The 55,351-nt window shown below is 62.2% G+C and carries 60 protein-coding genes and 3 pseudogenes (1 of these 63 cut by a window edge); 42 read left to right on the forward strand and 21 right to left on the reverse strand.

The annotated features are described in order from the left end of the window. Window positions 1–397: 397 nt before the first annotated feature. Window positions 398–991 (reverse strand): terminase small subunit, encoded by a 594-nt coding sequence (locus AC0L16_RS20395; RefSeq protein WP_473622849.1) that lies wholly within the window; start codon window positions 989–991, stop codon window positions 398–400. A 242-nt stretch (window positions 992–1,233) separates the two neighbouring features. Between AC0L16_RS20395 and AC0L16_RS20400 the strand changes: the two genes are divergently transcribed. Then, window positions 1,234–1,716, forward strand: coding sequence for a DUF992 domain-containing protein (locus AC0L16_RS20400; RefSeq protein ID WP_473622850.1), 483 nt, complete (start codon window positions 1,234–1,236; stop codon window positions 1,714–1,716). Window positions 1,717–2,189: 473 nt separating this feature from the next. Here AC0L16_RS20400 and AC0L16_RS20405 read toward each other — a convergent pair whose 3' ends face one another. After that, window positions 2,190–2,906 carry a hypothetical protein gene (locus tag AC0L16_RS20405; RefSeq protein ID WP_473622851.1) on the reverse strand — a complete coding sequence of 239 codons (717 nt, stop codon included), beginning with the start codon at window positions 2,904–2,906 and terminating at the stop codon, window positions 2,190–2,192. Between the two features lie 349 nt (window positions 2,907–3,255). Further along, window positions 3,256–4,152, reverse strand: coding sequence for an ATP-dependent DNA ligase (locus AC0L16_RS20410; protein ID WP_473622853.1), 897 nt, complete (start codon window positions 4,150–4,152; stop codon window positions 3,256–3,258). Between the two features lie 71 nt (window positions 4,153–4,223). On the opposite strand from AC0L16_RS20410, the gene AC0L16_RS20415 reads away from it, so the two are divergent. Further along, the gene (locus AC0L16_RS20415; RefSeq protein WP_473622854.1) at window positions 4,224–4,412 is read left to right on the forward strand and encodes a DUF3606 domain-containing protein; all 189 of its coding nucleotides are present in this window, start codon (window positions 4,224–4,226) and stop codon (window positions 4,410–4,412) included. Window positions 4,413–4,658: 246 nt separating this feature from the next. Here the strand turns inward: AC0L16_RS20415 and AC0L16_RS20420 are convergent, their stop codons facing one another. Together AC0L16_RS20420 and AC0L16_RS20425 are read right to left on the reverse strand one after the other, a co-directional pair. After that, window positions 4,659–4,961, reverse strand: coding sequence for a YybH family protein (locus AC0L16_RS20420; protein WP_473622856.1), 303 nt, complete (start codon window positions 4,959–4,961; stop codon window positions 4,659–4,661). A 436-nt stretch (window positions 4,962–5,397) separates the two neighbouring features. After that, window positions 5,398–6,288 carry a LysR family transcriptional regulator gene (locus tag AC0L16_RS20425; protein WP_473622857.1) on the reverse strand — a complete coding sequence of 297 codons (891 nt, stop codon included), beginning with the start codon at window positions 6,286–6,288 and terminating at the stop codon, window positions 5,398–5,400. Window positions 6,289–6,409: 121 nt separating this feature from the next. On the opposite strand from AC0L16_RS20425, the pseudogene AC0L16_RS20430 reads away from it, so the two are divergent. The 17 genes and pseudogenes from AC0L16_RS20430 (at window position 6,410) to AC0L16_RS20510 (ending at window position 21,945) form a co-directional block, all read left to right on the forward strand. Further along, window positions 6,410–7,136: pseudogene (locus AC0L16_RS20430) on the forward strand (SDR family oxidoreductase). A gap of 85 nt (window positions 7,137–7,221) precedes the next feature. Further along, entirely contained in the window at window positions 7,222–7,494 is a 273-nt protein-coding gene (locus AC0L16_RS20435) for an Atu4866 domain-containing protein (protein WP_473622858.1), read from the forward strand. 104 nt (window positions 7,495–7,598) lie between these two features. After that, on the forward strand, window positions 7,599–8,360 hold the full coding sequence (locus AC0L16_RS20440; RefSeq protein ID WP_473622859.1) for an NYN domain-containing protein: 762 nt from the start codon (window positions 7,599–7,601) through the stop codon (window positions 8,358–8,360). Between the two features lie 133 nt (window positions 8,361–8,493). Continuing rightward, window positions 8,494–8,724: a hypothetical protein gene (locus tag AC0L16_RS20445; protein WP_473622861.1), complete on the forward strand. Its 231-nt coding sequence runs from the start codon at window positions 8,494–8,496 to the stop codon at window positions 8,722–8,724. A 188-nt stretch (window positions 8,725–8,912) separates the two neighbouring features. Next, window positions 8,913–9,146 (forward strand): DUF982 domain-containing protein, encoded by a 234-nt coding sequence (locus tag AC0L16_RS20450; RefSeq protein WP_473622862.1) that lies wholly within the window; start codon window positions 8,913–8,915, stop codon window positions 9,144–9,146. A 303-nt stretch (window positions 9,147–9,449) separates the two neighbouring features. Beyond that, the gene (locus AC0L16_RS20455; RefSeq protein WP_095496825.1) at window positions 9,450–9,638 is read left to right on the forward strand and encodes a DUF3606 domain-containing protein; all 189 of its coding nucleotides are present in this window, start codon (window positions 9,450–9,452) and stop codon (window positions 9,636–9,638) included. Further along, window positions 9,638–9,820 (forward strand): hypothetical protein, encoded by a 183-nt coding sequence (locus tag AC0L16_RS20460; RefSeq protein WP_473622863.1) that lies wholly within the window; start codon window positions 9,638–9,640, stop codon window positions 9,818–9,820. Before AC0L16_RS20455 ends, AC0L16_RS20460 begins: the two co-directional genes overlap by 1 nt. A gap of 154 nt (window positions 9,821–9,974) precedes the next feature. Beyond that, the gene (locus AC0L16_RS20465; protein WP_473622865.1) at window positions 9,975–11,024 is read left to right on the forward strand and encodes a glycosyltransferase family 2 protein; all 1,050 of its coding nucleotides are present in this window, start codon (window positions 9,975–9,977) and stop codon (window positions 11,022–11,024) included. Beyond that, a complete protein-coding gene (locus AC0L16_RS20470; protein WP_473622866.1) occupies window positions 11,005–11,706 on the forward strand; it encodes a class I SAM-dependent methyltransferase in 702 nt (233 codons plus the stop codon). The genes AC0L16_RS20465 and AC0L16_RS20470 overlap by 20 nt, the downstream gene beginning before the upstream one ends. 77 nt (window positions 11,707–11,783) lie before the next feature. Continuing rightward, a complete protein-coding gene (locus AC0L16_RS20475) occupies window positions 11,784–13,283 on the forward strand; it encodes a hypothetical protein (protein WP_473622868.1) in 1,500 nt (499 codons plus the stop codon). Between the two features lie 400 nt (window positions 13,284–13,683). Beyond that, a complete protein-coding gene (kdpF, locus tag AC0L16_RS20480; RefSeq protein ID WP_473622869.1) occupies window positions 13,684–13,773 on the forward strand; it encodes a K(+)-transporting ATPase subunit F in 90 nt (29 codons plus the stop codon). 33 nt (window positions 13,774–13,806) lie between these two features. Continuing rightward, a complete protein-coding gene (gene kdpA / locus AC0L16_RS20485; RefSeq protein ID WP_473622870.1) occupies window positions 13,807–15,510 on the forward strand; it encodes a potassium-transporting ATPase subunit KdpA in 1,704 nt (567 codons plus the stop codon). Between the two features lie 24 nt (window positions 15,511–15,534). Then, window positions 15,535–15,783: a hypothetical protein gene (locus AC0L16_RS20490; RefSeq protein WP_473622871.1), complete on the forward strand. Its 249-nt coding sequence runs from the start codon at window positions 15,535–15,537 to the stop codon at window positions 15,781–15,783. Then, on the forward strand, window positions 15,780–17,873 hold the full coding sequence (gene kdpB / locus AC0L16_RS20495) for a potassium-transporting ATPase subunit KdpB (protein ID WP_473622873.1): 2,094 nt from the start codon (window positions 15,780–15,782) through the stop codon (window positions 17,871–17,873). The genes AC0L16_RS20490 and kdpB overlap by 4 nt, the downstream gene beginning before the upstream one ends. A 12-nt stretch (window positions 17,874–17,885) precedes the next feature. Further along, window positions 17,886–18,455 carry a potassium-transporting ATPase subunit KdpC gene (kdpC, locus tag AC0L16_RS20500; protein ID WP_473622874.1) on the forward strand — a complete coding sequence of 190 codons (570 nt, stop codon included), beginning with the start codon at window positions 17,886–17,888 and terminating at the stop codon, window positions 18,453–18,455. Window positions 18,456–18,524: 69 nt separating this feature from the next. Further along, entirely contained in the window at window positions 18,525–21,242 is a 2,718-nt protein-coding gene (locus AC0L16_RS20505) for a DUF4118 domain-containing protein (protein ID WP_473622876.1), read from the forward strand. A 10-nt stretch (window positions 21,243–21,252) separates the two neighbouring features. Continuing rightward, window positions 21,253–21,945: a response regulator transcription factor gene (locus AC0L16_RS20510; protein ID WP_473622877.1), complete on the forward strand. Its 693-nt coding sequence runs from the start codon at window positions 21,253–21,255 to the stop codon at window positions 21,943–21,945. A 31-nt stretch (window positions 21,946–21,976) separates the two neighbouring features. Here AC0L16_RS20510 and AC0L16_RS20515 read toward each other — a convergent pair. Next, window positions 21,977–22,303, reverse strand: a pseudogene (locus AC0L16_RS20515) (IS5/IS1182 family transposase); the annotation flags it as partial. Between the two features lie 356 nt (window positions 22,304–22,659). Between AC0L16_RS20515 and AC0L16_RS20520 the strand changes: the two are divergent. Next, window positions 22,660–23,742, forward strand: coding sequence for a carboxypeptidase regulatory-like domain-containing protein (locus tag AC0L16_RS20520; RefSeq protein WP_473622878.1), 1,083 nt, complete (start codon window positions 22,660–22,662; stop codon window positions 23,740–23,742). Here AC0L16_RS20520 and AC0L16_RS20525 read toward each other — a convergent pair. Continuing rightward, window positions 23,730–23,969 (reverse strand): hypothetical protein, encoded by a 240-nt coding sequence (locus AC0L16_RS20525; RefSeq protein ID WP_473622970.1) that lies wholly within the window; start codon window positions 23,967–23,969, stop codon window positions 23,730–23,732. The genes AC0L16_RS20520 and AC0L16_RS20525 overlap by 13 nt on opposite strands. On the opposite strand from AC0L16_RS20525, the pseudogene AC0L16_RS20530 reads away from it, so the two are divergent. From AC0L16_RS20530 to AC0L16_RS20545, 4 genes and pseudogenes are all read left to right on the forward strand, one after another. Then, window positions 23,872–25,579, forward strand: a pseudogene (locus AC0L16_RS20530) (type I secretion system permease/ATPase). The gene AC0L16_RS20525 and the pseudogene AC0L16_RS20530 overlap by 98 nt on opposite strands. Then, window positions 25,576–27,030, forward strand: a complete 1,455-nt coding sequence (locus AC0L16_RS20535) for an HlyD family type I secretion periplasmic adaptor subunit (protein WP_473622879.1) — start codon at window positions 25,576–25,578, stop codon at window positions 27,028–27,030. Before AC0L16_RS20530 ends, AC0L16_RS20535 begins: the two are co-directional and overlap by 4 nt. A gap of 376 nt (window positions 27,031–27,406) precedes the next feature. Next, on the forward strand, window positions 27,407–27,673 hold the full coding sequence (locus AC0L16_RS20540; RefSeq protein ID WP_473622880.1) for a hypothetical protein: 267 nt from the start codon (window positions 27,407–27,409) through the stop codon (window positions 27,671–27,673). A 124-nt stretch (window positions 27,674–27,797) separates the two neighbouring features. Beyond that, window positions 27,798–28,307 (forward strand): NUDIX hydrolase, encoded by a 510-nt coding sequence (locus AC0L16_RS20545; protein WP_473622881.1) that lies wholly within the window; start codon window positions 27,798–27,800, stop codon window positions 28,305–28,307. On the opposite strand, the gene AC0L16_RS20550 is transcribed toward AC0L16_RS20545, so the two are convergent. The 5 genes from AC0L16_RS20550 to AC0L16_RS20570 all read right to left on the reverse strand — a co-directional run bounded on the left by AC0L16_RS20550 (window position 28,283) and on the right by AC0L16_RS20570 (window position 33,520). Beyond that, window positions 28,283–29,134: a citryl-CoA lyase gene (locus tag AC0L16_RS20550; protein WP_473622883.1), complete on the reverse strand. Its 852-nt coding sequence runs from the start codon at window positions 29,132–29,134 to the stop codon at window positions 28,283–28,285. The genes AC0L16_RS20545 and AC0L16_RS20550 overlap by 25 nt on opposite strands. A 13-nt stretch (window positions 29,135–29,147) precedes the next feature. Beyond that, window positions 29,148–30,332: a CaiB/BaiF CoA transferase family protein gene (locus AC0L16_RS20555; protein WP_473622884.1), complete on the reverse strand. Its 1,185-nt coding sequence runs from the start codon at window positions 30,330–30,332 to the stop codon at window positions 29,148–29,150. A gap of 15 nt (window positions 30,333–30,347) precedes the next feature. Next, the gene (locus AC0L16_RS20560; RefSeq protein ID WP_473622885.1) at window positions 30,348–31,871 is read right to left on the reverse strand and encodes a tripartite tricarboxylate transporter permease; all 1,524 of its coding nucleotides are present in this window, start codon (window positions 31,869–31,871) and stop codon (window positions 30,348–30,350) included. Window positions 31,872–31,875: 4 nt separating this feature from the next. Next, entirely contained in the window at window positions 31,876–32,412 is a 537-nt protein-coding gene (locus AC0L16_RS20565; RefSeq protein ID WP_473622887.1) for a tripartite tricarboxylate transporter TctB family protein, read from the reverse strand. 130 nt (window positions 32,413–32,542) lie between these two features. Then, window positions 32,543–33,520 carry a Bug family tripartite tricarboxylate transporter substrate binding protein gene (locus AC0L16_RS20570; protein ID WP_473622888.1) on the reverse strand — a complete coding sequence of 326 codons (978 nt, stop codon included), beginning with the start codon at window positions 33,518–33,520 and terminating at the stop codon, window positions 32,543–32,545. Between the two features lie 192 nt (window positions 33,521–33,712). Between AC0L16_RS20570 and AC0L16_RS20575 the strand changes: the two genes are divergently transcribed. Continuing rightward, entirely contained in the window at window positions 33,713–34,498 is a 786-nt protein-coding gene (locus AC0L16_RS20575) for an IclR family transcriptional regulator (RefSeq protein ID WP_473622966.1), read from the forward strand. 45 nt (window positions 34,499–34,543) lie between these two features. Here AC0L16_RS20575 and AC0L16_RS20580 read toward each other — a convergent pair whose 3' ends face one another. Continuing rightward, on the reverse strand, window positions 34,544–35,083 hold the full coding sequence (locus tag AC0L16_RS20580; RefSeq protein WP_473622889.1) for a GNAT family N-acetyltransferase: 540 nt from the start codon (window positions 35,081–35,083) through the stop codon (window positions 34,544–34,546). A 223-nt stretch (window positions 35,084–35,306) separates the two neighbouring features. On the opposite strand from AC0L16_RS20580, the gene AC0L16_RS20585 reads away from it, so the two are divergent. Continuing rightward, on the forward strand, window positions 35,307–35,762 hold the full coding sequence (locus AC0L16_RS20585; protein WP_473622891.1) for a DUF2214 family protein: 456 nt from the start codon (window positions 35,307–35,309) through the stop codon (window positions 35,760–35,762). Here the strand turns inward: AC0L16_RS20585 and nth are convergent. Beyond that, window positions 35,756–36,559, reverse strand: coding sequence for an endonuclease III (gene nth, locus AC0L16_RS20590; protein WP_473622892.1), 804 nt, complete (start codon window positions 36,557–36,559; stop codon window positions 35,756–35,758). The genes AC0L16_RS20585 and nth overlap by 7 nt on opposite strands. Window positions 36,560–36,581: 22 nt before the next feature. On the opposite strand from nth, the gene AC0L16_RS20595 reads away from it, so the two are divergent. The 5 genes from AC0L16_RS20595 to AC0L16_RS20615 all read left to right on the forward strand — a co-directional run bounded on the left by AC0L16_RS20595 (window position 36,582) and on the right by AC0L16_RS20615 (window position 41,413). Beyond that, window positions 36,582–37,076 (forward strand): DUF2244 domain-containing protein, encoded by a 495-nt coding sequence (locus tag AC0L16_RS20595; protein WP_473622893.1) that lies wholly within the window; start codon window positions 36,582–36,584, stop codon window positions 37,074–37,076. A 230-nt stretch (window positions 37,077–37,306) separates the two neighbouring features. Beyond that, on the forward strand, window positions 37,307–38,185 hold the full coding sequence (locus AC0L16_RS20600; protein WP_473622895.1) for a methylated-DNA--[protein]-cysteine S-methyltransferase: 879 nt from the start codon (window positions 37,307–37,309) through the stop codon (window positions 38,183–38,185). A 138-nt stretch (window positions 38,186–38,323) separates the two neighbouring features. Further along, window positions 38,324–39,235 carry a ribokinase gene (locus AC0L16_RS20605; RefSeq protein WP_473622896.1) on the forward strand — a complete coding sequence of 304 codons (912 nt, stop codon included), beginning with the start codon at window positions 38,324–38,326 and terminating at the stop codon, window positions 39,233–39,235. 5 nt (window positions 39,236–39,240) lie between these two features. Next, window positions 39,241–40,689, forward strand: a complete 1,449-nt coding sequence (locus AC0L16_RS20610) for an amidase (protein WP_473622897.1) — start codon at window positions 39,241–39,243, stop codon at window positions 40,687–40,689. Window positions 40,690–40,798: 109 nt separating this feature from the next. Then, complete coding sequence (locus AC0L16_RS20615) at window positions 40,799–41,413, forward strand: LysE family translocator (RefSeq protein ID WP_473622898.1); 615 nt, start codon at window positions 40,799–40,801, stop codon at window positions 41,411–41,413. 40 nt (window positions 41,414–41,453) lie between these two features. On the opposite strand, the gene AC0L16_RS20620 is transcribed toward AC0L16_RS20615, so the two are convergent. Beyond that, on the reverse strand, window positions 41,454–42,395 hold the full coding sequence (locus AC0L16_RS20620; protein WP_473622900.1) for a nucleoside hydrolase: 942 nt from the start codon (window positions 42,393–42,395) through the stop codon (window positions 41,454–41,456). Between the two features lie 142 nt (window positions 42,396–42,537). Here AC0L16_RS20620 and AC0L16_RS20625 point away from each other — a divergent pair, with 142 nt between their 5' ends. Together AC0L16_RS20625 and AC0L16_RS20630 are read left to right on the forward strand one after the other, a co-directional pair. Beyond that, window positions 42,538–42,963, forward strand: a complete 426-nt coding sequence (locus AC0L16_RS20625; RefSeq protein ID WP_473622901.1) for an Hsp20 family protein — start codon at window positions 42,538–42,540, stop codon at window positions 42,961–42,963. A gap of 63 nt (window positions 42,964–43,026) precedes the next feature. Continuing rightward, a complete protein-coding gene (locus AC0L16_RS20630; protein ID WP_023797449.1) occupies window positions 43,027–43,284 on the forward strand; it encodes a BQ00720 family protein in 258 nt (85 codons plus the stop codon). Window positions 43,285–43,380: 96 nt separating this feature from the next. Here the strand turns inward: AC0L16_RS20630 and ptsN are convergent, their stop codons facing one another. The 6 genes from ptsN to lptC form a co-directional block, all read right to left on the reverse strand. Then, window positions 43,381–43,845, reverse strand: a complete 465-nt coding sequence (gene ptsN, locus AC0L16_RS20635) for a PTS IIA-like nitrogen regulatory protein PtsN (protein WP_023797448.1) — start codon at window positions 43,843–43,845, stop codon at window positions 43,381–43,383. Between the two features lie 129 nt (window positions 43,846–43,974). Then, on the reverse strand, window positions 43,975–44,559 hold the full coding sequence (hpf, locus tag AC0L16_RS20640) for a ribosome hibernation-promoting factor, HPF/YfiA family (protein ID WP_473517543.1): 585 nt from the start codon (window positions 44,557–44,559) through the stop codon (window positions 43,975–43,977). A gap of 268 nt (window positions 44,560–44,827) precedes the next feature. Further along, complete coding sequence (gene rpoN, locus AC0L16_RS20645; RefSeq protein ID WP_473622902.1) at window positions 44,828–46,354, reverse strand: RNA polymerase factor sigma-54; 1,527 nt, start codon at window positions 46,352–46,354, stop codon at window positions 44,828–44,830. Window positions 46,355–46,635: 281 nt separating this feature from the next. Continuing rightward, complete coding sequence (gene lptB, locus AC0L16_RS20650; RefSeq protein WP_473622903.1) at window positions 46,636–47,454, reverse strand: LPS export ABC transporter ATP-binding protein; 819 nt, start codon at window positions 47,452–47,454, stop codon at window positions 46,636–46,638. Further along, window positions 47,454–48,083: an LptA/OstA family protein gene (locus AC0L16_RS20655; protein ID WP_473622905.1), complete on the reverse strand. Its 630-nt coding sequence runs from the start codon at window positions 48,081–48,083 to the stop codon at window positions 47,454–47,456. The genes lptB and AC0L16_RS20655 overlap by 1 nt, the downstream gene beginning before the upstream one ends. Continuing rightward, entirely contained in the window at window positions 48,070–48,783 is a 714-nt protein-coding gene (gene lptC / locus AC0L16_RS20660; RefSeq protein ID WP_473622906.1) for an LPS export ABC transporter periplasmic protein LptC, read from the reverse strand. The genes AC0L16_RS20655 and lptC overlap by 14 nt, the downstream gene beginning before the upstream one ends. Window positions 48,784–49,104: 321 nt before the next feature. On the opposite strand from lptC, the gene sppA reads away from it, so the two are divergent. The 9 genes from sppA to acuI form a co-directional block, all read left to right on the forward strand. Then, the gene (gene sppA, locus AC0L16_RS20665; protein WP_473622907.1) at window positions 49,105–50,058 is read left to right on the forward strand and encodes a signal peptide peptidase SppA; all 954 of its coding nucleotides are present in this window, start codon (window positions 49,105–49,107) and stop codon (window positions 50,056–50,058) included. 68 nt (window positions 50,059–50,126) lie between these two features. Then, window positions 50,127–50,411, forward strand: a complete 285-nt coding sequence (locus AC0L16_RS20670; RefSeq protein ID WP_023797441.1) for an integration host factor subunit beta — start codon at window positions 50,127–50,129, stop codon at window positions 50,409–50,411. Between the two features lie 82 nt (window positions 50,412–50,493). Next, window positions 50,494–50,826 (forward strand): DUF1049 domain-containing protein, encoded by a 333-nt coding sequence (locus tag AC0L16_RS20675; RefSeq protein ID WP_287319332.1) that lies wholly within the window; start codon window positions 50,494–50,496, stop codon window positions 50,824–50,826. 134 nt (window positions 50,827–50,960) lie between these two features. Beyond that, window positions 50,961–51,932, forward strand: coding sequence for a bifunctional Delta(1)-pyrroline-2-carboxylate/Delta(1)-piperideine-2-carboxylate reductase (gene lhpI / locus AC0L16_RS20680; protein ID WP_473622908.1), 972 nt, complete (start codon window positions 50,961–50,963; stop codon window positions 51,930–51,932). 159 nt (window positions 51,933–52,091) lie between these two features. Beyond that, complete coding sequence (locus AC0L16_RS20685; RefSeq protein WP_473622910.1) at window positions 52,092–52,577, forward strand: DUF1772 domain-containing protein; 486 nt, start codon at window positions 52,092–52,094, stop codon at window positions 52,575–52,577. 89 nt (window positions 52,578–52,666) lie between these two features. Further along, entirely contained in the window at window positions 52,667–53,704 is a 1,038-nt protein-coding gene (locus AC0L16_RS20690) for an RsmD family RNA methyltransferase (RefSeq protein WP_473622911.1), read from the forward strand. After that, window positions 53,705–54,556, forward strand: coding sequence for a TrmH family RNA methyltransferase (locus AC0L16_RS20695; RefSeq protein WP_473622912.1), 852 nt, complete (start codon window positions 53,705–53,707; stop codon window positions 54,554–54,556). 14 nt (window positions 54,557–54,570) lie between these two features. Further along, entirely contained in the window at window positions 54,571–55,071 is a 501-nt protein-coding gene (lspA, locus tag AC0L16_RS20700) for a signal peptidase II (RefSeq protein WP_473622913.1), read from the forward strand. A gap of 65 nt (window positions 55,072–55,136) precedes the next feature. Next, window positions 55,137–55,351: the beginning of an acrylyl-CoA reductase (NADPH) gene (gene acuI / locus AC0L16_RS20705; protein WP_473622914.1), read on the forward strand. The gene runs 775 nt beyond the window's last position; only the first 215 of its 990 coding nucleotides appear in the window; it begins with the start codon at window positions 55,137–55,139; its stop codon lies beyond the right edge, outside the window.

The raw sequence follows: 55,351 nt of genomic DNA on the forward strand, positions 1-55,351 counted from the left end.
CACGGACTCTGACGCCGCTGGTTGAAGCGACGCATTGGAGTTCCAAACCTCGCGTCAGCCGGGTTCGGCGGTCGCAAGGCGCAACATGGTCGCCAAACGCCGCGAAGCTGCAAACACAATCGGCAAAGGTTATAGTGAGAGCGAAGTGGTGGCTCAGATGTCCTCAGCCGATTCTGTCGCGGCGAAATTGTTGTGGGCAACATTGATGTTCGATCGGGCGTCGTTGCTGGCGCTCGAGCGCTTTAGCAGGCCGGCGGGTGGAGGCAAGGGGTGGCGGCGATCAAGCCCCCGGTGCGCTGAGTGTGCATTCCAGAGACGGCGAAAATGCGCTGGGTGCGCACCGGCATGGTGCGCATCAAGGTGCCATGCGACGGGCTTCGGAAGTGGCGTAGATCGTCTATGCAAAGCCAGACTGAGCGCAGCGGCGCTGTCGGTGATGAGTTTCGTTGCCATACAAAACTGGGTTTCGAAGCGCTATTTTCCCGGCCAACCGCATCCGTTTCCGCCCGTTGCACCCGGCCCAGTTGTTAACGCGCTTAGGCGGCCTCCCTAGTTCGCGCGCTTCGGCGCGAACTTGGCCTGCCACTCGTCCAAGGTCATCCCCTTGAACTCGCCCCGGCTCACGCATCGGGCGGCGTAGCGTCGAGGTGACTTCGGCTTTATCAACTATCAGCCCGAGCAGCTTTGCCTTTCCAAGCACAGCACTGACGCCAGCAGCCGGATTTTTGGTGGCGAGCGCCAGCTTGAACATAATGCTGAGGTCGGCAACCAGATCGTTGACCGTGATCTCCGACCGCCTTGCAGCCTCAGCCTGAAGCTCGGCAATGCCGGCGGCCACCTTAGGCAACCTGACCATCTTCGAGGCCTCCACCTCAGCAGCATTGCCGCGCGCCCGGTAGCCAGCCTCGATATAGGCTCGAGATTGGGGGAGGCCCTCGGCGAGGCCAAGGCAGAAACGCTCCTGCCTTATGTTCAGTTTGGCGTTGGGCATGGTGGTGTCAGGATACCGCAGTGACCTTCCTGACCACACAGAAAGTAAACTCAATCAGGCGGCCGCCGCCATTGGCCGAGATCCATGCGGTGATGCCCTCGGGCGAGACGCCAGCTGCCCCAATTGCCAGAGGCCAACAGGTTCCGGAACAAAGTGCCGGGTAATCTTCTTTTGTGTAGTATGCTGAAGGCAGCGCACACGCCTCCAGTGAAGTCTCGACCACCTCACAAGGAGCAACCACAATGCGTAAATGTCTCGCAGCCATCACTCTTGTCGCGATCGCCGCGTCCATTGTGCCCAGCGCGGCTCAAGAGGCCAACACGACGTTCGGTGTGCTCGACTGCGTTGTCGCAGCTGGCACTCGCTACATCATCGGCTCGAAAAAAGCTCTGACATGCACCTTCACGTCGGCCAACCCGAAGGTCGCACGCGAAACATACATAGGTGTCATCACGAAGTTGGGTCTGGATGTCGGCCCGACACCGAAGGCAGTGCTGCGGTGGCGGGTGCTTGCGCCAACTGGTAACGTCTATGCGCCCGGCGTGCTGGCCGGCAACTACAACGGCGTCGGCGCAGAAGCGACGGTCGTCGTGGGTGCCGGTGCCAATCTTCTGGTTGGAGGATCCAACAGGACCTATACGTTGCAGCCACTCAGTGTCCAGGCGCAGACTGGCCTGAACGTTGCAGCCGGCGTGATCAGTTTCCAACTTCGCGCCGCCAAATAGGGTATTACCCCTCGGCGACAATGGGCGTGGGCACGGCATGTTGATAAGGCGGCGAGGCGCTACGTCGTTCTTGCGCGGCGGTCAGGACTTCCAGTCGCCGTTTGGATTTGGTGCCGGAGCCTCGCGCACGTCGCGTGGCGGCGGATCCACATGTTCAGGCTCCGGCGACGCTTCCTTGTCGGGACGACGGACAGGTGTCTTCTTCGGGGCGGGCTTCGGTGGCGGGTCTTTGATTTTGTTTGGCATATCCAGTTAACCGGATCGCCAAGCTCTGGTTCCGGTGTGCCCATCAAAAGGCCCCGCCACCGTGAGGCAGCGGGCAACGGGCAACGGGTGGAATGCGGGAACAGAAGAAGACAAAAAGGCGCACTGTCAATTAAAAAACCTTCGAGTCCCGGCGGCGGCTGAAAGGAAAGTCGGGCACGGCTCTCAGCTGCTTCAGCCGCGAAGGGAGCAAGGTCGTTCGAGGAAGCTTACCTAAGAAAATCCGGCAACGTTATCTTGTGTCCGTTCCGGTCGAATTCCGAGGTAAAGCTGTAGGACCTGGAGGACTCGAAGCTGACCTTGTCGTAGAGGCCGGGCTTGTTGGAATAATCCTGCAGCTCTTTAAACAGGATTTTCTGCTCGAAAGGCCAAGCCAAACCATCGGCCGCGCTAAGCACCTCGCCGCAACCGACCTCGATGTCGACGACAGTCTTTCGTGATTGGACGTCCCCCAGAAAATGAAGCTGTTTATGACGGTCGGCGCGTTTGGTGTGCCCGTAGCTGTTCAGCTTAAATACCTCCACAAGATACTTGACTTCTTCACCGACAATCTTCCTATTCTTTTGATAATATATCTTGGTTTGCCTTACCCGCTGGATCAAATATTCCCTCTTGCACTGCGGCGCCGAGATTGAATTGTAGAATATCAGGTAGTGTACTGCTTTGTTGGGCCCAGATTCTTTCCGAAATCCTTTCGCATAGTGATCATCCAGGAATTGGTCTATCTCGATGCCAGCTTTCGCTGCGATCTCCTTTTCCTCACGGTACACCTTGTTTTTGCTGTAGGTTTTCGGATCGTCCAAGGCTCCCGACTGCCTGGTGTCGCCTTCCATCCCTCGGCGCAATGTGACCTGCTCCAGGATGATCTCCGATGCCGATAAAGGTACCGAAAACAGCACAATGCCCAGAAACAACAGATACTTCATACTTCACGCACCTCAGGGATAGCATGAGCCACGGCAGCTAGTTGAACCGGGGCATTGCGGCCAATTCGCGGCCTGGTTGCCGCCCAGCCGGGCATGTCCGCGGCGGGCTCAATCGTCGCATAATTCAGATCGCGGTGGGACGCCCATTGCTGAGCGCCCCCGCACAGATCGGACGAGCCCAATTAAGGCATACGGCTCCTACCTCGGGCAATTGACGGCGCTGGTGCGGCCAGGGATGAAGGATGCGCGGTTTGGGCAGCCAGTCGTTGGCGTGAACCACTCCAGAGGTCACGACGTCCTTCCGGCTGCGGCGCCGAAGCGCCCGTCGCTCAAAGGGACGGACAAAGCGCTAGCTCTCGTCACCGAAACCCAGCAGCGACGCATTGCGTATGTGGCTGTGGTCGCCGCGAAGATGCTTGATGCGCAGCTTCACCCCGGGCCTGAGCCATTGTGTCCCCGGCCGTTTCTTCACGCCCTCTGGCGGCGGCCCGGCGTGCTCCCGAACCCGCTTGAACAGCCGCTCCTTCATGCCGCGGCCCAGGCTGATCAGGGCGTAACCGACATATTTCCCGGTGCCGGGCTGTGCCAAAAGGGCGAAGGCTGCCTCGCCGGGCTGGCGCTCGACGCCCAACAGTTCGAATTCATCGACCGTGAAGCTCTTGGTCGTCAGCCAGTCCGAGGTCAGGCCGCTGCGATATCTGCTGTCGGCGCGCTTCGAGACAATGCCCTCAAGCTTGACCTCCTCGACGAGGTGGAAGAGCGACTGCGCGTCACCAGGCAGGGCCTCGCTGAACCGAATCCGGCTGTGCGGCTTGATGATCCCACAGAGAGTTTCGCGGCGCGCCTTGCAGCCGATGTCGCGCAGATCATGGCCGTTGAGGTGCAGAATGTCGAATGCGCAGAGATACATGCCGTAGGGATTGTTGTGGACGGCGTTCTGGAGCGCGTTGAAGTCGGGCATACCGGCCTTGTCGGTGACGACCGCCTCGCCGTCGATGATGGCATTCTTGACCTCAAGCTCACCCGCGGCTTCCACGATCCCCAGATATTGACGCGTCCTGTCCTTGCCGGTTTCGGTATAGACGCGGATATCCTCGGGGCCGTTGATAATGATCTGGGCGCGGTAGCCATCCAGCTTGATCTCATGAATCCAGTTGTCACCCTCGGGCGGCATGGCCACCAGCCTGGGCTCCATCGGGGGTATGAACTCTAGCCGGCCGGCGCCGGCCTCTGCCCGCCTACGCATGGAACCCAGTCTAGGTCAGCTGCGTATATTAGCCATAGTGAATATGATAAAATTCTAAAAGGACGTGCGATATGGCAGACGACAAAAGCAAACGCGACTTTCGCGACCGCAACAAGATATCGGCGGACGATGATTATGAAGTGAACTATTTCGCTCTGCAGAACAACATCACGCCGGAGCAGGTGCGCGAGCTGATCCGCAAGCACGGCAACGATCGGGCAACCCTGACCGCTGCCGCGAAGGGATTGCCGGCACAATGATGACCAAACTCTCAGACCTGGGGCCGCCGATCACCGGCTGGTCATTTGCTATTTCCGTACGATAGGCAGAAAAGCCCGCGCCCCGGTGGTGGGGAAGAGGACGCGGGCTGATCGGAGGGACGAGCCGATCTCGCAGCATGTCTGCACAGGAAATAATGCCGAACTTCTACCTACGCCTTTGTTCCAACGCAAAAAAACCCGCCGCGCCGTTCGCCAAGCCGGTCAATGAGGCCTGGATTTCAATCCCTATTGGGCCGCACCTAAATTCCAGATGTCCCGATGCAGGCGCCATGTCCCGTCGTCGCCCTTTTTCCAGACGACGATGTACTTGCCCGCAAGGGTGGAGAGGGCGCCGTCTTTGCTCGGCACATCGAGCGTAAAGGCGCCAACTTCGTAGGCGAGGTTCGCGCTCTCTTCCACTTCCAGCGCCTTCAGGGTGAGATTTTTCATCCCGCCTTTGATCGCGCCCTGCCAGAATTCTTCCACGCCCTTGCGGCCATCGACGCGCTTGCCGTCCGGCGGCAGCAAGGCAGCGTCCTCGGTATACAATTGACCACCGCCGCCGCGTTTCCGCTGTTGAAGGCGTCCGTGAATTTCGGCAGCGCCGCTTCGATGTCCCCGCGAGCCGACTGGGCGGCCGCAGACAATGCAGACGAAAGAAGCAGCACAGCAGCAAATGCGAATGACTTAACCGGTCTCACCTCGTCCTCCTTTTGCGTGATCGGGCCGTTTAGCGTGGAACCGCAGGTATTCCCGGGAAGTCATGTCCTCCCAAGCCGTTGCGGGCGGCCCGGCAGCCTGTTGGGGGTGACCGGCTGGCCGCCGGGCCTAACCGGCTTGCGCCGGCTGACGGAAACATGCGCTCACACTAATATAATTGCAATATCGAGATGCCGGTGCGCACAGCGGAGTTTGACGATCTCCCGTCCGAAGCGGATGATGGGGCCGGAAAGCGATTTCGGTTCGATCGTCCGCGTGAAAAACGCTAGCCAGGACGCCGCAGGTGTTCGACAAGGGCGCGAAGCTTCGGCGCGACGTTGCGACGGCTCGGATAATACAGGTAGAAGCCGGCAAAGCGCGGGCAATAGTCGATGAGAACCGGCACCAGTTCGCCCCGATCGATCCACGGGCGAAAGCTTTCCTCCATGCCGAAAGTGATGCCGGCGCCGGCAATGGCCAGTTTTATCATCAACGCCATGTCATTGGTCGTGATCTCCGGCGCCACCGCGACGCTGAACTCCTTGCCGTCCTCCGCGAATTCCCAGCGATAGGGCGCGACTTTCGGTGCGCGGCGCCAGCCAATGCAGCGATGGCCCACGAGTTCCTTCGGATGCGAAGGCTCCCCAAACCGATCGCGATAGGCCGGCGCGCAGACGGCCAGTTGCCGCTCGTCACCGGCGACAGACACCGCGATCATGTCCTGCTCGATCACCTCGCCGAGCCTGACGCCGGCATCGTATCCCTCGGCGACGATATCGAATTCCTCGTCCGTCACCGTGATGTCGATCTGAACCTCGCGATTGGCTTCGGCAAACGTCGCCAGGAACGGCCCTGAAAGAAAGCGCTCGGCGATCGACGAGACGGCGAGCCGCAACTGCCCGCGCGGACGCCCGCGCAGGTCCCCGGCGCTCTCCATTGCGGCGCGCATGTCGGCAATGGCGGGCGCTATCTCGGCGTAGAGGCGTTCGCCAGCCTCGATAAGGCCGACGCTTCGCGTCGTGCGCTGGACGAGCGCGATACCGAGCGTCTCTTCCAGCCGCTTCATCGTCTGGCTCACCGCCGAGCGGGTGACGCCCATTCGGTCCGCAGCTGCGCGAAAGCTCCGCTCTTCGGCGACGAGGGCGAAGACGGCAAGCGCATTGAGATCCGGCTGCATTGGTTAGCTGTGCTTTCGACGCTGTGAGCAAATGGTCGTCTTATCGCAACAGTGAAACAGATCCATCTTCGTGGCAACCGCTGCATGGCGGTTCGCAAGATCAAGCAGACGGAGACGAAACATGTCCCTTAGCAAAGTCGTGCTCATCACCGGGGCTTCGAGCGGCATTGGCGCCGCCATCGGCCGGGAGCTCGGTGCCGCCGGAGCAAAGCTCATGCTGGGTGGGCGCCGCACCGATCGGCTGGACACGCTCGCAGAAGAGATCAGGGCAAAGGGCGGGGAGGCAATGACACGGCGCCTGGACGTGACCGACCGCGCCGATGTCGCCGCCTTTGCCGAAGCGGCGCGCCAGGCCTGGGGGCGCGTCGACGTGATCGTCAACAATGCCGGCGTCATGCCGCTGTCGCTGATGGCCTCAATGAAGGTCGATGAATGGGACCGAATGGTCGACGTCAACATCAAGGGCGTGCTCTACGGCATCGCTGCGGTTCTGCCGGAAATGACCGCCCGAGGCTCCGGCCATGTCGTCAACATCGCCTCCATCGGCGCGCTTTCGGTATCGCCGACAGCCGCGGTCTATTGCGCAAGCAAATACGCGGTCCGCGCCATCTCCGATGGCTTGCGGCAGGAGCACGACGACATCCGCGTCACCTGCATTCCATCCCGGCGTGGTCGAGAGCGAGCTCGCCGACACGATCACCGATCCGGTCGCGGTGGAAGCGATGAAGACCTATCGCGCCATTGCGCTGCAGCCCGACGCGATCGGCCGTGCCGTGCGCTTCGCCATCGAACAGCCGGACGATGTGGACGTGAACGAGATCGTCATCCGGCCGACAGCCAGCAAGTAGTCCCATCAAACAGATTTCCATACTTGCCGCTGCCGTGCTTGTTGCCGGCGCGGCTGGCTTATCCGCACAGAAAGGTCTCGCCCAGATGAATATCGCGCGAAATTCCGTTACCCGACCTTCGGCAAGCCACTCCTATGTCGGGATGTGGGTCACGGCGGATGGCCATATCCGCCACAACTTGCTTCCAAATGGTCGCTATGACGAAGCGCGCGGGAACCGTGAGAGCGCATACCAGGGGCGTTATGAGATCACGGGAAATCACATCGACTACTGGGACGACACCGGCTTTACCGCTGACGGAACGTTCATTGACGGTGTGCTGCACCACGCCGGCATGATCTTGTATCGGGAGAAGTAGATGACGTCCGTATCTCGATGACGACACCAGTCGCATCTCGATAAAAAGGTTTCGGCGCCGCTGCACCGTATGTAGTCTGCTGCAAAGCAAAACAGGGGCTCACCTTGCCAACCGAACCACGTTCTCCACGGCTTGCAGTGCTGATCGACGCGGACAATACCTCGGCCAAGATTGCCGACGGCTTGTTCGAGGAGATCGCAAAGATCGGCGAGGCAAGCGTTCGTCGCATCTACGGCGATTTCTCCAGCACCCGCTCAAAGGCATGGGCCGATGTGCTGTCGAAGCATGCGATCATCCCGCAGCAGCAATTCGCCTACACCACCGGCAAGAACGCATCCGACATCACGCTCGTCATCGACGCCATGGACCTTCTCCACAGCGGGCGGTTCGAAGGCTTCTGCCTGGTGTCGTCCGACAGCGACTTCACCCGCCTTGCCGCTCGCATTAGGGAGCACGGCATCGACGTCTATGGATTTGGCGAGCAGAAGACGCCGGAGAGTTTCCGGCAGGCATGCCGCCGCTTCGTCTACACCGAGAACCTGCTTCCGACTGCGTCAGCCAACGCGCAGGATGCGGCGCCGACGAAATCCTTGCAGCCGCCCAGCTCCGCGACGCCGATCATCACCAAGGTCATTTCACAGATGGGAACCGAGGACGGCTGGGTGCCGCTCGGCATTGTCGGCAATCAGCTCGCCAATCTGGCATCGGACTTCGATCCCAGGACCTTCGGCTTTCGCAAGCTGAGCGATCTCGTGCGCAAGACCAATGCGTTTGAGATCGATCATCCCGAGGGCGGAGCGATGCGCATAAGGCTCAAGCCAGCTGCGAAGAGCCGAGAGAAATCGAAGTCGGCAGCATCGCGCTGAGCCCTGCAAAAAGCTAAATATCCCAGTCCAATTGGTGTCCGATTGGCGTCTGGTCGGACCACAATTTCGCTGGCGAAAAACCGCCATTCGGCGTATCATTTTGGTGGCAGAGAGTTCATGGTGGAGGATGCCAATGAACGTCGTTTCGAGAACGCCTGTCGTCAACTTGCCGGCCCATGAACTTGTTTCATCTGCGCTTTCAAAATTCCGCGCCGGCGACACCATATCGACCAGAGCTGCAATAGATGCCATCCGCCGGGCAGGCCCGGCTTGTGCGGACAGCGACGACCAGCTGGTCGAGCTTATCGTCATGACCGCAATTGGTAGGACCATGGGGGTCGTGTTCGACCATCGCTGCCGCTAATGCGCATCGCCCGCAATTGGCTTGCGCACTGTCAAAAATGAGACCGGCGACGTAAGCCACTCAGTAACCATGAATTGTGATTGGGATGGCTCGCGCCGTTCGCTATCGCAACGAATAACCTCGCTGCGCCGTTGCTGTCCTTGGAGTCAAGGAGTGGCGGCAATGCGTGATGAACAATTCGACGTCCGGTGACGATCGAGAGCGAACGGACCGGACGCCCGCTTTCTGTGACGAGGACGGTCCAGGCGGCCTCGCTTCTCGTCGACAAATGGCCAAACGAAAAGCGCGGGCCGAAATATCGCGCCGCCTTGAAAGCCATGATGGATGCGATGGAGCAGCGGCGGGCAGTTGGCAGTGCGCGGCGGGCATTCACGGCCGCCGCCAAGGAAGCCCATGTGTTTGTGCGCGAAGGCCAGCATTAAAGCGCGTCACGTCTGAAGAACTCGATGCGCGCCTTTAGTTCTTGTTTTTAGGGCATGTCGTTGCCCAAAACCGCTGCGCGCCTTTGGCCGACATGTATCAAGGAACCTCACGAAATCTCCGCCGTTATGCTCCAGGTCCAAGAGACTGTTTCGAAGTCGCTCCGGCGAGTCATATGGTGGTGGTTTCGAGAACCGGAGCGCAGCGGACGTTCGGGTCCGTGAGCACCGGAAGCGCAGAAAACGCCATCAGATGGCCGCCGGAGTAGACTTTCCAAACAGTCTCTAAGCGAGGAGAGAACTGCCATGCCTGACGACAAGACCAAAACCGACAACCGCGATCGCTCACAAGTAGCCGGCGACGAGGACTATGAGGTGAGGCATCTCGCCGAGGAAGCCGGCATTACTCCCGAACAGGCACGCACCTTGATCAAGCGCCACGGCACCGATCGCAAGGTGCTGCACAAAATCGCCGAGAGCATAAAGGCGTCGTGATGGCTGACAAACGAACCGCAACGGCCGATCGGAAGAAACGCGAACCGGACGACAAGGAGGCCCTGCGCCTGGCCGAGACCACCGACGTTTCGCCCAACCAGGCGAAGGATCTGATGCGCAAGCACGGCAAGGACAGCGCCAAGGTCGAGAAGGAAGCGAGGAACTTCAAGGCCGAAGGCTGAGCAGCCGCCGAAGGCTGAGCAGCCGATTTGGCGGAGCGTCCGCCCTCGACGCCCCGCATCGCTTCGCAGGCTTCGCCTGGTTGCGTTGTGTGCGGCTTATCAATTTTCTAAGAAATTCGGCCTATTCCCATTTCTAACCATGGGAGCTGGGCTTTTGGCGCATACAGAGAAAATCGCTGCGCGACGCGCGGTCGCGCTGTCGGTTGTCGTGCCGTGCTACAATGAAATCGGTGGGGTCGCCGAACTCTACCGGCGCGTCACCGCCGTTTGCCGTGAACAAGCGGAGCATTCCTACGAGATCGTGCTGGTCATCGACGGAGCCACCGACGGCACCCGCGAGGTCATCTTCGAACTTGCCAAACAGGACAGCCACATCGTCGGCATAGACCTCGCCCGAAATTATGGCCACCAGATTGCGCTCAGCGCCGGCCTGGAGTTTTGCCGCGGCCAGCGCATTCTCATTCTCGATGCCGACCTCCAGGACCCGCCGGAACTGCTCAGAGCCATGATGGCAAAGATGGATGAGGGGTTCGACGTCGTCTATGGCCAGCGGCTGAAACGGCAGGGCGAAGGCTGGTTCAAGCGCGCAACCGCCGCATTGTTCTACCGTCTGCTGCGCAAGATGGTCGACGTCGACATGGCAATCGATTCCGGGGACTTTCGCCTGATGAACCGGCGCGCGCTCGATCATCTCAATGCGATGCCGGAGCGTTACCGCTTCATTCGCGGCATGGTGAGCTGGATCGGCCTGAAGCAGGTGGCCTTTGCCTATGAGCGGCACCAGCGCTTCGCAGGCACCACGCATTACCCGTTGAAGAAGATGGTGCTTCTGGCGATGGATGCGATGACGAGCTTCTCCATCGTGCCGCTGCGGTTCGCCTCGCATCTCGGCATGATCTTCGGCTTTCTCGGTCTTGCTGCGCTGGGCTACACGCTGTTCTCATGGATTGCCGGCAGCGTGTTGCCCGGCTGGACCAGCCTGGCTGCAATCGTCCTGATCCTCGGCAGCGTCCAGCTTCTGGTCCTTGGGATTTTCGGGGAGTATCTCGGGCGCATGTATATGGAGACCAAGCGGCGGCCGCTCTACCTCATAAACGAGATCACTGCCCACGATCCTGCCGCCGGAAAACTGCCCGTCCATCGCCTTCAGGAAATGGCCAAGGAACTGACGAAGGGAGCCGCGCGTGCTTCAGGCCGAGTTTGACCAGTTCGCGCTGGAATATCAGCAGCAGCATGCCGCAAGTATCAGGCTGAGCGGCGAAACCCCGGATTTCTTCGCGCAGTACAAGATCGACGACGTCGCAGCAAGGCTGGCTCGCTCCAATATCAAGCCGCGGCGGATACTCGACTTCGGCGCTGGCGTCGGCAATTCGCTGGGGCCCATGCGCGCCGCATTTCCCGACAGCGAAATCACCTTGCTCGATCCCTCCTCGCAGTCGCTCGACATCGCCCGCAAGCGCTTTCCCGGCCAGGCCGATTTCCGACATTTCGACGGCGAAACGATCCCCTATGACGACGCGAGTTTCGATCTCGCCTTCGCCGCCTGCGTGTTCCATCACATCCCCGAAAACCTCCATGTCGGCCTGATCAAGGAGATCGAGAGAGTGCTGACCGGCGGTGGCAGCTTCTTTTTGTTCGAGCACAATCCCTGGAATCCGCTGACGACGCACGCGGTGCGAAACTGCGCTTTCGACGAGAACGCACTCCTGATCAACAGCCGCGACGTGCGCAAGCGAATGGCTGCGGCCGGCTTCTCCAAATTCGACGTCGTTTACCGGATCTTTTTCCCACGCGTGCTCGCAAGATTGCGACCTTTGGAGCGATTCCTGACCAGGATGCCAATGGGGGCCCAATATTTCGTGCATGCGATCAAGCCTGCCGTTTGAGCGGACGCCCGGCCCTCGGATGAGCGACAAGCTGAAACCGCCAATCGATCTGCCGCAGAGCGGCCTGGAGCTATGATATGAACGGGATTCAGGCGACCGTAGCGACCGTTGCGACCGCGTCGTCGCTCAACGACGCGCAGCGGGCCAGAGTGATGCTCTGCCTGCTCGTCGCGCCTCTCGTGGCCTTCGCGCTTTCCGCCCACACCCAGGCCATCCTGCAGGACCCCGACAGTTGGTGGCAGGTCAAGGTCGGCCTCGATCTGCTGGCAAATCGTACGTTCCCGGTTGTCGACAGCTATTCTCATACTTTCGCCGGACACCCGTGGATCGCCAAGGAATGGCTTGGACAGGTTCTCCTTGCGCTCGCCTACACGGCAGGCGGCTGGAACGGCGTGGCGGTGCTGATCATCTCAACCATCGCCCTGACGGGCACGCTGCTGTCATGGTGTCTCAGCACCTGGTTGAGACCGATGGCGGCAGTGGGACTGGCCTTGTTCGCGGCGGCCATGATCGCCCCGATCTACACCGCGCGTCCGCACATCTTCACCTTCCCCATCATCGTGATCTGGACCGCCATGCTTTTCCGCGCAGCGCGCGATGAGCAGGCACCGCCTCTATGGCTGCTTGCCCTGCTTGTCCTGTGGGCCAATCTCCACGCGACCTTTACCATCGGCTTCGTCATCGCGGCTTTCGCCGGCCTCGATGTTCTTGTGCGAACCCGCCTGTCCAACCCCGTACTCCTTGGCAAATGGGTTGCCTTCGGGCTGCTCTGCCCGGTGGTCAGCTTGATCAATCCCTATGGCATGAAGGCCATCCTTGCCACTTTCACCGTAGCCTATGGCAATGAAGCGGTTCCCTTGATTATCGAGTGGAAACCGTTCGACGCCTCGGATCAACGGTTCCAGGAACTGGGTATCCTACTGTTCGTTTTCGCGCTGCTTGTATCGAAACTTCGCATCGGCTGGGCGAAGGCGCTGTTCATCGTCTTTGCCTTGCATATCTATCTCACCCATCTGCGCTTCATGTACCTGTTCTTTCTGCTGGTGCCGATCGTGCTTGCGGCCGAGATTGCGGAGCAATATCCAGCGCTTTCCCTGGCGAAATGGATGTCCGACAGGCGCGACGGGTTGGAACGGTTTTTCGCGGAGCGATTTTACCGGATCTGCGGCGTGGCAGGCGTTTTGCTGCTGGCTACAACCGCAATGCTCACGAGCGCCTATCCGGTCGCGCCGAGCCAGAAGACTTCGGCCAAGGATGCGCTTGCATTCGTCGAAAGCCATCATCTGTCAGGCAATGTCCTGAATTCCTACAACTTCGGCGGCAGCTTGATTTTCCATGGCATCAAGACATTCATCGACGGCCGGACAGATCAGCTCTTTCTCAACGGCTTTACGAAGACAGATGCCGAGACAGGGCGCAGCAGCGGAAAGCCTGTCCTCGAAGCCCAGCTCGAGAAGCATGCGATAGGCTGGGCCTTGCTGACGCCGGATGACAGCCGGATTCCATTCTTCGATGAACTGGGCTGGAAGCGGGCGTATGCGGACGACTACGCCGTGATCTATACGCGCGATCATTGATTTTCGGCGGCTTCGCGCCGGCGCACGGCTTGTCTTTTAATGCCGTGCGCTGAGATCGTGACGGCAAAATCCCTATAGGATTTTTTAATGCCGTGCGCTGAGATCGTGACGGCAAAATCCCTATAGGATTTTTATTTTTTTCCTCTTTGCCCCGGCTCGAACCTTTATGGGGTTTTGATCCATATTCTGTCGGGAAGGACATATCTTGGTCGCCATCACCAGCGCGACCGAGTGTCTTCACATGACTTCAACCCTGCCGGCTGCAGGCAAGGCAGTGCAAAACGAAAATAAGGAGAAAGTCCGATGGACATCATCGTTCTCGGAATAGGGTTTTTATTTTTCGCCCTGTTTTTCGCCTTCATCAAAGCCTGCGACAGTCTTTAGGCGGAAGGATCACAACATGCTTGTCGATTACATCCTCGGTGGCGCTGCGACCTTGTTCCTTCTCGCCTACCTGACATACGCCCTCGTTCGCCCAGAGCGTTTCTAACGGCAACTGGCGAAGGCACGGAAAGCTATTTCAATGACTTTCAACGGATGGATACAGATCCTCGTCTATTGCGGGATCGTCATTTTGCTGGTGAAGCCGCTCGGCGGCTACATGGTTCGCGTTTTCAGCGGCGACCGCACATTCCTCACGCCGATTTTGGCTCCTGTCGAGCGGAGCCTTTATCGCATCTCGGGGACCAGCGAGCGTGAGGAGCAGCACTGGACCACCTATGCGGCGGCCTTGCTGTTCTTCAACCTGGCCGGATTCCTGGTGCTTTACTTCCTGCAGCGGCTGCAAGGCAGCCTGCCTTACAATCCGGCCGGCATGAGCGGCCTCGAACCCGGTCTCGCCTTCAACACCGCCGCCAGCTTCATGACCAACACCAACTGGCAGAACTACGGCGGCGAAAGCACGATGTCCTATTTCGTGCAGATGGCCGGCCTCACCGTGCAGAACTTCCTGTCCGCGGCGACCGGCATCGCCATCGCAATCGCGCTGATCCGCGGCTTCACCAAGGCTTCCGGCAAATCGATCGGCAATTTCTGGGTCGATATGACCCGCTGCACCCTTTACCTGCTGTTGCCGCTCTGCATCGTGCTGACGCTGGTCTATGTCTATCTCGGCATACCGCAAACGCTCAGCGCCTATATCGACGCCACAACCCTGGAGGGCGCGCGGCAGACGATCGCGGTCGGGCCAGCAGCCTCGCAGATCGCCATCAAGATGCTCGGCACCAATGGCGGCGGCTTCTTCAACGCAAATGCCGCACATCCTTTCGAAAATCCCGATGCGATCTCGAACCTGATCCAGATGGTTTCGATCTTCGCCATCGGGGCGGCGCTGACCAACGTCTTCGGCCGCATGAACGGCGACCAGCGCCAGGGTTGGGCGATCTTGACTGCGATGGGCGTCCTGTTCATCGCCGGCGTCGCCGTCTGCTACTGGGCGGAAGCATCAGGCAATCCGCTGGTGCATGCGCTGGGCATCGATGGCGGCAACATGGAAGGCAAGGAAACGCGCTTCGGCATCGCTTTGTCGGCGCTGTTTGCGGTGATCACCACCGCCGCGTCCTGCGGCGCCGTCAACGCCATGCATGACAGCTTCACAGCGCTTGGCGGCATGATCCCGATCATCAACATGCAACTCGGCGAGGTCATTGTCGGCGGTGCCGGCGCCGGTCTCTACGGCATCCTGATGTACATCGTGATCGCCGTCTTCGTCGCCGGACTGATGGTCGGACGCACGCCCGAATATCTCGGCAAGAAGATCGAGGCCAAGGAGGTCAAGATGTCGATGCTCGCCATTCTCTGCCTGCCGCTGGCGATGCTGATCTTCACCGCCATCGCGGTGGTGCTGCCGACCGGCGTCGCTTCGATGGCCAATGCCGGCCCGCACGGCTTCTCCGAGGTTCTCTATGCCTACACCTCGGCTGCCGCCAACAACGGCTCGGCCTTTGGCGGCCTGACCGGTAACAAGCCCTGGTACAACATCACGCTCGGCATCGGCATGCTGATGGGCCGCTTCCTGGTCATCATCCCGGCTCTGGCGATCGCCGGTTCGCTGGTCGCCAAGAAGACGGTGCCCGCCTCCGCCGGCACCTTCCCGACCGACGGGCCGCTGTTCGTCGGGCTGCTGGTCGGCGTCATTCTGATCGTCGGCGGCCTCACCTTCTTCCCGGCGCTGGCGGTCGGACCGATCGTCGAGCACCTGGCTGGCATCCACGGGCAGACCTTCTGAACCGTCCCACCTTGGATCAAAATTATGTCCTGGCTCGAAACCATACGTCGCAAGATTCGGCATCGTGACGATCGGAAAGGGGCAACCCCGCCGCCTTTACCGACCCCGCCGCCTTTACCGACCCAGCCGCCTTTCCCGACCTTGTCCACGTTCTTCGGCATTGCCGCGGTCATGATCGTGATCTGGCTGCTGGCCTCCGGGCTTCCGCATCTGCTTTCGGCATCCGATCGATCGGCGCCAACCAACAACATCGATACTGGAGCCACCAAATGAGCCAGTCCAAATCCGCTGTCATCGTGGATGCCCGCATCCTGCTGCCCGCCATCGACGGCGCCTTCAGGAAACTGAACCCGCGCACCTTGATGCGCAATCCGGTGATGTTCGTCGTCGCCGTCGTCTCGGCGCTCACGACAGTCCTGTTCGTCAAGGATCTCGTCACTGGTGGCGGCGATCTCGGCTTCTCGCTGCAGATCATCATCTGGCTGTGGTTCACCGTGCTTTTCGCCAACTTCGCCGAAGCGGTCGCCGAAGGCCGAGGCAAGGCGCAGGCCGATTCGCTGCGCAAGGCTCGCACCGAGACCCAGGCCAAGCTGTTGAGCGGCGACGACCGCAGCAATTTCAAGCTGGTGCCCGGCACCAGCCTGAAGGTCGGCGACGTGGCGCTCGTCGAGGCCGGCGACATCATTCCATCGGACGGCGAGGTGATCGAAGGCGTCGCTTCGGTCAACGAGGCGGCGATCACCGGCGAATCCGCTCCGGTGATCCGTGAATCCGGCGGCGACCGTTCGGCGGTGACCGGCGGCACGCAGGTTCTGTCTGACTGGATCCGCGTTCGCATCACCGCGGCCTCCGGCCACACCTTCCTCGACCGCATGATCTCGCTGGTCGAAGGCGCTGCGCGCCAGAAGACGCCCAACGAAATCGCGCTCAACATCCTGCTCGTCGGCATGACGCTGATCTTCGTGCTGGCGACGGCAACGATCCCGAGTTTCGCCGCCTATTCGGGCGGCACCATTTCGGTGACCGTCCTCGTCGCCCTGTTCGTCACCTTGATCCCGACGACCATCGGCGCGCTGCTTTCGGCCATCGGCATCGCCGGCATGGATCGCCTGGTGCGGTTCAACGTGCTGGCGATGTCGGGCCGCGCCGTCGAGGCGGCCGGTGACGTCGACACGCTGCTGCTCGACAAGACCGGCACGATCACGCTCGGCAATCGCCAGGCGACGGCATTCCGCCCGGTCAAGGGCGTCACCGAGCAGGAGTTGGCCGACGCGGCGCAGTTGGCCTCGCTTGCCGATGAAACGCCGGAAGGCCGCTCGATCGTCGTGCTGGCGAAGGAGAAATACGCCATCCGTGCCCGCGACATGGCGACACTGCATGCCGCTTTCGTGCCCTTCACCGCGCAAACCCGCATGAGCGGCGTCGACCTCGATGGCTCTTCGATTCGCAAGGGCGCGGTCGATTCGGTGCTCGCGTTCGTCAATCGGTCGACCGTCGCCACCCATGGCACGCGCCCCGGCAGCGACACCGTCCGCGACCTCCAGGCGATCGCCGACGATGTCGCCAAATCCGGCGGCACGCCGCTTGCGGTCGAGCGCGACGGACGCCTGCTCGGCGTCGTCCACCTCAAGGATATCGTCAAGGGCGGCATCAGGGAACGCTTCGCCGAACTGCGCAAGATGGGCATCCGCACGGTGATGATCACCGGCGACAACCCGATGACGGCGGCGGCGATCGCGGCGGAGGCCGGCGTCGACGATTTCCTTGCCCAGGCGACGCCCGAGGACAAGCTGAAGCTCATCCGCGACGAACAGGCCAAGGGCAAGCTCGTCGCCATGTGCGGCGACGGCACCAATGATGCGCCTGCCCTTGCGCAGGCCGATGTCGGCGTTGCCATGAACACCGGCACGGTCGCCGCACGCGAGGCCGGCAATATGGTCGACCTCGACAGCGATCCGACCAAGCTGATCGAGATCGTGGAAATCGGCAAGGCGCTGCTGATGACGCGCGGCTCGCTGACAACCTTCTCCATCGCCAACGACGTGGCCAAGTATTTTGCCATCATCCCGGCCCTATTCGCCGTCTTCTACATCGCGCCCGGGCAGACGTCAGGTCCGCTGCAGGCGCTTAACATCATGCATCTGGCGACGCCGCAGAGCGCCATTCTCTCGGCCATCATCTTCAACGCGCTGATCATCGTCGCGCTGATCCCGCTGTCGCTGAGGGGCGTCAGATATCGCGCCATCGGCGCGGCCGCGCTGCTCAGCCGCAACCTTCTTGTCTACGGCCTCGGCGGCATCATTGTCCCCTTCGTCGGCATCAAGGCGATCGACATGGCCATCACCGCGCTTGGCCTCGCATAAGGAATCAAGCCCATGCTCAAGCAAATCAGACCCGCGATCACCATGATCGTTTTCTTCACCATCCTTACCGGCCTGATCTATCCGATCGGCATGACCGGCATCGCCCAGGCCTTGTTCCCGCGCCAGGCCAATGGCAGCCTGATCGAGAGGGACGGCAGGGTCGTCGGCTCCGAACTGATCGGCCAGGCTTTTGCCAGCGAGCGCTATTTCCATGGTCGGCCGTCGGCTGCCGGCGACGGCTACGACGCCGCCGCTTCGAGCGGCTCGAATCTCGGGCCGACCAACGCCAAGCTGATCGACCGCGTCAAGAGCGATGCCGACAGGCTGAAAGCGGAAAATCCGAACCAGCCGGTGCCGATCGATCTGGTCACGACTTCAGGCAGCGGCCTCGATCCGCATATCAGCCCCGAGGCCGCCTATTTCCAGGTCGCCAGGGTGGCCAGGGCCAGGCGCGTCGATGAAGCCAGGGTCAAGTCGCTTGTCGACAGCCATGTGGAGGACCGTGAGCTCGGCTTCATGGGAGAGCCTGTGGTCAATGTGCTGGCGCTTAACCTGGCGCTGGACGAGACCACCAGGCAATGAATGGTGGGAAGCAATGAGTGGTCGGCTGGGGATCGACACCATCCCCGGCGCCATTCATGATCGATTGTGATGCCGGACGACAGAAGCAACGAAACCCGACCCTCACCCGACGCCCTGCTTGACCGTGCGGAGCGGGAGGCGCGCGGTCGTCTGCGGATTTTTCTGGGTGCAGCACCCGGTGTCGGCAAGACCTATGAAATGCTGATGTCGGGCCGTGCAAGACTGGCCGACGGAGTGGACGTGGTGATCGGCGTCGTCGAGACGCACGGCCGCAAGGAAACCCAGGTGCTGGTCGACGGCTATGAGGTGATTCCCCGTCGTCGGGTCGAGTACAAGGGGCGCATCCTCGAGGAAATGGACCTCGATGCCATCCTTGCCCGGCGGCCGGCGCTGGTCCTCGTCGACGAGCTTGCCCATACCAACGCGCCGGGCAGCCGCCATCCCAAGCGCTATCTCGACGTTCAGGAAATCCTGACGCACGGCATCGACGTCTACACCACGCTCAACATCCAGCATGTCGAAAGCCTGAACGATGTCGTAGCGCAGATCACGCGCGTCAGGGTGCGCGAGACGGTTCCAGACTCCATCATCGACCAGGCCGACGACATCGAGATCATCGATCTCACGCCCGACGACCTGATCAAGCGGCTCGAGGAAGGCAAGGTCTATATCCCCAGCACCGCCCGGCGCGCGATCGAGAATTATTTCTCGCCGGGCAATCTGACGGCGCTCAGGGAACTGGCGCTGCGCCGCACCGCTCAGCGCGTCGACGAACAGTTGCTGACCCACATGCAGGCCCACGCCATACCCGGGCCCTGGGCGGCGGGGGAAAGGGTTCTCGTCTGCGTCGATGCGCGTCCGGGCGGGGCGGCCCGCGTCCGCTATGCGCGGAGATTGGCCGACCGGCTCCGCGCCCCCTGGACGGCGCTTCATGTCGATACCCCTCGTTCAGCCGCCACGTCCGAGGAGGACAAGGATCGGCTCGCGACGCTGCTGCGCCTTGCCGAGCAACTCGGCGCCGAGGTGACGACCATTCCAGGCCAGAACGTCGCGCAGGACATCGTTCGCCATGCGACCGCCAACAACTTCACCCATATCGTGATCGGCAGGCCGACCCGATCGCGCTGGCGGGAATTGATCGAAGGCTCGCTGACTTATGATCTCATCCGCAATGCCGGCGACATCAGCGTCCATGTCATTTCGGGAAACGAACGCAACGCCGAGGCGACGTCACGGACCGTCAAGGTGGCGGACGAGCAGTCGCAATTCGAGATCTGGCCCTATCTCAAGGCCACGGCCTATGTTGCTGGCTCGCTCGCCTTCGCCATCCTTCTCCACCAGTTTCTCGACGTCCGCAATCTGGCGATCATCTTTCTCATCGGAGTTCTGACGTCGGCGGTGACCGGCGGTCTCTGGCCGGCTTTGTATGCCTGCCTCATCAGCGCCATTGCCTTCAACTTTTTCTTCCTGGAACCACGCTACACGCTGACGATCCAGGACCCGGAGAGCATCGTGGCGCTGGCTGCCTTCCTGGTTGTTGCGGTCATTGCCAGCAATCTGACAGCGCGGGTGCAGCGACAGGCGGTCGCTGCCCGGGCGCGGGCACGCGCCACGGAAGATATCTATCTTTTCTCGAAGAAGCTCGCCGGCGCCGGCACGCTTGACGACGTGCTCTGGGCGACTGCCTTCCAGATAGCCTCGATGCTGAAGTTGCGTGTGGTGCTGCTGCTGCCGGAAAACGGCACGATCACCGTCAAGGCCGGTTACCCACCCGACGACACGCTGGCCGAGGCCGACATCGCGGCCGCCCGTTGGGCATGGGAGCACGATCGCCCCGCGGGCCGCGGCGCCGACACACTTCCCGGAGCAAGACGCCTGTATCTGCCGTTGCGGACCGGTCGCACCGCCGTCGGCGTGGTCGGCCTCGACAACGACAAGCAAGGCCCGTTGCTGACCCCTGAACAGAAGCGCCTGCTCGACGCGCTCGCCGATCAAGCGGCAGTCGCCATCGAGCGCATCCAGCTTGTTGCCGACGTCGACCGGGCCAAGCTCGAGGCCGAGGCGGACCGCCTGCGCTCGGCGCTGCTGACCTCGATTTCCCACGACCTGAAAACGCCGCTTGCCGCCATCATGGGCGCCGCCGGCACATTGCGGGAATTTGCGCCGGAGCTTCCCGAAACGGACCGGGCGGACCTGCTGTCGACCGTGCTCGACGAATCAGAACGGCTGAACCGCTTCATCGCCAATCTGCTTGACATGACCAAGATCGAATCCGGTGCGATGGAGCCGAACTACGCGTTCCACTATGTCGGCGATATCATCGGCACCGCCTTGCATCGAGCCAGAAAAATCATCGGCGAACACAAGACCGAAATGGACATTCCCACGGATCTGCCGATGCTGAGGCTCGACCCCGTCCTGTTCGAGCAGGCGCTGTTCAATCTCCTCGACAATGCCGCTAAATTTGCCCCGCCAGCTTCGACGATCCGCCTGCAGGGCTGGGCCGACAATGGTTCCGTCATCCTGCAGATCATGGACGAGGGGCCGGGCATTCCGCCAGCGGATCTGGAGCGCATTTTCGACACGTTCCACCGGGTGCGCAAGGGCGATCAGGTCCGCGCCGGCACCGGGCTCGGGCTCTCGATCTGCCGTGGCTTCATCGAGGCAATGGGCGGGACGATTTCGGCGGCCAACAGGACCGACCGCCCTGGCGCGGTTTTTACCATCAGGATGCCGGTAGCGGCAGACCAACATTTGGGCGACCCCGAAATGGATGACCGGCCATGACGAACCTGCCATGACGAACCTGGACGTCAGGATATTGGTCGTCGATGACGAACCGCCGATCCGCAAGCTGCTTCGCGTCGGCCTTGGCAGCCAGGGCTATGCGATAAGCGAGGCGCCAAACGCCAGGACGGCGATCGAACTGATGGAGACGGAGAAGCCGGACCTGATCCTGCTCGATCTCGGCCTGCCCGGCATGGGCGGACACGAATTGCTGCGCAAATGGCGGGACGACGGCCTGGATGTTCCCGTCGTCATCCTTTCCAGCCGCACCGACGAGGCCGGCATCGTCTCGGCGCTTGATCTCGGCGCCGACGACTATATCACCAAGCCGTTCGGCATGAACGAACTTGTCGCGCGCATCCGCGTGGCGCTCCGCCACAAGTTCCAGCAGCAAGGCGAGAAGCCGGTCTTCCACACCGGCGATCTCACGGTCGATCTGGTGAAGCGCATCGTCATGATCGAGGGCAGGGAGATAAAGCTCTCGCCGAAGGAGTACGACATCCTGCGCATCCTCGTGCAGCACGCCGGCAAGGTTCTCACCCACCAGTTTCTTTTGAAGCAGGTCTGGGGCGATTCGACCGACGTGCAGTATCTCAGGGTCTATGTGCGGCAGCTCAGGCAAAAGATCGAGAAAACGCCCGACCAGCCGCGTTACATCACCACCGAAACCGGCGTAGGATACCGCCTGCGCGAAGTTGACTGAAGCGAGGGCCGCGGGCGAGCCCGTCTAACCCCACTGCGGGGCGCGCGTCTACCATCAGCCGCCTGTTGCGGCTGATCCAGCGCTCCACAACCAGGCGTCCCGGTTGCACGGCGAAGCCGACTTGATCAGCTTTTCGTTTAACGATCTTGACAGCGATCGAGATGACTTCGGCGGACACGCAGTCCCTGATGTCCAGGATCGGCGAACAACCTTCGGTCAATGGTCGACGCGAGGCGTTCGGGACCGACCGGGCGCCCTCCCGATCTGATGCTGGCGGCATCCGGATAAAGGACGAGAGCCCGACTTCTTGCCGGCGCCATAGCCGCGGCCCGCCACTCTCGCAGGTCCTCAGGGCCTGACGCGCACTTCGCGCGTCGCGCGAACGCGCACAATTGAATGTCACACTTACTGGTTGCAGTACAATATGAAATTTTGCGTTATCGAGTCCCCACAAATTCTCTTTAACAAATCAGGGTTAACAGGCGCCTGCCGCAGGTTAGCCACGTTCGGCTTCTACCAAGCATGATTGGGGAAATTCTACAGCTTGGCGGACCGTCCAAAAACGAAACAGTGGAGCGACGACCTAATGCCGCAACATAGCGCACATGAACAATATCTACTTGAACTTATCAACGCGGAGAGGGCTAAGGCCGGCGTGCAGCCGCTGGCCTTTGGCAATGATCTCAGCGAGGCGGCTGAGGGGACAGCAGATGGATGCTTGCAACCGACACCTTTTCTCACACGGGGTCGGGAGGGTCCACGCCCACCCAGCGTATGAAGGCGGCTGGCTACACCCTCGCGGGCTCCTGGGCGACAGGGGAGAACATCGCATGGGCTACGACCAGGTCACCGACAGGCTATAATGACGAGATACTGCTTCTGCACAACAACCTGATGAACTCCTCGGGTCATCGTGCCAACATCCTCAACGGGAACTTCCGCGAGGTAGGTCTTGGATTCGAGGTTGGCGATTACCGGGGGCGCTCCAGCGGTTTCGTGGCGGAGAATTTCGCCAAGACCGGATCAGACCTGTTCCTGACCGGTGTGGCGATCGACGACAAGGACGGGGACAGGTTCTACGATCCCGGTGAAGGTCTATCCGGTCTCACCATCACAGCGAAGAGCTCGACGGGCACGACGTTTACGACGAAGACCATGGCCGCTGGCGGCTACGACCTCGCCCTCAAGCCGGGCACCTACACCGTAACCTTCTCGGGGGCGGGCATCGAAGCTTCGACGCGCACCGTCTCTGTCGGGAGCAAGAACGTCAAACTCGATCTCGTCGACCCGAAGCAGGGAGCCGTCGCTGCCGTTCAGGATGAACCGGCGGCCGTTTCCGATCCGGCGCCGCAGCAGGACCCGACGCCAACGGCGCAAGCTGAGCCGGCCCCGACAACGCCGCCGGATTCTGGGCAGCCGGATTCTGGCTCCCAGTGGCTTGCAACCTTCTTCGGCAAACAGGGCGCAAACTTCCGGTCTGACCAGACCTTGGCCGAACATGAGGAGGCTGAAGCAACGCCTGGCACGGCTGAGGAGAGTGGTGCACAGGTGGCGCTTGAGGGCGATAGCATCGTGTTTCCACAACTCGGGAACGCTCGGGGCCAACTCGACGACGCTATCGAGCAGGTCCGCGACGATGCATCGACCGCGTTGGCAACTGCGGGCGATCCGAGACCCGCATTTGATTGGGCAGAGTACGCACACACGCAAGCGGGCGATGCCGACGCGCTGGCTGCGAAGCTCATCGAGCAACTGTCTGCGCATAACAACAGCATGATCGCCGATCAGGCCGCGTAGCCGATGCCGGACGATGCGGGCTTGCAGTTATGGGTCCGCATCGCCTGCTGACGTACACGGCTGTTCGAGGGGACATCAATGTCACAATCCGCTTCAGAGAGGCTCCGCCCACCGAGGGCGAAGTCCGAATTGGCTGCCTGCCTGGCGCATTTCCGGCGCGCCTTTTTGGCGGTGGCGGGTTTCAGCGGCCTTATCAACGTGCTGATGTTGTCCGGCTCGGTGTTCATGCTGCAGTCTACGACAGGGTCCTGCCCGTAGCGTGCCGACGCTGGTGGCTCTGATCCTGCTGATATCGATTCTTTATGCTTTTCAAAGTGCACTCGACGCGATCCGCGGCCGGGTGCTGGCGCGTATCGGCAGCGGACTCGACGAGCGCCTGAGTGAACGGACCTACCGCGTGATGTCGCAATTGCCCTTGGCCAGAGGCCGTTCGGGCGAGGGCATGCAACCGGTGCGCGATCTCGATCAAATCGGCGGCTTCCTGGCCAGCGGTGGTCCCGCCACTCTTTTCGACCTGCCGTGGATGCCGCTTTATCTCGGGCTCTGCTTTGCCTTCCATCCTTGGCTCGGCCTGGCTGCGCTGATTGGGGCGATCCTGCTTTTGGCATTGACCGTGCTCACGGAGAAAACGGTCCGCCGTCCGGCAACCGAAATGTCTGGATATGCCGGAGCGCGCAGCAATATCGCACTGGCAAGCATCCGTAACGCCGAAGTGCTCGAAGCGATGGGCATGAGATCGACCCTGGCCTCGCGCTGGGCGGAAGCAAACGGCAAATACAGGCAGGCGCAGATGCGCGCCAGCGATGTCACGGGTTCATTCGGCGCGCTCTCCCGCGGCCTTAGGATGCTGCTGCAGTCAGTCGTTCTCGCGATCGGCGCGTATTTGGTGATCCGCCAGGAGGCCACGCCTGGCATCATCATCATCGCAAGTTCTATTCTCACTGCGCGAGCGCTGGCGCCAGTCGAACTCGAAATTGCGCACTGGAAGAACTTTCTTGCCGCTAGACAAGGCTGGCACCGGCTGAGCGAACTTTTCACACAGTTCCCTGCCACAGAGGATCGCTTGCTGCTGCCGCCGCCGCGGACCGAACTCTCGGTTGAAGGGATCGGCGTCGTTCCGCCAGGCGAACGCCGTTTTGTCGTACAGGACATTGCGTTTTCGCTGAGCGCCGGCTCCGCGCTCGGCGTCATCGGTCCGAGTGCATCGGGTAAATCGTCGCTGGCGCGGGCGCTGGTCGGCGTCTGGCCGGCAGCGCGCGGCAAAATCCGCCTGGACGGCGCCGCCATCGAACAGTGGCCGGCTGAGGCACTGGGGCGACATATCGGCTATCTGCCGCAGGATGTCGAACTTTTCGCAGGCACCATTGCTCAAAACATTGCCCGCTTTGATCCCTCTCCGGATCCGGCAACCATTATCGCGGCCGCCAAGACCGCGGGCATGCACGAAATGATCCTGCGCTTGCCCAGCGGATATCAGACCGAGATCGGCGAAGGCGGCGCATCGCTCTCAGCAGGACAGCGGCAGCGCATCGGACTGGCCCGCGCGCTTTATGGTGATCCTTTCCTCGTCGTTTTGGATGAACCGAACTCAAATCTGGACGCTGGAGGCGAGCAGGCTTTGACTCAGGCGATCCTTGCAGTCAAACAGCGGCACGGCGTGGTTGTGGTAATCGCCCATCGTCCAAGTGCCTTGGCGGCAGTGGACCTTTTACTTGTTCTCGACTCCGGCCGTCAGCACGCATTTGGGGCGAGGGATCTGGTCGTCCGGGGCGCCACGCTGAGTGCCCAAGTGGGAACGCTTCGAGCAGTTGCCCCTGAGGAAAAGGCATCAGGATGACGTTGTTTCATGATCGATCGTTGTCTGGCGCACGTAACGGCGTGAGGCAGATGGTGCCGCGTATTCGTGCCGGAGTGAGCCACCTGGCGGGCGTCAAGGACAAAATCGGCGGGCTGCCGTTCGTTCGGGCCAGCCTCCAAATCGAAGCGCGATCGCAGCCGACGCAGAACGACTTATCCCTTCGCCGGTATATGCTGCTTGGCGCCGCAACCGTGGCGCTGCTTGTCGGCGGCCTTGGTGCATGGGCTGCAACGACGGAATTGTCAGGCGCCGTAATCGCTACCGGCCATATCGCAGTGGAATCCAACGTCAAGGCGGTTCAGCATCCAAGCGGCGGCGTTGTCGGTGCGATCAACGTGCGCAACGGCGATGAAGTCAAAGCAGGCGATATTTTGCTTCGTCTCGACGACACGCTAACACGCGCCAATCTCGCCGTCATAACCAATACCCTGGACGAACTCTCGGCGCGGGAGGCACGCCTCACAGCGGAGCGTGAGGGTTCCGAGGCGATAGCCTTTTCCGAGGATCTCACCAGCCGCTCCTCTGTTGGCCATGTGGCGCGTGTGATCGGCGGGGAGCAGAAACTTTTCGCTTTGCGCCGGGGAGCTTATCGCGCCCAAATCGAGCAACGCAGGCAACGGATGAGCCAGCTCAAGGAGGAGATAGCGGGCCTTGAGGCACAAAGAGCGGCCAAGGAGCACGAGATTGCGTTGGTCCGCGACGAGATCAAGGGCGTCAGGAGCCTGTGGGAGAAAAAGCTCGTTCAGCGGTCGCGACTGCTGGACCTGGAGCGGGGCGAGGCACAGATCGAGGGAGGGCGCGGCCAGCTCGTCGCTGCGATAGCCGAAGCGAACGGCAGAATCAGCGAAACGGAAATGGCCATCATCCAGATCGAGCAGGATTGGCGCAGCGAGGTCGCGAAAGAATTACGCGAAACGGAGGCTCGCACCGCAGAATTGGAAGAACGAAAGATCGCCGCCGAGGAATTGCTTAGGCAAACCGATATTCGTTCACCCCAGAACGGGCGGGTGCATCAGCTTGCGATCCATACGGTTGGCGGCGTCGTCATCGCCGGCGAGCCAATTATGATGATTGTCCCGACCGCTGACGAATTGACTGTGGACGCACGCATCGCGCCTCAAGACATCGATCAGGTGCAGCCCGGCCAGCTTGTCCATCTGCGGCTGTCGGCGTTCAGCCAGCAGGTCACGCCGGAAATCGAAGGACATGTAGCAACAGTTTCTCCCGACCTCGTCGAAGACGAGCAAAACGGACTATCCTACTACAGCGTGCGGATCAGGCTTGACGAAGGCAAGCTTGGCTCGCTGGATCCGGAAAGCCTCAAGCCGGGCATGCCGGTGGAGGCGTTCATGCGCACGACCGATCGTACCGTCATCTCGTTTCTGATGAAGCCATTGACCGACCAGATCAGCCGCGCATTCCGCGAATAGTCGCGCGGCTGGGCTATCGCCGTGCCGTGGCCAACGGCTGCGGCGAACGCAGCGCCGCCCATGCCGCGCTTTTCGACTGTGCGATGTTGCGGTTCAAATTATCCAATTCAGGCCTGAAAAGGCATGGAACTGCAGGATGCCCTCCAGCTTCTTGTCGTCGGCCTCGTATTGGTGCCCTTTTGCCAGCACACATCGGTCGACGGGCTTTGCGCCCTGACTGGCTAGTCCGCCAATTCCGCTCCGGCGTGAGATTTTAATGCATGGCATCATCAGACAAACGCCCTATATAATCGTAAGGTTCTGTTTCGTGCGGGCCCAAGGTTCTGTTTCGTAAGGGAATGGATGGATGTCGCCGCTTCGCCTTTCGACGATCTTGATGTCGGCAACCCTGGCAACAGCGATGCTGTCGAGCGCGGCTGTCTCCGCGCAGAACGTCACTCCCGCCAATCGCAATACGGTGGTCCTGCAAGGCGAATTGCAGATGCTGGAGAACAGGCTGCGGCGGCAGCAATATCAGCAGCAGCAACAGCAGTTCCGTGCCCAGGATCGCGTGGTCGTGCCGCAACGGCCAGATGTGCCGCAGATGGCGCCTACCTGCCAGTTGCAGCGCTCGGGCAGCCGCTTCATCAGGACCTGCCGATGATGAGCTTTCTCATTTATTTAGCCGATATGCTTGAACGCCGCTCTACTTAAAGTAGCATCAAGGGCGGTTTTGATTTCGCAACGTGCCTTTGCGCTTGGGCACTGCCCTGATTGGATCGTCGGCAATGGCAGCCACCAAGAAGAAGGTCGTGCGCAAGGCGAGGAAGGGCGAGCGGATCCGCCAGGTCGCGGCGATTCCCTTTCGGCTGGGCGAGCGCGGCGACGCCGAGGTGATGCTGGTCACCTCGATATCGACAAGGCGCTTTATCGTGCCCAAGGGCTGGCCGATGAAGGCAAAGAGCGGGCGCAAGGCAGCCACCATCGAAGCGCGGGAGGAAGCCGGCGTCCTCGGCAAGACGCTGAAGCAGCCGGCCGGCACCTATTCCTACTGGAAGCGGCTGACGAACCGCTTCGTCCGCGTCGACGTCACCGTCTACCTGCTGGCGGTGACGGAGGAACTGGCCAACTGGCAGGAGGCCAAAAGGCGGCAGCGGGCATGGCTGGCGCAGGAAGACGCAGCCGTGCTCATCGACGAGCCCGATCTTTCAACACTGCTGAAGAACCTGAAAATTCCCCAGCCATCGCCCGCTGGCGAACTTGAACCAAGGCCTCATTTGGCGTCGTCTTCTCCCTGAGGAAAAGGCCGCACCGGCGTGCCCGTATAGGCCCACAACCATTCGCGCGGCAGTGGTCCTTTGTTGCGGTCGCTCTGTTGCGACTGTTCCCACGCATGCGCCAAGATGCCGACCGAGCGCGACAACACGAAAAGGCCACGTGTCAGCGGCGGCGGAAAGCCGAGTTCGCCATAGATGACGGCGGTGGCGCCGTCGATGTTGAGCGGGATCTTCTTGCCCTTGCGCCGCTCGACTTCGGCCTCGACAGCCTCGGCGATGTCGGCGAAACGTCCCCTGACGATGCCGCGCGCGGCAAAATCGCGGGTCAGTTCGATGAGGCGCGGCGCCCGCGGATCGACCGGGTGGAAGCGATGGCCGAGCCCCGGCACATAGGATTTTTCCTCGGCGAAGAAACGATCGAGCCGCGCCACGACCGCATCGCCGAGCGTCACGCCTTCGTCCACTGCCGCGGCGATGTCACCATAGAAGGCAAGCGCCTGCTCGCCGGCGCCACCGTGCACGTCGCCTAGCACATTGATGGCTGAGGCCATGGCGCTGTTGATGCCGACGCCGCAGGTGGCCGCCATGCGGGCAATGGCGATCGACGGCGCCTGCGGCCCGTGATCGACGGCGGCACTGAGCGCGACGCCGAGCAGCGCCGCCTGCTCCTCACCAGGCAGTTCGCCGCGCAGCATCAGCCAGATCATCGACGGAAAACTGACGTGGCCGATCAGGTCCTGTATCTCATAGCCGCGCAGCCGGATCACACCGGGGCGCATTTCGATTATATCGGTCTGCCACCACTCCTCGCCGCGTTCGCGGCCGGTGTTTTTCCCAACGTTGCTCATTTTCTCGCGCCGCTCATGCCTGCGCTCTTGTCTTGACGCGCGGTGGCAGGCTGGCAAACACCTCGTCCATATGCTCGCCCAGCGTTGGTGGCGGCCTGGTCGGCAACGGTGCTGCGCCATCGACCATGAACCCGCCGCGCACGACGGTCAGCGGCCGGTCCATCTTTGGCATGCCATCGAAGCGGGCGGTCATCTCGCGCTCGATCACTTGCTGCTCGGCCAGCACTTGCGGGATGGTCAGCACCCTGCCCGCCGGCACGCCTGCGCGATTGAGTGTCTCCTCCCAGGCTGCGGCCGATCCGCTGGCCAGTGCGTCCTCGATCAGCGCCTTCAAAGCGATGCGGTTGCGCTTGCGCGTCTCGCGCTCGGCAAAGCGCGGGTCCGACGCCAGTTCCGGCAGCCCGACCAGCCGGCACAGCGTGACGAACTGCTCCTGCTTGTTGGCGGCGATGTTGAGCAGGCCGTCGCCGGTGCGAAACGTGCCGGAAGGTGCCGCCGTCATGTTCTCGTTGCCCATCGGCTGCGGCTCGACGCCTGCCGTCAGATAGTTGGAAACCGGCCAGCCCAACGCGGAGAGCGTGCATTCGAGCATCGACACGTCGAGGAAAGCGCCCTCGCCTGTCGTCTTCTGCTTCACAAGTGCTGCGGTGATGGCGAACGCCCCGACCAGCCCACCCAGCGTGTCGGCGACGGGATAACCGACACGCAACGGCGCGGTCTCCGGTGTGCCGGTGATACTCATGATGCCCGAAAGGCCCTGGATGATCTGGTCGTAGGCCGGATTGTCGCGCATCGGCCCGGTCTGGCCGAAGCCCGAAATCGCGCAATAAACAAGACTGGGGCGGACCTCTTTCAACCTGGCATAGCCGAGCCCCAGCCGATCCATCACGCCGGGGCGGAAATTCTCGACCAGCGCGTCGGCGGAGGCGACCAGATCGAGGAAGCGTTGGCGATCGGCCTCTTTCTTGAGATCGAGCACCACCGATCGTTTGCCGGCGTTCTGTGCCAGGAACGAAGCGCCCATGCCGGTGCTGTTGAGTTCCGGCGAGCCGCCGAGCTGGCGCGCCAGATCGCCGCCTTGCGGCGCCTCGACCTTGATCACATCGGCCCCGAGCAGCGCCAGTTGATAGGCGCAGTAGGGGCCAGCCAGAACATTCGTCAGGTCGAGCACGCGGATGCCGGACAGCAGATCGGTCATGATGTTGCAAACAGGTCAGGCATCGCCCGGCACGTGTTCCGGTCCGCGCGTGCGCCGGCGTTCGATGAAAGCGTAGATATGTGGCCCAATCAGCCCGATGAACGCCAGCGTCAGCAGCGTCAGCGACAGCGGATGTTTGTAGAACACCGACCAGTCGCCGTTCGAGATGGTCATCGCGCGGCGGAACTGGGTTTCGGCGAGCGGCCAGAGGATCATGCCGATGATGACCGGCGCCGTCGGGAAATCGAAGCGCCGCATCAGGAATCCGGCCCCGCCGAGCAGATAGAGGATGACGAGGTCGGTCGGCGACTGAGAAATACCGTAGGTGCCGACCGTGGCGAACACCAGGATGCCGGCATAGAGCTGCGGCGCCGGAATTTTCAGCAGCCGCACCCACAACCCGATCAGCGGCAGGTTGAGGATGACGAGGATGATGTTGGCGATGAACAGGCTGGCGATCAGCCCCCAGACCAGATTGGCCTGCGTCATGAACAGCATCGGCCCGGGATTGATGCCATAGCTCTGGAAGGCCGACAGCATGATCGCGGCCGTCGCCGAGGTCGGCAGCCCAAGCGTCAGCATCGGCACCAGCACGCCGGCGGCCGATGCGTTGTTGGCGGCTTCCGGTCCGGCAACGCCTTCGATGGCGCCGACCGTGCCGAACTCCTCCTTGTGCTTGGAGAGCTTCTTCTCGATTGCATAGGACAGGAAGGTCGGGATTTCGGCGCCGCCGGCCGGCAGGGCGCCGATCGGGAAGCCGAGCAGGGCGCCGCGCAGCCAAGCCTTCCACGAGCGCGCCCATTCGGCCGCCGTCATGTAGAGCGAGCCCTTCAGCGGCACGATCTCGTCCTTGCCGGCATAGCGGCGCGAGGCCATGTAGAACGTCTCACCGACCGCAAAGAGGCCGACGGCGACGATGATCACGTCGACGCCATCGAGCAATTGGCTCATGCCGAAGGTGAAGCGCGGTTGCCCGGTCTGCAGGTCGACGCCGATCATGCCGATGACGAAGCCGACGAACAGGCTGGTCAGGCCGCGCACCGATGACGAGCCGAGCACCGCCGAAACCGTGATGAAGGCCAGCACCATCAGCGAGAAATATTCGGCCGGGCCGAAAGACAACGCGAATTTGACCACGACCGGGGCCAGGAAGGCGACGCCAAGCGTGCCGAGTGTGCCGGCGACGAACGAGCCGATCGCCGAAGTGGCAAGTGCGGCGCCGCCGCGACCGGAACGGGCCATCCTGTTGCCTTCCAGCGCAGTGACGATGGTCGCGCTTTCACCCGGCGTGTTAAGCAGGATCGATGTCGTCGAACCGCCATACATGGCGCCGTAATAGATGCCGGCAAACAAGATGAAGGATGCTTCCGGTGCCACCTGGTAGGTGATCGGCAAAAGCAGGGCGATGGTCAGCGCCGGTCCGAGGCCGGGCAGCACGCCGATCGCTGTCCCCAACGTGGTGCCGAGCAGGCACCACATGAGATTGACCGGCGTAAAAGCGACCGAAAATCCGTGCGCGAGATGGCCAAGCGTTTCCATGGCTTCAGCCTCTCAACATACGGATAATCGAATCGAGACCCGTGTTCAGCTGGTTCTCGATGAAGCCGGCGCCGATGTTGACGCCGAGCGCCCTGGCGAAGCCGAAATAGGCGGCAAGCGCCAAGATCAGGCCGAGCAGCACGTCACGCAGCGGATGTCTGCTGCCGAATCCGTGGCAGATGAGAACGAACATGATCACCGAGGCTGCAGTGAAGCCAAGCGGCTGGATCAGAACAAGGTTCGCAGCCAGTCCGACGGCGACGATGCCCATCGCCTTCCAGTCGGTCGGCGTTTCCTTTTCTTCCTCCGGCTGCCAGCCGCCCCGCAGGGCGGCGACGATCAGCAGCAGGGAAAGGATCGTCATGCCGACCATGGTGATGTAGGGGAAGACGGTCGGGCCGACCTTGGAGTAGAGCGGCGACACCGGAATCGACAGCGTCTGCCAGGCCACTGCGCCGGCGCAGGCGAGAAGCCCGATGCCGATCAGCAATTCGGGCACGGCAAGGCGCGGCCGCGCCGCCTGCTGGTCGGTGGTGCTCATGATCGTCCTCCCTGGATAGGCCGGTCTCCCACAGCCGACCTCACCGCAGTTTCACTCGCGCCGGATCGTATGTCCATGCGGCCGGCGAACATCGGAAAGGGGCAGTGCAGACCGCCCCTCTCCAAGGACGTCAGGCAAGGCCGAGGTCCTTGAGGATGGCTGCGATGCGCGCCGTGTCTTCGGCGAGAAATTTCGCATAGTCGTCACCGGTGAGCAGGATCTGCGTCCAGTTGCGGTTTTTGCATTCGGTGGCCCAGGCATCGCTTTTGGCCATCGTCTCGACCAGCGTGACCATCGCCGCCTTGTCGGCGTCGGAAACGCCCGGCGGTGCGAAGACGCCGCGCCAGTTGAACAGTTCGACATCGATGCCGGCTTCCTTCAGCGTCGGGGCGTCGATGCCTTCCTGGCGCTTGTCCGCGGAAATGGCGAGCAGCCGAAGCGCGCCTGCCTTGACCTGTTCGGAAAATTCGCCATAGCCGGAGATGCCGGCCGCGACCTGGTTGCCGAGAAGCGCCGACAGTGCCTCGCCGCCGCCGGCGAACGGCACGTAGGAGAGGTTGGCTGCCGGGACACCGGCCGTCTTGGCGATAAGGCCGAACAATATGTGGTCCGAGCCGCCGGCCGAACCGCCAGCCACCGGAACCTCGGTCGGATCGGCCTTGAGGGCGGCGACGAAATCCGCTGCTGTCTGGAACGGCGAGGCCGCCGGCACCACCAGCGCCTCGAATTCGCCGGTGAGACGGGCAATCGGCGTGACCTCAGTGAGATTGTTGGCCGATTTGTTGGCGATGATGGCGCCTACCATGACCATGCCGGCAACCATCAGCGAATTGCCCTTGCCGTTCCACTGGCTGATGAATTGCGGCAGGCCGACCGTGCCGCCGGCGCCGCCGACATTGGTGATCTGCGAGCCGGAGATCAGCTTCTCACTGCGCAGCACCTGGTCCATCGTGCGCGCCGTCTGGTCCCAGCCGCCGCCGGGCGCTGCCGGCACGAAGATCTGGATCTGCGGTGCGTCCTGCGCGAAAGCGGGCGAGAGATGCAACGCTGCGAAACCGGCGACGCCGGCAGCGGCGGTGCTCGTTAAAAATCTGCGTCTGTTCAGCATGGGATTCCTCCAATCACGACACCTCCTCCGGTGCCTGCCAGCAACGTAGCCTGAATTCAGACCCGCTCGACAAAAATTCATGCAGTCTTTGCATCGTTCTGTCAACCGGAATGGCATTCTGCTGGACAGAACTGTCCGGATGCGGCACAATTGTTCCGATCGGCCCTTCTGTCCAACTGGGAACGGAACGACGTGGTCAAGCGGACAACCGTAACACAATCCAAGCCTGCGTCGACCAACGGCGTTGCCGCGCTCGACCGCGCGATCGCCATCCTCGATGCTTTCGCTGCTGCCGAGCGCTCGCTCAGCCTGGCCGAAATCGCGGCGCGCACCGGCCTCTACAAGAGCACGATCCTGAGGCTGGCGAACTCGTTGCTGCGCGGGCAATTGCTGGAGCGTCTCGACGACGGCCGCTACCGTGTCGGCCCTGCCACCTTTCGGCTGGGCGCCCTATACCAGCGTTCGGTGGTGGCGATCGACATCCTGCTGCCGATCATGCGCGATCTGGCCGAGCAAAGCTGGGAAAGCGTCGCTTTCTATGTCCGTTCGGGCGACGTGCGCACCTGTCTTTACCGCGTCGAGGCCAAGCATCCTATCCGCTACACCATCCGGGAAGGCGACGTGCTGCCCCTGCTGGCCGGCACGGGCGGCCGCGTGCTTGCGGCGTTTTCCGGTCAGCAGGGCGAGCCTTACGAGACGATCCGCAAAACCTACCATTGTTTGTCGGTCGGCGATCGCGACCCCGAGACGGCGGGCGTTTCGGCACCAGTGTTCGGGCCGGGGCACACCCTGCTCGGTGCATTGACGCTGTCAGGCCCGAGCACGCGCGTCGACGCGGCCTTTCTGCAGCGCATGAAAAATCCGCTGATCGAGGCGGCCGCGCGCGCCACCCGCGCTTTCGGCGAAGACGCCTCGATGCTCGAACAGGCGGCCCTGAAGGCCGAAGCGGAAGGCCCGGTGCTGAAGCGGCAGGCCTAGAAAGGCTCGGCCCGATCAGAATCACAGGATGACAGGCCGCAACCCCTAGGGCTGCCGTTCCAGCAGGATCGTCGCATTGTCGTGATAGGTGGTCCGCAACACTTCGCTGTAGCCGCATTTGGCCGCGACGCTCAGCGAAGCGGTGTTTTCCGGATCGATGATGCAGACAGTCCTTGCACGCCCGAATGCCTCGTCGCTCCAGGCGAGAGCCCGTCTGACGACTTCGCTGGCGAACCCTTGGCGATGTGCGCTCGGGACCAGCGCCCAACCGGCTTCCGGAACGCCTTCGATCGACGGCACCATGTCACGCTTCAGATCGTGGAAGCCGGCCTCGCCGATGAAGCGGCAGGATGCCTTGTCCTCGATCGCCCAGAAGCCGTAGCCCAGCAGTGACCACAGGCCGGCATGACGCAGGAAGCGCATCCAGCTTTCCTCGCGCGTGCGCGGCTTGCCGCCGATGAAGCGGGTGACGTCCGGATCGGCCCACATGGCGACATAGGCATCGAAATCATCGAGCTGGTGTGGCCGCAGCACGGTGCGCGGCGTTTCGATGACGGGAGCGACGAGCGTCTGCGGGTTGATCATATGTCATGCCTCGGTTGCGTTTGCCTGTGCTTAGTGCATGTCGCCCAGTGCTCGGTGATTTGGGGGACAGCGATATGCGACAGAGATCCAATCGCCTGCACCAGACAAGAGCCAAAGCCTGTGTAGATCGTCTTCCAGCCCAATGTGAATCCTGCCCAGCGGTGCTACTTTTCACCAGCAGCTGATTCAGCGTCCGCTGTGCCGGTCGACGGAGGGAAAGGACATGGATACCACCGATCTTCTGCTTGCCATCTTTCATCATCTGCTGATGTTTTCACTGGCCGGCATCATCGGCGCCGAATTTGTCCTGATCCGCGGCGATCTGCCCGCCGCGACGCTTCGGCGGCTTGTCGGCATCGATCGCCATTACGGCATCATCGCCATGCTGATCATCGTCGTCGGCATCGGACGCGTCATCTACGGCCTGAAGGGTTGGGAATTCTACGTCTACAACTGGGTGTTCTGGGCAAAGATGGCGGCCTTCGTCACCGTCGGCTTGCTGTCGATCATCCCGACGGTCCGCTTTGCGTCCTGGAGCAGGCAGGCCTCGGCCAGCCCCGGCTTTCAAGTGCCGGCACCACAACTTGCATCCGTTCGAACCTATGTCCGCGCCGAAGCCTGCATCTTCCTGCTGATCCCGGTCTTCGCCGCGGCGATGGCGCGCGGCTACGGCTACTGACTCTCGCTCAACGGTTCGAGCGGCGCGATTTCGACCAGCGGCGCCGCAACATCATTCGTCTTCTCCTCGGCCTTGCAGATGTCGGCGATGACACAGATCGGGCAATCCGGTTTGCGCGCCTTGCAGACATAGCGGCCATGCAGGATCAGCCAGTGATGCGCATGGCGCATATATTCGTCCGGAATGATCCTCAACAGCCCCTGCTCGACCTGTTCCGGCGTCTTGCCGGGCGCTAGCCGCAACCGGTTGCCGATGCGAAAGATATGCGTGTCGACCGCCATGGTGTGCTGGCCGAAGGCCATGTTGAGCACGACATTGGCGGTCTTGCGCCCGACGCCCGGCAGCTTGACCAGTTGGTCGCGGTCGTCCGGCACTTCGCCGCCATAACAGCGGATCAGCGTCTCCGACAGCGCGATGACGTTCTTGGCCTTGTTGCGCCAGAGCCCAACGGTGCGGATATAGTCGCCGACCTTGGCTTCGCCGAGAGCCAGCATCTTTTGCGGCGTGTCGGCGACCTTGAACAGCGCCCGCGTTGCCTTGTTGACGCCGACATCGGTCGCCTGTGCCGAAAGCACCACCGCCACCAGCAGCGTGAAGGCGTTAACGTGTTCGAGCTCGCCCTTCGGCTCGGGCCGCTGAACGGAAAAGCGACGGAAAATCTCGTGCACTTCGGCCGGGCTGTAGAGCGAATGGGACCGCACCGGCCGGGCACGCGGTTTGGCGTTCGCACCGTCGCGGCGGCCCGGGATCAGTTCATTTTTGGGTTTAGAGGAATTTTTGGACTTGGGGCTCGTCATCCCCTTCCTATAATATCCCTGCATGAGCGACACAAACGCCTCATTTCAGGCCGACGAGCCATTCTTCCAGGCGTTGCTGATACCGCATCGGTCGCTGGGCAAAACCGGCTTTGCCATCCTGATGGGCGCTCTGCTGTTCGGCTCGTTGGTCACCGGAGCGTTTTTCCTGTCGCGCGGCGCCTGGCCGGTGTTCGGCTTCCTCGGTCTCGACGTCATAGCCGTCTACATCGCCTTTCGCGCCAATTATCGTGCCGCCCGCGCCCGGGAGGAAGTGTCGGTCTCGCGCACCAGCCTCGACATCCGCAAGACCTCGCCATCAGGCAAATCGGAAGCGCATCGCTTCAATCCGTTCTGGGCGCGTTTTTCGGTCGCCCGCCACGCCGAAATCGGCATCACCAGGATGGCGGTGGAAGCACAGGGCCAGAATGTGCCGATCGGCGGCTTCCTCAATCCCGACGACCGCGAGAGCTTTGCGTCAGCCTTTTCGCGCGCCCTGGCGACGGCGAAGGCGCGCTGAACATAAACGAGCCGCCTCGTCCAAAAGGCGGCTGGCTCTCCAGTGATGCCTTTGCCAAAAATGGCAATTAGCAGCGTCTCCTTCTCTTGGTGAGATGATGAACTTTTCGCCAGCCATCATCGCTCTTCCTCGAAGGCAAATCCTAACCGGGTATTGGGCCGGGAGTAGGCAAGTTTCGGGTGGTGATCGGAGCCGTGAAGGACGATATTCACGCTCAAGGAGATAGTCCGATGAACGCACAGACAGCTATTCTGAAGAAAGACATCACACCCGAAGGCGGTGACTACGAAGTTGTTCGGCGCGCGATCGAGAAGATCAGCCTTGACTATCGTGACCAGCCGTCGCTCGAAATACTGGCCGCGGAAGTCGGCGAGACGCCGACCGGGTTGCAGAAGCTCTTCACCCGCTGGGCCGGCCTGTCGCCCAAGGCGTTTTTGCAGGCGGTCACGCTCGACCACGCGCGCAAACTGCTCGATTCCGGCATGCCGCTGCTCGAGGCTTCTTTCGAGGTCGGCATGTCAGGCCCCGGCCGGTTGCACGACCTTTTCGTCACCCACGAAGCGATGTCGCCGGGCGACTACAAGACGCGCGGCGCCGGGCTAACGATCCGCTACGGCTATCATATCTCGCCTTTCGGCATCGCCCTGATCATGGTCACAGACCGTGGCCTTGCCGGCCTCGCCTTCAGCGATGCCGGCGACGAGCGCGCGGCCTTCGCCGACATGTCCGGCCGCTGGCCGAACGCAACCTATGTCGAGGACATGGCCGCGACGGCGCCCTATGCGGCGCGCATCTTCGATCCGGCGCTGTGGCGCGCCGACCAGCCGCTGCGCGTCGTCTTGATCGGCACCGACTTCCAGGTCCGCGTCTGGGAAGCCCTGCTGCGCATCCCGATGGGCAAGGCCTGCACCTATTCCTCGATCGCCGCCGGCATCGGCGCACCGAGCGCTAGCCGGGCGGTGGGTGCCGCGGTCGGCGCCAATCCGATGTCCTTCGTGGTGCCGTGCCACCGGGCTCTCGGCAAGTCCGGCGCGCTGACCGGCTACCATTGGGGCCTGACCCGCAAGCGCGCCATCCTGGGCTGGGAAGCGGGACAGGTCGGATCCTGACATCGCGCCAATTGTCGATGTCGGCACCGCCCGGAGTTGCGCTGAGAAGCGCGTTCAAACCTGACGCGATTAGCTCGCGCGGTCTGGCAAGCGGCGGCCTTACGGAGTAGCTTCCCGCCATCAGCAGGGAGGCACCACTTGATCATCGTTGTCGGCTCGATCAACCTCGACCTTATCGCCAATGTCGACCGCTTGCCCGCACCCGGCGAGACGGTCCGTGGCTCCGGTTTCGCCACCGCACCCGGCGGCAAGGGCGCCAACCAGGCGCTGGCCGCCGCGCGCGGCGGCGCCAAGGTGCGCATGGTCGGCGCGGTCGGCAAGGACAATTTCGCCGCCGAAGCGCTGGCACTGTTGCGCGACGGCAAGATCGACCTGTCCGGTGTCGGTGAAACCTTCGCCTCGACCGGCACGGCATTGATCATGGTCGCCGACGACGGTGAGAACGTCATTGCCGTGGTGCCGGGCGCCAATGATTCGGTCGTCACAGGCGACCTCTCCAAGGCTTTCATGAAGAAGGGCGATGTCGTGCTCCTGCAGCAGGAGATCCCGCTGCAGACTGTCGATGCAGCACTGGACGCGGCACGGGCGGCAGGCGCGGTTACCGTGCTCAACACGGCACCGTTCCGCGCAGAGGCGGCCGCCTTCCTCGGCAAGGCCGATTATGTCGTCGCCAACGAAACCGAATTCGACCTCTATGGCGAGGCGCTGTCGCTGAGCGGCCTCGATCGCCCGGCGCGGATGCGCGATTACGCCGGGACGACCGGCCGCACAATCGTCGTCACGCTCGGCGGTGACGGCGTTCTGGCCGCCACCCCAGCCGATCTTCTGATGGTTCCGGCGCTGAACATCACCCCTGTCGATACCGTCGGCGCCGGCGACACGTTTTGCGGCTATTTCGCCGCCGGGCTGTCATCCGGCCTGCCGCTCGACCAGGCGCTCGCCCGTGCTGCAGCCGCTGGCTCGCTCGCTTGCCTGAAGCCCGGCGCCCAGCCGGCGATCCCGCTGGCAAAGGACGTCGACGTGGCGCTCCAAAACCAGCCAGCCAGGTGAGAACCATGCGTCCGGCCACAAAACATGCCGTGCCGCCTGCCGGCGATATCTGCCGCCTGTCCGCCGTGGATCTTGCCGATGCGATCCGGCGCCGGCGGCTGTCCGTGCGCGAGGTGGTGACGGCATTCCTCGACCGGATCGACGCCGTGAACCCGCTGGTCAATGCCATCGTCTCGCTGCGCGACCGTGCCGACATCCTGCGCGAGGCCGACAGGGCGGACGCCCATCTGGCGCATGCAGGACATGCCGCACCGCTGTTCGGGCTGCCGATCGCCATCAAGGATCTCGCGCAGACCAAGGGCCTCAGGACCAGCTTCGGCTCGCCGATCTTCGCCGATTTCGTGCCGCAGGAAGACGATTTCTTCGTCGAGCGCATCCGCAAGGCCGGCGCCATCATCATCGGAAAAACCAACGTTCCCGAATTCGGCCTTGGCTCCAATACCTACAACGCCGTGTTCGGCCCGACGCTCAATGCTTTCGACCCGGCCTTGACCGCCGGCGGTTCGAGCGGCGGCGCGGCGGTCGCGCTGGCGCTCGACATGGTGCCTGTCGCCGACGGCAGCGACTTTGGCGGCTCGCTGCGCAACCCGGCCGCCTACAACAACATCTATGGCTTCCGTCCGTCGCAGGGGCTTGTCCCGGCCGGCCCCGAGCTTGACGTCTTCCACGCGCAGATGGGCGTCGAAGGGCCGATGGGCCGCAGCGTGCGCGACATGGCGCTGCTGCTCGACGAGCAGGCTGGCTACGACCCTCGCGCGCCGCTCTCACATCACAAACAGGACTGCTTCCTGCAGGGACTGCAAACGCCGACGGCCGGCGGCCGCATCGCCTGGTTCGGCGACCTCGGTGGTCATCTGCCGGTCGAACCCGGCATCCTTGCTCTCTGCGAGGCCGCTCTCGGCCGCTTCGCCGCGGCATCCTTTCAGACCGAAGCGCTGGTGCCGGATGTCGATTTCGAAGCGCTGTGGCAGGCCTTCGTGACGCTGCGCCAGGCGAGCAGCGGTTGTGCGCTCAAGGCGCATTACGACGACCCCTTGAAACGCGCTCTTCTGAAGCCGGAGGCCGTGTGGGAGGTGGAACATGCGCTGCAGCTCACGGCGCCGCAGATCCACGCCGCCACGGTGAGGCGCTCGTCCTGGCATCGAACGTTGCTGTCACTTTTCGACCGCTTCGACCTGATTGCGCTGCCAACCGCCCAGGTTTTTCCCTTCGATGTCCTCACCCATTGGCCGACGCAAGTGGTCGGGCGTGCAATGGACAGCTATCACCGCTGGATGCAGGTTTCAGCGCTCGCTACGCTGGGCGGCTGCCCGGTGGTCAACGTGCCGGCCGGCTTCGATGGCAGAGGCAGGCCGATGGGCATGCAATTGATCGGGCGGCCGCGCGGCGACATGACCGTGCTGAGAGCGGCGGCAGCCTACGAGACGACGCTGCCGTGGCTGGCTGGAGCCTAAAATCCAGGTCAAGGTTGCCAGCGACATGTGCTGCCGGCTTGCACCTGCGTTGCCGTCATGCATGATCACGGCTGGCCGTGTTGCAAAGCCGATATTGTCGAGGAAAACCATGTCGCTGGAACTCTACGCTACTTATGTCGTTGCCTGTATCGTAATTGTCCTGGTGCCTGGACCAACGGTCACGCTGATCATCGCCAACAGCATCCGCCATGGCTCCCGCGCCGGCCTCGCCAACGTCGCCGGCACACAGGCCGGGCTGGCGATCATGATCGCCATTGTCGGCATCGGATTGACCTCGCTGATCGCGGGCATGGGCCATTGGTTCGAATGGGTCAGGCTGATCGGCGCCGCCTATCTGATCTGGATGGGCGTGCAGATGTTCCGCTCCAGGGGCAAGCTGAACGCCGACGGATCGGCAAAGACACCGCGTGGCGGCTTTTTTCTACAGGGCCTGCTGGTGGCGATCAGCAATCCCAAGACGCTGGTGTTTTTCGGCGCCTTCTTTCCGCAGTTCATCGCCCCTGAGGGCAACTATGCATTGCAGATCGTCGTCATGGGCCTCACCGCACTGATCTTCGCCGCCGTGTCGGATTCGACCTTCGCGCTGGCCGCCGGCCGCGCCGGACGCCTGCTCTCGGCCGGCCGCGTCAAGCTGCTGTCGCGGATAAGCGGCAGCTTTCTGGTCGGCGGCGGCCTGTGGCTGGCGTTTTCAAAGGCGAAGTGAGCGGCGCTCTTTTTCTTCCTCCCGTTGGGAGAAGAAGAACCTAAAGCCGGCCCAGCCTTTCCAGCAGCAGCGCGAACAACGCATCGTGGTCGATGTCGCGCATGACCATAGCGTTGCTCGGCCGTTTGGTCACGCCCCACCAGTCGATGACGGTCATGCCCATGGTGAGTTCCGAGGCGGTTTCAACAGCGACGTTGCAGTTGCGGCCCCTGAACAGCTCGGGTTTCAACAGATAGGCGATGACGCAAGGGTCGTGCAGTGGGCCGCCGTCGGTGCCGTATTTCTCTTCGTCGAATCGTTCGAAGAATTCCAGCATCTCCGCCGTGGCCGTGCCGACCCTGGTGCCGAGCTTGCGGAAGGCTTGGGTGCGCTTGGCGGTGGTCAGCGCCTTGTGGGTGACGTCGAGCGGCATCATGACGATCGGAATGCCGGATTTGAATACGACATCGGCGGCATGCGGGTCGACATAGATGTTGAATTCGGCGGTCGGGGTGACGTTGCCGCCTTCGAAGAAGCCGCCGCCCATCAGCACGATTTCCTGAATGCGCGGCGCGATTCGCGGCTCGCGGATCAGCGCCAGCGCGATGTTGGTGAGCGGGCCGAGCGCGCAGAGGGTGATCGTGCGGCTCTCTTCTTTCATCAGCGTCTCGACGATAAAATCGACCGCGTACTGGTCCTGCAGTTCCATTGTCGGTTCGGGCAATTGCGGTCCGTTGAGCCCGGTCTCGCCATGCACCTCCTCGGCGGTTACCAGTTCGCGCGCCAGCGGCCGGATGGCGCCGGCATAGACCTTGATGTCAGGCCGGCCGGCCAGTTCGCAGATCTTGCGTGCATTCTTTTCGGTGAGCCTCAGCGGCACATTGCCGGCGACGGCGGTCATGCCGACGATCTCCAGCTCGGCGCTTCCGAGCGCCAGCAATATGGCAACGGCATCATCCTGGCCGGGATCCGTGTCGATGATGATCTTGCGGGATTGGGGCATTTCAATTCCTTGTTAGGGAGTCTTTTTGGGCGGGGCTTTTGACGGCTTGAACTCGACCGCCGGGCGGACCATATCAAGACCATCGGGAAAAATGCCATACGGGTTTTTCCACTTTATGTCGCTCTTGAGAGGACAGTGTAACATGAGCCGAATGACGCCTTTTTCCAGCCCGCTTCTCCTGGGTTTCGACGCCATGGAAAAGACCCTGGAGCGTCTGGCGAAGTCGGGTGACAGCTACCCTCCCTATAACATCGAGCGCCTCAGCGGTGCCGACGGCAAGGGCGAAAGGCTGCGTATCACGCTCGCTGTCGCCGGTTTTGCCGAAAACGATCTCGATGTGACCACGGAGGAGAACCAGTTGGTCGTGCGCGGCCGTCAGAACGATGACACCGAGCGCGAATTTCTTCATCGCGGCATTGCCGCGCGCCAGTTCCAGCGCTGTTTCGTGCTGGCCGACGGCATGCGGGTGATCGCGGCGGAGCTGAAGAATGGTCTTTTGTCTATCGATCTCGATCGGCCCGAGTCCGAACGGCTGGTACGGAAAATAAACATATCGGTGAAAGACTGATCTTTACCGATGGCTCTTATGCGAGGCGGCCTTGAACGGCGTCCTCGCGGCAAGGAGGCTTAAATGACCAGAACTGACGAAAATCTTATCATGACCAGCGGCGAATTCGCTCATCTCGGCGAAGGCTCGGTCGCCTATCTCAGGAAAATTTCGAGCGACGATCTGCGCGGCCGTTTCCCGGGCCTCGGCGAAATCGCGCCCGGGCTGGAATTGTGGGCCCTGTTTGCCGCCAACGGCCAGCCGATCCTGCTTTCGGACGCTCGCGAGCGGGCGCTGGCCGGCGCTCTGGAAAACGACCTGACCCCCGTCGCCATCCACTAAGTCAAGTCGCCATCCACTAACAATACGGCGCAGCGATCTGGTTAGAACGGACAGGGCCGCCCGCGGCGGCCCTTTAACCGAACTGATCGAAAAAGCTCAGGCCGCGTGCGAGGCTTGCGTATCCGATAAAAGCGCGTGGATCGCGGCGGCGTCGCGGGTGCCCCTGATCTTGGCCACCGTGTCGGCGTCGCGCAGCACCCGCGCGATGCGCGACAGCGCCTTGAGATGGTCGGCGCCGGCGCCTTCGGGCGCCAAAAGCAGGAACACCAGATCGACCGGCTGGTCGTCCAGCGCCTCGAAATCGACCGGCGTCTCCAGCCGGGCGAAAACCCCGGCGATCCGCTTCACCCCGGCCAGCTTGCCATGCGGAATGGCAATGCCGTTGCCGACACCGGTCGAGCCCAGCCGTTCACGCTGCAGGATGGTGTCGAACACCTCCCGTTCCGGAATGCCGGCAATCGCCGCCGCCCTTTCGGACAGCATTTGCAGCAGTTGCTTCTTGGAGTTCGCCTTCAACGCCGGCAAGATTGCCGGAACGTTGATAAGATCGCTCAGGTCCATACTTGAAATCCCTTGTTCGCCTGCCGTCGCCAGCCCTCACTCTCGCGTGCGGCTGGTGCCTTATCCCAGTGCGGCCTTGGCCGTCAGCCCAGTGCGGCCTTGGCCGTCAGCCCAGTGCGGCCCTGGCCGTCACCCCTGCGCGACCTTGGTCGTAGACGGGTCGATCCAGCCGATGTTTCCGTCCGGCCGACGATAGACGATATTGAGATGCTCGTTTCCGGCGTTGCGGAAGACGAGGACCGGGCTGTCCTTGGTGTCGAGTTCGATCACGGCTGACGCCACCGACATGGTCCGCAGCGTCATGGTTGATTCGGCGACGATGGCTGGCGCGAAATTCTCCGGCATTTCCTCGTCATCGTCTGCAAGCGGCGCCATCACCGTATAGGCGACGTCGGTGGGTTCGCCATTGGCGTTGCCTGAACTATGCGACTTCAGCCGACGCTTGTAGCGGCGAAGGCGGGTCTCGAGGCGATCCGCCGCCGCCTCGAAAGCGAGCGTCGGGTCCTGCGCTTCACCGGTGGCCTGCAGCGATGCGCCGGAATCCAGCCGGATCATGCAATCGGCCGTGTAGCGCGACCCCGATTTGACGACTACAATTTGCCCAGAAAAGCCCCGATCGAAATATTTCCCGATCACTTCTCCGACACGGTCGTTGATGCGCGTACGGAACGCATCACCGATATCCATGTGTTTTCCTGATATGCGCAGTGTCATCTGAATACTGACCTTCCTTGCTCAGGCTTCAAACTGTCCCGAGTTTATACCCGTGGTCTGAGCGCACAAGCTTTGCGGCGTCACTTGCGCCGATTTTAAATCCGAACTTTTCCGATTGATCACAAGCCGCCTTCTTGACCGTCCCGTGGCCAACGTCGTGACGGACCATCCGCATGCGGGCAGTAGCCCGTCCCATGCGGGCGGGCTTCTAGCCACTTCATTGCGGCTTGTCAATGAAGTGCGAAAGCTGTGCAAATTCCGTCGGAGATCAACGTCCGGCGCTGGCCAAAGCGCGTTTTTCACGCCGCCGCTGCACCGACGAGGGAATATTCATGCCCTCCCGATACTTGGCGACCGTGCGCCTGGCGATATCGACGCCGCTTTCGCGCAACATATCCACAATCGCGTCGTCGGAAAGCACGTCGGCAGGTTTCTCCTCGTCGATCAACTGCTTGATGCGGTCGCGCACCGCTTCAGACGAATGCGCGTCACCGCCACCCGACGAAGCGATCGAGGCGGTGAAGAAATAGCGCAGTTCGAACACGCCGCGCGGCGTCAGCATGTATTTGTTGGCGGTGACCCGGCTGACGGTCGATTCGTGCATACCGATGGCGTCGGCCACCGTGCGCAGGTTGAGCGGCCTCAGGTGACGCACGCCATGGACGAGGAAGGCATCCTGCTGGCGCACGATTTCTGAGGCAACCTTGAGGATAGTCTTCGCCCGCTGGTCGAGGCTGCGTGTCAGCCAATTGGCGTTTTGCAGGCACTCCGCCAGGAAATCCTTTTCCGTCTGATTTTTCGCATGCGGCGAAACCCGGGCGAAATAGATATGGTCGACCAGCACGCGCGGCAGCGTTTCGGGGTTGAGTTCGATCACCCAGCTCCCGTCATTGGCCGCACGCACTTCGACATCGGCGATAATCGCGTCGCTGGCGCCGCCCGAAAACGCCATCCCCGGGCGCGGATCGAGCGCACGGATCTCGGCCAGCATGTCGAGCAGATCCTCCTCATCGACCCCACAAATCCGTTTCAGGGTCTGGAAATCGCGCCGGGCCAGGAGTTCGAGATTGGCAATCAAAGCCTTCATCGCAGGGTCGAGACGGTCGCGGACGGCAAGCTGCAGCGACAGGCATTCGGCGAGGTCGCGAGCAAAGATGCCGGTGGGCTCGAATGTCTGGCAGACCGCGAGCGCATTTGCCACCGCCGCTCTGTCGGTGCCGAGACGGGCGGCGATCTCAGCCATGTCGGCACGCATATAGCCGGCCTCGTCGAGGCCATCGGCCAGTTCGCTGGCGATCAGGCGTGCTGCCGGATCGGCGAAAGCAAGCGCAACCTGTTCGGCGACATGCTCGCGCAGCGTGATGGCTCCGGCCGCCATGTCTCCGACATCAAAACCGTCGGAAGAGGATGCGGAACCGTTGCCGGATGCCGATTTCCACTGGGCCGTCAGGTCGGGACCGAGCCGCTCGCTGGTGCCGGGGTCGTCGGGAAACAGGTTTTCCAGCGACGTATCGAGTTTTTCCGAGATCGCCTCGGCGCTCCACGCCGTGTCCTTCTCGAACCAGTCGCCGGCGGTGGCCGTTTCCGGCGCTGCATCGATCTTCTGCGCCTGGTCGCTGACGGCATCGTCCTGCGGCTCGGCGCGCTCGAGCAAAGGATTGCGCTCGATCTCGTCGTCGATGAAGCGTTCCAGCTCGATGTGGGTGAACTGCAGCAGCCGTATCGACTGCATCAGCTGCGGCGTCATCACCAGCGACTGGGACTGTCGTAGCTGTAGTTTTGCCGCCAACGCCATGGTTCGGTTTCAAACGCCCTGTCTACGCATCCGGACTGCCGGAAGGAGTTGGGCATAGAAACTGGCCCGGCTTTTGCTTGTCAAGGCGACGCCGATCAAAACTCGCCTGTCCGTGCGTATTCAGACGAGAAATCGAAGAAAAGCTTTGCCTCGCGTCAAAAGCCGCGTTTGGACAGAAATTTTCACGCTTAATGCGTGTCGCGCAAAAGTGCGCAGCGGTTTTGCGATAACGACATGCACAAGAAACAACCTAAAGCGCGTCGCGCCAAACGCGATGCGCTTTAGAGTGTAAACCCCTCACCGAGATAAAGCCGCCGCACATCCGGGTTTGCGACCACTTCGTCGGCCCGGCCATGGGTCAGCACCTGGCCGGCATGGATGATGTAGGCGCGGTCGATCAGGCCGAGCGTCTCGCGGACATTGTGATCGGTGATGAGCACGCCGATGCCGCGCGCCGTCAGATGGCGCACCAGTTGCTGGATGTCGGCGACGGCGATCGGATCGATTCCGGCGAAAGGCTCGTCGAGCAGCATGTATGCAGGGCGGGTCGCCAGGGCGCGCGCGATTTCAAGGCGCCGCCGCTCGCCGCCGGAAAGCGATAGCGACGGGGCCTTGCGCAGATGGCTGATGTGAAACTCCTCGAGCAGTTCGTCGAGACTGCGTTCGCGCTCCTTGCGGCTCTTTTCGACCACTTCGAGCACGGCACGGATGTTTTGCTCGACGCTCAAGCCGCGAAAGATCGACGCTTCTTGAGGAAGGTAGCCGATGCCAAGGCGGGCGCGGCGGTACATCGGCATAGAGGTGACATCGAAGCCGTCGATTTCGATCGTGCCTTCGTCGACCGGCACCAGGCCGGTGACCATGTAGAAGCAGGTGGTCTTGCCGGCGCCGTTGGGGCCGAGCAGTCCGACCGCCTCACCGGCGCGCACGCCGATCGTCACGCCGCTTACGACTTTGCGGCCCTTGTAGCTCTTGGTCAGCCCTTTGGCGATCAGGGTTCCCTTGAATTTTACCTGATCGAGGTTAATCGCGGCCGGTGCCGCAAGTTTGCTGGCGGCGCGTCCTGGAAGACGCGCCAACAGCGATGCTACGTCGACCATCAGGGGTTCGCCGCTCCCGACTTCGCCGGCGGCGTGATCGACATCATGACGCGTCCACCGCCGCAGGGGTCGACCTGGGCCAGACCGCTCTTCATCTGCACGGTCAGCTTGCAGCCGACCAGTACATTGTCGCCTTGCGAAAGCACGACCTTGCTGCCTGAAAGCACCAGCACTTCCGTCTTCATGTCGAAGGTGCCGCTGTCGCCCGTGGCGACCTGGTCGTCCGATTTGATATAGACCTTGTTGGCGACCTCCAGACGGTCGATGTCGGCCGAGCCGGTCATCGCGGCACCTGCGGCCTGCTCACCCTTGGCGGCAGCGTCGGCGTCCTTGACGTAATAGACCGTCATCTTGCCGGCCTTGAGCAAGGTCGGACCCTGGACGACGCTTACATTGCCGGTGAACACGGCGACGCTGTCCGCCTGGCGAACCTCAAGCTTGTCGCTTTCGATCTGGATGGGCTTGTCGCCGGACAGTTTGAGGCCCGACAGCTGGCTCGTGGTCCTGGACTGCGCCAGAGCCGGCGCCGCCGCCAAAGCCAGCCCCAAAGCCAGCCCCAGGGCGGCCGGCCCAACAGCCGGCAACGCCGAAGCAGCGGCCACGAGCCGTGTCGAACTACTGAACCGCATTGGATTCTCCGCTCATTGCCCCTGCCGCCTTCAAGCTGGCGGGATCGATGTTGACACGCACTCTGTTCTCGAAAACCACGATCTTGCCGTTGTCCTGGACAGACATCGAATCCGCTGTTATCCGCGACCCGCCACGGCTGACGTCGACCGGATCGTTCGTCTTCATAGTGCCTTTGCCCATGTCGAGAAAGACCGATTTGAACTTTGCCGCCATTCCATCTGTGGTGGTTATGGTGACATCGCTGGTCAGGCTCATCGTGTTGCCATCGCGATTGAAGCTACCCTGCGAGGCATTGATGGCCGCGACATTGTCGGTTGCTATCGGCAGCTTGGCGTCGATGCCCTCCAGGTTGATGATGCCTTGCTGGCTCACGTCCTGTATGGCGCGCAAGGCCGTCATCGAATAGGGCAGTTTCTGCTTGGTGAACCCGTTGAGCTTGGGGTTGGACATCACCAGCTTGCCATTGGCGAACGCGCTGGCGTCGGCCTGGACCTGGATTGAGCCAGGCGCCGCGAGATAGGAATAGACCGGGACGGCGATCGCGATCGCGGCAGCGGCCAGCGGCACTGCCAGCTTCAAGATACGCACACGGCGCGAATGGCGCTGGGCGATGCCGAAGGCGTCGACTCGCGCCAGGCCTACGTCCGGGGGAGCCAACCCCGTCTCGGTGTTGGTCGGTTCGATCGGTCGCGCTAACATAACTGCTTTCTTTTAAACCCCTGCCGCCAAGCACCCCTATAGGTGGGATGCCGGCGCCCTCAAGCAAGCACAAGCGGAGGAAAACCGCAAAAGTGTGACGGTTGCTGTTGCACAAACGAAAATGAAACCGGCACAACTTGCACGTCATACCAGATACGGGCCGACAGCGTTAGGGGCTGTGGATTGGTCTTTTATTCTCTCTCGAAGCGTCGGCTCGCCAACGTCGAGACCTTGTCTTTGGCACAAGCTCGTCAGGAATCGGTAGCCGGGCGCGGGCGGTTGCTTTAAAAGCATCTGCTCCCACCGACTGTGAGGCTGACCATGGTACTGAGAGCCGACGACCTGATCGACCGCCGCCGCTTGCGCCGCAAGCTGACATTCTGGCGCGTTGCAGCGCTTGTTGTCGCAGCAGCCGGGCTGATTGCCTTTTCAACCTGGATTTACGGCGACGACTTCACTGGCGCGGCGGTCGACCATATCGCCAAGGTCAAGATCGAGGGCACCATCACCGAAGACGAAGACCTGATCAAGCAACTGGACGCCATCCGTCAATCCTCGAGGGTGAAAGCTGTGATCCTGTCGATCGATTCACCGGGCGGCACCACCGTCGGCGGCGAATCGATCTACGAGGCAGTGCGCAAGCTGGCCGCCGAGAAGCCGGTGGTGGCCCAGGTCGGCACGCTGGCCGCATCGGCGGGCTATATGATCGCCACCGCGACCGATCATATCGTCGCACGCAAATCGTCGATTGTCGGCTCGATAGGCGTGCTGATCCAGTATCCGGACGTCAGCGGCCTTATGGACAAACTCGGCGTCAAGCTCGAGGAAGTGAAATCCTCGCCGTTGAAAGCTTCGCCATCGCCTTTCAAGCCGACCAATGACGACGAGCGCACCATGGTCCGCAAGCTCATCCTCGACAGCTACGACTGGTTCGTCGGCATCGTCGCCGAACGCCGCAAGATGACCAAACCGGAGGCGCTGGCGCTGGCCGACGGATCGATCTTCACCGGCCGGCAGGCCGTTGCCAACAAATTGGTCGACGCGGTCGGCGGCGAGACCGAAGCGATCGACTGGCTCGCAACCAAGGGCGTCGACGCCAAGCTCAAGGTGGTGGAGTGGAAGGACGCGGAAAGCGGCGGCTTCCTGTTCTCGAAGGCGATGGCGCGAACCATCGGCAGTGCGCTCGGTCTGCCCGACTATGGCGGCGACATCATTCACGAACTTGGTGGCGATCGCTTGTTTCTTGACGGTCTGGTTTCCGTCTGGCACCCTTGAGACGAGTGAAAAAGCAAATAAAATCATCCTCATAATTTGACCGCAGTGTTTTCACGGGGAGCCTTCTCATGATCAAATCCGAACTTGTGCAGATCATCGCCACACGCAACCCGCACCTTTTCCTGCGTGACGTCGAAAACATTGTCGGCGCGATTTTCGACGAGATCACCGACGCGCTTGCCGAAGGCAACCGGGTCGAGCTGCGCGGTTTCGGCGCTTTCTCGGTGAAAAACCGCCCCGCCCGCACCGGTCGCAATCCGCGTACCGGCGAATCCGTCGAGGTCGAGGAGAAATGGGTGCCGTTCTTCAAGACCGGCAAGGAGCTGCGTGAAAGGCTGAACAGCGGCAAATAAGCGCCGCGCGGGCTCATGCGCCATGCCGGCCTTTTCAGGTTGGCCCGGCCTTCGGTAGAGCCCGCCTTCGACAGGAAATTCTATGTTCAATCGTTTCATGCTCATCGTGGTCTTCGTGCCGCTGGCCGTCATTCTGATTGCGTTGGCGGTCGCCAACCGCGATCCGGTTGCCTTCACCCTGGACCCATTCAACCCCGGCAATCCGGCGCTGACGATGACGCTGCCGCTTTTCATCTTCCTGTTCCTGGCCCTCGCCGTCGGCATGATCGTCGGCAGCCTGGCGACCTGGATCAAGCAGGGCCGCTATCGCAAGCTGGCGCGCCAGCGCGGCGTCGAGGCCGAGAACTTGCGCCAGGCGGTCAGCCGGGCACCGGCCGCGCAACAAGGCCCCTCCTTGCCGAAGCCGACGGGCTGAGCCGGAACCGCCGCGCGTCCTTTTTGGACGCGCAAAGGACGCTGTACCATTTTTGATTGCGCATGATCTTTGCGGAAAATCGCTTCTGATTTCGCGGTCATGCGGCAGACGTATTTCTCTCGACGGAGTTTCCTATGCTGAGCATTTCGGCGGCCGAGGTCGATCAGGCGCTGACCTTTCCCGGCCTGGTCGAAACGCTGCGCGCGGCTTTTCGCGATGGCGCGGTACAGCCGGTCAGGCACCACCATACGGTCGAACGGCCCGACGGCGCGGCCTCGACCCTGCTCCTGATGCCGGCCTGGACCGACTTCAATGCCGCTGGCTCGTCGGCAGGCGGCCATATCGGCGTCAAGATCGTCACGGTGTCGCCCGACAACAACGCCGTAGGCAAACCCGCGGTGATGGGGCTTTACCTCCTGCTCGATGGTGCGACGGGCGAGCCTGAAGCCATGATAGACGGCCAGCGGCTGACGCAGTGGCGCACGGCCTGCGCCTCGGCGCTCGCCGCCTCCTATCTGGCCCGCGACGATGCTTCCCGGCTGCTGGTGGTCGGCGCCGGCGCGCTGTCACCGTTCCTCGCCAAGGCGCATTCAGCGGTGCGGCCGATCACCGCCATCCGCATCTGGAACCGCACGCCGGCCAATGCCGAAAAGGTTGCGGCGGAATTGCGCGCCGAGGGCTTTGCGGCCACCGCCGCGAGCGATCTCGACACCGAACTCGGCCGGGCCGACATCGTTTCGTCGGCGACGATCACGACCACGCCGCTGATCAAGGGTGCGCTGTTGAAGCCGGGGATCCATGTCGATCTGGTCGGCGGCTTTACGCCGGCCATGCGCGAAAGCGACGACGATGCGATTGCGCGTGCCCGCGTCTACGTCGATACAAGGGCAGGCGCCACCAAGGAGGCGGGCGACATCGTGCAGCCGCTGGCCTCGGGCGTGCTGAAGGCGCAAGCCATCGTCGCCGACCTGCATGAATTGGCGCGCGGCCAGAAGAAGGGCCGGCAGAGCCCCGGTGAGATCACGCTGTTCAAATCGGTCGGCGCAGCCCTCGAAGACCTCGCCGCCGGCATTGCGGTGTACAAAGCTAGGGGAGTAGGGGAGTAGGGGAGTAGGGGAAGCCGTACCATCCGTGCGGCTTCGTGCCAGTCATATTTCCCTATACACTTATTCTTACTCCCTTACCCCCTTACTCCCCTACTCCCCTACTGCCCTACTCCCTTCCGACGGGGAACGTCTCCGGCGTCACGCCGTTGTTCGGGCGTTATGGAAATACGTGGGTTCCTGTTGTTCTGGTCTATCTTGGCGGCCGTTGTCGCGGCGCTCAGCCTTGGACCGTCCTTCGCCCATGTCCTGGAATCGGCTCCTCGGCTGACGAAGTGGTCGCCTTCACTCTGGCGCGAGACGACTGTCTTCAACGCCCAGTTCCAGCTGTTTGCCGCCATTGGCGCGCCACTCGACGTGGCCGCGATCGGCTGCCCGGGACTGCTCGCTTGGATGCTGCGCAGTGATCGTCCGGCGTTCTGGTACGCGTTGGCCGCTGCCGTGCTCTATGCGGTGTCTCTTGCGATGTGGTTTGCTCTCGTCAAGCCGACGAACGATATTCTGGCCACCTGGGTGCCTGGGCCGATTCCGGAGAATTTCGAAGCGATCCGACTGCGCTGGGAAACCGGCCATATGATCGTCGCCGGCTTCAAGGCCGTCGGTTTCGTATCGCTGGTTGCCGCCCTGCTTTGGATCAGGCGCGGCTGACCCGTTCGGAAATGTCCAGTAACCGCGTTTATTGCGCCGGTGAATGTGCTGTGGCAGAAGCGGGCCACGTCGGCCCGGAGATGCCCTTCTTGAAACCTTTTCGCGACAAACGCCGCGACAGCCGCTCGCATCAGCTCGCAAAGGGCGGGGCGGAACCGCGCGGAACCGCTGCATCGGGCAACCGCACCGAGCCGAAAGCCGCGCCGCGCGTCCTTTCGCGCCGCGACGGCGCCCTGCCCGCCGAACACCTGCCGCTGATCCTCGAAGTGGCGCCCAACGCCGACTACGCGTTGCTCGACAGCGGCGCCGGTCAGAAGCTCGAGCAGTACGGCCCCTATCGCGTCGTTCGGCCCGAAGGCCAGGCGATCTGGCAAAAAGCGTTGCCGGCCAAAGACTGGGACCGCGCCGACGCCATTTTCACCGGCGACACCGACGAGGAAGGCATCGGCCGCTGGCGCTTCCCCAAGACGCCGCTCCGCGAAACCTGGCCGATGAAGCATGACGGCATCGATTATCTCGGCCGCTTCACCTCGTTTCGTCATGTCGGCGTGTTCCCCGAGCAGGCCTCGCACTGGGATCACATGGCCGGGCTGATCGCGGCGGCGAAGCGGCCGGTCAAAGTACTGAATCTGTTCGGCTATACCGGCCTTGCCTCACTGGTGGCGGCGCGCGCCGGCGCCGAGGTCACCCATGTCGATGCTTCCAAGAAGGCGATCGGCTGGGCCAGGGAGAACCAGGAGATGGCGGGCCTGTCGCAAAAGCCGATCCGTTGGATCGTCGACGACGCCCTAAAATTCGCCGAGCGCGAGGAGCGCCGTGGCAGCCGCTACGACATCGTCCTGTTCGATCCGCCCGCCTATGGCCGTGGCCCCAGAGGCGAGGTCTGGCAATTGTTCGAGGATCTGCCTGATCTGACCGACCTCTGCCGCTCGATCCTGACGCCGAAGCCGCTCGCTGTGGTGCTGACCGCCTATTCGATCCGCGCTTCCTTCTTCGCCATCCATGCCTTGATGCGCGACACTTTTGTCGGCATGGGCGGCACGGTCGAATCCGGCGAACTGATCATCCGCGAGAAATCCGCCGGCCGGGCGCTGTCCACCTCGCTGTTCTCGCGCTGGGTGGCCTGAATGAGCGAGCGGCATGCCGGCGCGCCAGGGCAGGTGAAGGAAGTCACCAGCCTTGCCAATCCGTTGATCAAGGACATCAAGGCGCTCTCGCTGAAGAAATACCGCGACCAGCAGAACGCCTTCACGGCCGAGGGGCTGAAGCTGGTCATCGACGCGCTCGACCTCGGCTGGTCGATCCGGACGCTGGTCTTCGCCAAAGCCGGACGCGGCAACGCGGCGGTCGAAAAGGTCGCGGCACGCACGGTTGCCGCCGGCGGCACCGTGCTCGAAGTTTCGGAAAAAGTGCTCGTCGCCATCACCCGCCGCGACAACCCGCAAATGGTGGTCGGCGTCTTTTCGCAAAAGTTCCTGCCGCTGACGGACATCCGCGCTCAAGACGGCGATGTCTGGGTGGCGCTCGACCGCGTGCGCGATCCCGGCAATCTTGGCACCGTCATCCGCACCGTCGATGCCGTTGGCGCCAAGGGCATCATCCTGGTCGGCGAGACCACCGATCCTTTTTCCGTCGAGACCGTGCGCGCCACGATGGGCTCGATCTTCGCTGTGCCGGTCGCCAAGGCGACGCCGGAAGCCTTCCTTGCGTGGCGAAAAAGCTTTCCTGGCCTCGTTGCCGGCACACATCTGAAGGGTGCGGTCGATTACCGTTCGGTCGACTTTTCCAAAGGCCCGGTGCTGCTGATGATGGGCAACGAACAGCAGGGCCTGCCCGAAAGCCTGGCCGAAAGCTGCGACAGACTGCTGCGGATTCCACAGTCCGGTCGGGCTGATTCGCTCAATCTCGCGGTGGCCACCGGCATCATGCTGTTCGAGATCCGGCGCGGCGCGCTGAAACTTGCCCCGGAGGGTCCCTGACCGTGACATCCCGAATGGTGAAATCCCCAACGGCAAAATCATGGTTGCCGTACGTCGTGCTGGTCGCCGCCGCGGTGACGCTCGACCAGTGGGTGAAATATCTGGTCGAGACCGGCCTCCCTTTTCAGGAAAAGGTCGATCTTGTCCCGTTCCTGGCATTGTATCGCACCTACAACACCGGCATTGCCTTCTCGATGTTTTCGTCCTTCGGCGACACCGGCCTGGTGATCATCGCCGCTTTCGTCGTCGCTTTCGTGCTCTATCTCGCGGCCCGCACTCCGCCCAGCCACGTGCTTACCCGCATCGGCTTTGCGCTGATCGTCGGCGGCGCGCTCGGCAATCTGTTCGACCGCGTTACCTATGGTCACGTGATCGACTACATCCTGTTTCACACCCCAATATGGTCCTTCGCCATCTTCAACCTCGCCGACGCCTTCATCGCGGTCGGCGCGGTGGTGGTCGTCCTCGACGAACTCATTGGTTGGCGGCGTGAGGCCAAGCCCTCAAGCGACTGACCTGGCGATTGACCTGGCCTTCTGCCGCCATACAGTGTCCCATTCAAGAAGCCCGAGGAGAAGACATGCCCGAAACCTTCAAAGCCATCCTCGTTTCGCGCGACGCCGAGAAGAAGCAGTCGGTCGCGATCACCGACCTTACCGAAGCCGACCTGATGGAAGGCGATGTCACCGTCGCCGTCGAGGCGACGACGGTGAACTACAAGGACGGCCTCGCCATATCCGGCAAGGCGCCGGTGATCCGCCGCTGGCCGCTGGTGCCGGGCGTTGATTTCGCCGG

The sequence above is a fragment of the Mesorhizobium sp. WSM4848 genome, assembly GCF_055811375.1.

Coding starts and splice junctions, on each gene's coding strand:
- AC0L16_RS20395 (WP_473622849.1), bottom strand. CDS start 991: ATGCCCAACGCCAAACTGAACATAAGGCAGGAGCGTTTCTGCCTTGGC.
- AC0L16_RS20400 (WP_473622850.1), top strand. CDS start 1,234: ATGCGTAAATGTCTCGCAGCCATCACTCTTGTCGCGATCGCCGCGTCC.
- AC0L16_RS20405 (WP_473622851.1), bottom strand. CDS start 2,906: ATGAAGTATCTGTTGTTTCTGGGCATTGTGCTGTTTTCGGTACCTTTA.
- AC0L16_RS20410 (WP_473622853.1), bottom strand. CDS start 4,152: ATGCGTAGGCGGGCAGAGGCCGGCGCCGGCCGGCTAGAGTTCATACCC.
- AC0L16_RS20415 (WP_473622854.1), top strand. CDS start 4,224: ATGGCAGACGACAAAAGCAAACGCGACTTTCGCGACCGCAACAAGATA.
- AC0L16_RS20425 (WP_473622857.1), bottom strand. CDS start 6,288: ATGCAGCCGGATCTCAATGCGCTTGCCGTCTTCGCCCTCGTCGCCGAA.
- AC0L16_RS20435 (WP_473622858.1), top strand. CDS start 7,222: ATGAATATCGCGCGAAATTCCGTTACCCGACCTTCGGCAAGCCACTCC.
- AC0L16_RS20445 (WP_473622861.1), top strand. CDS start 8,494: ATGAACGTCGTTTCGAGAACGCCTGTCGTCAACTTGCCGGCCCATGAA.
- AC0L16_RS20455 (WP_095496825.1), top strand. CDS start 9,450: ATGCCTGACGACAAGACCAAAACCGACAACCGCGATCGCTCACAAGTA.
- AC0L16_RS20460 (WP_473622863.1), top strand. CDS start 9,638: ATGGCTGACAAACGAACCGCAACGGCCGATCGGAAGAAACGCGAACCG.
- AC0L16_RS20475 (WP_473622868.1), top strand. CDS start 11,784: ATGAACGGGATTCAGGCGACCGTAGCGACCGTTGCGACCGCGTCGTCG.
- kdpF (WP_473622869.1), top strand. CDS start 13,684: ATGCTTGTCGATTACATCCTCGGTGGCGCTGCGACCTTGTTCCTTCTC.
- kdpA (WP_473622870.1), top strand. CDS start 13,807: ATGACTTTCAACGGATGGATACAGATCCTCGTCTATTGCGGGATCGTC.
- AC0L16_RS20490 (WP_473622871.1), top strand. CDS start 15,535: ATGTCCTGGCTCGAAACCATACGTCGCAAGATTCGGCATCGTGACGAT.
- kdpB (WP_473622873.1), top strand. CDS start 15,780: ATGAGCCAGTCCAAATCCGCTGTCATCGTGGATGCCCGCATCCTGCTG.
- kdpC (WP_473622874.1), top strand. CDS start 17,886: ATGCTCAAGCAAATCAGACCCGCGATCACCATGATCGTTTTCTTCACC.
- AC0L16_RS20505 (WP_473622876.1), top strand. CDS start 18,525: ATGCCGGACGACAGAAGCAACGAAACCCGACCCTCACCCGACGCCCTG.
- AC0L16_RS20510 (WP_473622877.1), top strand. CDS start 21,253: ATGACGAACCTGGACGTCAGGATATTGGTCGTCGATGACGAACCGCCG.
- AC0L16_RS20520 (WP_473622878.1), top strand. CDS start 22,660: ATGCTTGCAACCGACACCTTTTCTCACACGGGGTCGGGAGGGTCCACG.
- AC0L16_RS20525 (WP_473622970.1), bottom strand. CDS start 23,969: ATGAACACCGAGCCGGACAACATCAGCACGTTGATAAGGCCGCTGAAA.
- AC0L16_RS20535 (WP_473622879.1), top strand. CDS start 25,576: ATGACGTTGTTTCATGATCGATCGTTGTCTGGCGCACGTAACGGCGTG.
- AC0L16_RS20540 (WP_473622880.1), top strand. CDS start 27,407: ATGTCGGCAACCCTGGCAACAGCGATGCTGTCGAGCGCGGCTGTCTCC.
- AC0L16_RS20545 (WP_473622881.1), top strand. CDS start 27,798: ATGGCAGCCACCAAGAAGAAGGTCGTGCGCAAGGCGAGGAAGGGCGAG.
- AC0L16_RS20550 (WP_473622883.1), bottom strand. CDS start 29,134: ATGAGCAACGTTGGGAAAAACACCGGCCGCGAACGCGGCGAGGAGTGG.
- AC0L16_RS20555 (WP_473622884.1), bottom strand. CDS start 30,332: ATGACCGATCTGCTGTCCGGCATCCGCGTGCTCGACCTGACGAATGTT.
- AC0L16_RS20560 (WP_473622885.1), bottom strand. CDS start 31,871: ATGGAAACGCTTGGCCATCTCGCGCACGGATTTTCGGTCGCTTTTACG.
- AC0L16_RS20565 (WP_473622887.1), bottom strand. CDS start 32,412: ATGAGCACCACCGACCAGCAGGCGGCGCGGCCGCGCCTTGCCGTGCCC.
- AC0L16_RS20570 (WP_473622888.1), bottom strand. CDS start 33,520: ATGCTGAACAGACGCAGATTTTTAACGAGCACCGCCGCTGCCGGCGTC.
- AC0L16_RS20580 (WP_473622889.1), bottom strand. CDS start 35,083: ATGATCAACCCGCAGACGCTCGTCGCTCCCGTCATCGAAACGCCGCGC.
- AC0L16_RS20585 (WP_473622891.1), top strand. CDS start 35,307: ATGGATACCACCGATCTTCTGCTTGCCATCTTTCATCATCTGCTGATG.
- nth (WP_473622892.1), bottom strand. CDS start 36,559: ATGACGAGCCCCAAGTCCAAAAATTCCTCTAAACCCAAAAATGAACTG.
- AC0L16_RS20595 (WP_473622893.1), top strand. CDS start 36,582: ATGAGCGACACAAACGCCTCATTTCAGGCCGACGAGCCATTCTTCCAG.
- AC0L16_RS20600 (WP_473622895.1), top strand. CDS start 37,307: ATGAACGCACAGACAGCTATTCTGAAGAAAGACATCACACCCGAAGGC.
- AC0L16_RS20610 (WP_473622897.1), top strand. CDS start 39,241: ATGCGTCCGGCCACAAAACATGCCGTGCCGCCTGCCGGCGATATCTGC.
- AC0L16_RS20615 (WP_473622898.1), top strand. CDS start 40,799: ATGTCGCTGGAACTCTACGCTACTTATGTCGTTGCCTGTATCGTAATT.
- AC0L16_RS20620 (WP_473622900.1), bottom strand. CDS start 42,395: ATGCCCCAATCCCGCAAGATCATCATCGACACGGATCCCGGCCAGGAT.
- AC0L16_RS20625 (WP_473622901.1), top strand. CDS start 42,538: ATGAGCCGAATGACGCCTTTTTCCAGCCCGCTTCTCCTGGGTTTCGAC.
- AC0L16_RS20630 (WP_023797449.1), top strand. CDS start 43,027: ATGACCAGAACTGACGAAAATCTTATCATGACCAGCGGCGAATTCGCT.
- ptsN (WP_023797448.1), bottom strand. CDS start 43,845: ATGGACCTGAGCGATCTTATCAACGTTCCGGCAATCTTGCCGGCGTTG.
- hpf (WP_473517543.1), bottom strand. CDS start 44,559: ATGACACTGCGCATATCAGGAAAACACATGGATATCGGTGATGCGTTC.
- rpoN (WP_473622902.1), bottom strand. CDS start 46,354: ATGGCGTTGGCGGCAAAACTACAGCTACGACAGTCCCAGTCGCTGGTG.
- lptB (WP_473622903.1), bottom strand. CDS start 47,454: ATGGTCGACGTAGCATCGCTGTTGGCGCGTCTTCCAGGACGCGCCGCC.
- AC0L16_RS20655 (WP_473622905.1), bottom strand. CDS start 48,083: ATGCGGTTCAGTAGTTCGACACGGCTCGTGGCCGCTGCTTCGGCGTTG.
- lptC (WP_473622906.1), bottom strand. CDS start 48,783: ATGTTAGCGCGACCGATCGAACCGACCAACACCGAGACGGGGTTGGCT.
- sppA (WP_473622907.1), top strand. CDS start 49,105: ATGGTACTGAGAGCCGACGACCTGATCGACCGCCGCCGCTTGCGCCGC.
- AC0L16_RS20670 (WP_023797441.1), top strand. CDS start 50,127: ATGATCAAATCCGAACTTGTGCAGATCATCGCCACACGCAACCCGCAC.
- AC0L16_RS20675 (WP_287319332.1), top strand. CDS start 50,494: ATGTTCAATCGTTTCATGCTCATCGTGGTCTTCGTGCCGCTGGCCGTC.
- lhpI (WP_473622908.1), top strand. CDS start 50,961: ATGCTGAGCATTTCGGCGGCCGAGGTCGATCAGGCGCTGACCTTTCCC.
- AC0L16_RS20685 (WP_473622910.1), top strand. CDS start 52,092: ATGGAAATACGTGGGTTCCTGTTGTTCTGGTCTATCTTGGCGGCCGTT.
- AC0L16_RS20695 (WP_473622912.1), top strand. CDS start 53,705: ATGAGCGAGCGGCATGCCGGCGCGCCAGGGCAGGTGAAGGAAGTCACC.
- lspA (WP_473622913.1), top strand. CDS start 54,571: ATGGTGAAATCCCCAACGGCAAAATCATGGTTGCCGTACGTCGTGCTG.